Source organism: Morganella sp. TYF_1, from assembly GCF_043105645.1.
In the GTDB taxonomy this organism is placed as follows: domain Bacteria; phylum Pseudomonadota; class Gammaproteobacteria; order Enterobacterales; family Enterobacteriaceae; genus Morganella; species Morganella morganii_B.
Map to the genome: position 1 here is coordinate 173,015 of NZ_JBICLU010000012.1, position 57,671 is coordinate 230,685.

Consider the following 57,671-nt stretch of genomic DNA (forward strand, 5'->3'; position numbering starts at 1 on the left):
TCTTCCAGCAGCAGAGTCGGGAAGCCGCCGGTCGGGTTATGCACAAATAACTGACGGCTCTCATTAATATGCTGCTCAGTATTATCAGACTGAATATCGCTGATACCCAGTTTATCCGCCAGCCTGCGCAAAGTATCGCGGTTAAGCGGCAGCCCGTCCTGATAATAGGCTTTCTGGCAGGCTTCCAGCATGTCAATGCCTTTACCTGACTGTGCCTGCGCACTGAGAATGGCGGCAATCGGCGGCACGGAATCCATTACCCACTCCTGATTTTTCAGCAGGGCGTAAAAGGCATCGGTAAACGGTTGTCCGGTCAGCTGAGTGATGCGCTGATTGTGGTTGCGGATCATCTCCCGCATGCTGTCATCTGCCGGGCGGCGCTGTGAGCCGGTAATCATCCCGCCGCCGTGCAGGGCGATCGTCACGCCCTGTTTATGTGCGGCCTGAATAAACGGCGCAATACCATAACACCAGCCGCAGAGCGGATCATAAATATAGTGCAGCGTTTTTACTGACATTCTGTTTTCCTTAAATCAGATTACTGCGGCCAGCGCATTTCACCTTTGAGCACTTTGGCGCTCAGTTCGAGGCTTGATTCATCCGCCAGGGCCGGGTAAGCGGCTTTCAGTGTGCTGATCATCTGTTGTGAGTCCTTACTTTCTTTCAGGGCTGCTTCCGCACGGGTCAGATAATCCGCGGTAAAGGTAATGGCCGCCGGTGAGAAATGGCTGTTACCGACATAATGGCCGGGCACCACGGTGGCCGGATGTTTGTCCTGCATACTTTTCAGCGACTGCTGCCAGTACTGACGGGATTCCGGGGTCTGGGTATCCGCCAGCCAGACATGGATATTCTCTGATACCAGCACACCGCCCATTACCGCAGACAGTGACGGCACCCATACATAACTGCGCTCCGGTGCCGGGCTGTCCAGCCCTTCAATCAGAATACTTTCCCCTTCCAGCATAATGCGGTTGCCCTCTAACGGCTCCGGCACAACGATACTCTGCGGGGCATTTTCTTTCAGAACCGGTCCCCAGTAAGCCAGTTTACCGTCTTTACTTTCTTTAATCAGTGCCACGGTCTGCGGAGTGGCGACAATCTTAGCCTGCGGGAAGGCTTTTTTCAGTTCATCCAGTCCGAAATAGAAATCCGGATCCGAATGGCTGATATAAATGGTGGTCAGCGTTTTGCCGGTCGCACGGATTTTATCCGCCAGTACCTGAGCATCATCTTTCTGAAACTGAGCATCAATCAGAACCACCTCATTTTTGCCGCTGATGATTTCCGAGGAAACCGGAAAGATACTTTTTTCGCCGGGGTTATACACTTCCAGCGACAGCGGTGCGGCGGCAGTGACAAAAGAGGCCCCCATCAGGGCGCTGAATACCAGTGAGGTACGGATTGCAGAAGTCATGGTGTTATCCTTTTTGCAGGTGAGTCGTTAAGATGACGCTATAATAAGTTGCATAATCCGCCGGAAAAACCCCATAATCCGGTCTTCATTGTTGCATAAACCGGACAAATAAAATGGACAGGATCACCGCCGCTCAGGTTTTTATTGCCATTACCGAACAGCGCAGCATGAGCAAAGCCGCAGATATGCTGGGTATGTCCCGGGCGATGGTCACACGTTATCTGGCTGAAATGGAGAACTGGGCCGGTGTGCGGTTACTGAACCGGACAACCCGCAGCCTGACGCTGACCTCTGCCGGTGAAGCGGTGCTGACGCAAAGCCGGGAATTACTGTCGCTGGCAACGGCGATTGCCCGTCCGGTGGTGACAGAAGATGAGGCCGTCAGCGGCCTGGTGCGGATCACCTGTGCCCAGTCACTGGCGATGGTGGCACTGTCAAAGGCGCTTGTGCAGTTCCGGGCACGTTATCCGGCTGTTGCTGTTGATGTGCAGGTTACAAATAAAGCGATCAGCCTGGTGGAGGAACGGATTGATCTGGGGATCCGCATCACCAACAACCTTGAGCCGAACCTGATCGCGAAGCCGCTTTCCCGCTGTGATTCTGTGGTTTGTGCGGCACCGGCGTATCTGGAAAAACACGGGTATCCGCTATCGCCTGAGGCACTCAGTGAATTGACCTGTCTGACCTATAATTTCTACGGTCGCAGCCTGTGGTTATTTGAACGGGATGATGAGGTGATTTCTGTCCCGGTAAGCGGGGCGCTCAGTGCCAATGAATCCACGTTTCTGCTGGAAGCAACGCTGAACGGGGAAGGTATTGCATTGCAGCCTTACTGTTCGGTGTATGAGCATCTGAAAACCGGGCGCCTGGTGCGTCTGTTTCCGGAATACCGGCTGCCTGCGCTCGGCATTTACGGCATTTACACCAGTCGCGAGCATATGGCGCGGCCGCTGCGTCTGCTGCTGGATTTTCTGGCTGAGTGGTTTGCGCATTCGCCGGACTGGCTGCCGTATCTGCTGGATGAAAAAACTAACCGGTAATCCGCTTTAACTGTCGCAAAACAGCCTGCATATGCTGACGGAGATGGGTAATAAAAATATCTGTCAGTACAGAATGCGGCCTGTGCAGCGGGCGGATCAGACTCACGGTGAACGGAATGTCTTCACTGAACGGACGGACACAAATCCCGCTGCAATCCATGGCGGTCAGCGGGTTAACGACAGATACCCCCAGCCCCTCCCTGACCATGGCACATACCGAGGCCGCACTGTGTGTTTCCATTATCATCCGGCGAGGGATCTGCTTTTCACTGAACAATGCATCAATCCTCTGCCGGTAACTGTCCGCAACGGACAGGCTGATAAAATTTTGCTGTGCAAAATCAGCAGGGGCCAGTACTGATTTGCTGCACAGCGGATGCGATGACGGCAGCACACAGACTTCACTGAGCGTGAGCAGGGTTTCCTGCAGGGTGCCGGGCGGCGTCAGCTGATGTTCGGTGATCCCGATGTCATAACGCTGGGCGGAGAGCCACTCTTCCAGCAGTGGTGACTCCTGCGGGGCGATTTCAAAATTCACATCCGGATACTGCGCATGAAATGTGCGGCAGACAGCAGGCAGTAATGACTGAGCAAAAGCGGGCAGGCAGGTGATTGCCAGCTGGGCATGCTGAAACTGGCGGATGCTCTCCGCCGCCCGGCTGATACGCTCAAGGCCGTAATAGGATCGTTCCACTTCCTCGAATAACCGCAGCCCCTGTTCAGTCGGGTGCAGGCGGCCTTTGATGCGGTCGAACACACGGAACCCGAGGATTTTCTCGAAACGGGCAAGCTCCCGGCTGACCGTCGGCTGAGAGGTATGCAGCAGTTGTGCGGCATCCGTCAGGCTCTTTGTGGTCATAACCGCGTGGAAAATATCAATGTGACGCCAGGAGTAGTGTTCCATTATTCATCGAATCCATATCAGTAATGAATAGACATTAGCAAATCAGATATTTTAAATCGCGCAGAATTTTTGTCACGATGGAAAAAAATGAGATCACGATCAAAAAGAGCACAACATCATGACTATCGCAACCAAAACACTCCGCGCCCCGTTTACCCCGGATGCCCTGCGCAGCCTGGCTCAGCAGTACGGTACTCCTCTCTGGTTATATGACAGTGAGGTGATTATCAGCCGTATTGCCCGTCTGAAGCGCTTTGATGTGATCCGTTTTGCGCAGAAAGCCAATTCCAATATTCATATTCTGCGTCTGATGCATGAGCATGGTGTCAAGGTCGATTCCGTATCCGCTGGGGAAATCGAACGGGCACTGAAAGCCGGTTACCGTCCGGATGAAATTGTGTTTACCGCCGATATGATCACAGAAGAAACGCTGGGTCGCGTGCTGGAACTCGGCATTGCGGTAAATACCGGCTCGGTGGATATGCTGCGCCAGATTGGTGCCCGCCGTCCGGGGCATCCGGTGTGGTTGCGCATTAATCCGGGGTTTGGTCACGGGCACAGCCAGAAAACCAATACCGGCGGCGAGAACAGCAAGCACGGGATCTGGTTTGCGGATCTCGGAGAAGCACTGGCAGAAATCAGCCATTATCAGCTGACATTAACTGGCATCCATATGCATATCGGTTCCGGAGTGGATTATGAGCACCTGGCAACGGTCTGTGATGCCATGGCTGAACTGGTGATCACCAATAATCTGGATATCCGCGCGATTTCTGCCGGCGGCGGATTATCGACCCCTTACCGTGAAGGGGATGAAGTTATTGATATCGACAATTATTTCTCACTCTGGGATGCCGCCCGGGCACGTATTGCCCGTCATCTCGGTCGTGAGATCACTCTGGAAATTGAACCGGGTCGTTATCTGGTGGCGGAATCCGGTATTTTGCTGGCACAGGTACGGGCGGTCAAAGGGATGGGGAGCCGCCACTATGTGCTGGTGGACAGTGGTTTTAATGATCTGATGCGTCCGGCCATGTATGGCAGTTATCACCATATTTCAGTGTTACCGGCAGCGGGAGAACCGCAAAACAGTGCTGTGCGGGAAACCATTGTCGCCGGGCCGTTATGTGAATCCGGGGATGTGTTTACCCAGCTGGAAGGCGGGATGGTGGTGCCGCGTGCATTACCGGAAGCCGCTGTGAATGATTTTCTGGTATTTCACGATACCGGGGCATACGGCGCATCGATGTCATCAAATTACAACAGCCGTCCGTTATTACCGGAAATCTTATTTACTGACGGAAAGGCGAAATTGATCCGCCGTCGTCAGACCATTGATGAACTGATGGCACTGGAAATCACTGAATAACAGATGTGTCTGACCAATATTGAAAATCCCCGGGAATAACATCCCGGGGATTTTATTATTGATACTCCCCGGGAGTATATTAATGTTATTTTTACTTACATAAAAATAACAACAGAATGATAACTTTTAACGCAATAATCCCATCCGGAGGCCATATTCCGGCAGAGTGTGACTGGTGTTATAAAACCGATTGCCTGTCATAGAGTCCCCGCACTGTTACCTCTATTATCACTTCAGTCACTTTATTATTTATTATCGGTACAGTTTTTATATAACAGTACCGGTCAGCTTTTTCCGGGGACGTGTGTATTATGAATTTAATGCAGCCATTTGTATCAGAAAAATTAACGCTTAAAAATAAATTAGTTTATCCGCCTGTCAGAATAAAACGAGCCACTGACGGCTACGCGGATTACTTTCATCTGGCGCATTATATGTCTTTTGCTGTCGGTCAGGTCGGGCTGATTATTATGGAAGAGTGCGCGGTTACCGCTGACGGCCGCCTGGGCAGTGGTGCGCTGGGTTTATATGAGGACGGACATGTTGCGATGCTGGCGCAGATTGTGGCAATGCTGCAAAATGAAGGCAGTAAAGTGGCGATCCAGCTTAATCATGCAGGCAGTAAGTCACGGCTGGAATCCGGCAATATTATTCAGGATATTAATGCATTAACAGCGCAGGATATTACTGCATTGTTTGACTGTTATACACGTGCGGCAGCACGGGCAGATAAAGCCGGATTCGATGTCCTGGAAATTATGGCATCCCATGAGTTTTTAATTTCTCAGTTTATTGATCGGCGGACAAATCAGCGCAGCGATAAATATGCTGATCCGGTTATTTTTCTGACAGAATTACTGGCCGCAGTCCGCAAATCCTGGCCGGAAGATAAAGCGATTATTTTACGTATCGGTACCCGTTACTGCGAAGAAGACAGTATTTCATTTACACAAAAAATTCTGCGTAATATTAATCCGCTTATTGATATTGTGCATATATCCAATGGCGGCAGTCAGATGCACGGAACCAATAAAGGTGTTGCATATCAGCTGGAAGATACCAAAGGGGTAAAAAAAGGCTGTGAGAAACCGGTTATTGTTGTCGGGGGTATTCGTGATCACCAACTGGCCGATGATATATTAGAACACCAATATGCGGATTTAATTGCCGTTGGTCGCGGGTTATTACGCAATCCTAACTGGTATCTGGAATATTTACTGAAATATGATCGTAAATTAATTCCCCGTCCGTATATCCGGGCATTTCGCTGATAACAGTAAATACAATGACAGGAAGATAACATGGCAATATCAGTCTTAAAACGTATTTTCAGTGCCTGTGTATTACTGCTGTTTTTCAATTGTGCCGGGGCAAAAGAAATTACTGATCTCGCCGGAAACCGGGTCACTATTCCGGATACGGTAGAGCGGATTGCGGTTGTACCTATTCCGTGGATGTCGATGATTTATGTGGTGGATGGTTCAGACGCAAAAATTGTGGGGATGCATCCGTCAGCAAAAGAGGCTTACCGTAACAGTATTTTAAATACACTGGCACCCGGTATTGAGAAAGTGAACAGCACCTTTGTGAATAAAGATTTCACGATTAACGGCGAAGAACTGGTCAGGTTAAATCCGGATCTGGTGATTATCTGGGATTACCAGAAAGAAGAAAAAGAGAAACTGGATAAACTCGGTATCCCGGCGGTGGCAATCAGATACGGTGATTTGGATGATGTGAAAAACGGGATCAGGTTGCTGGGCGACATTCTGGGCAAAGAAAAGCGGGCCGCAGATTTACTGGCTTTTTTTGATCATCAGATTCAGTCAGTGAACACGGTGACAAGAGACTCAACCCCGGTGACCATTCGTGAGATGCCGTACGGAAAGCCGGGTATTCTGTATGTCAGAGATAAAAACCTGACGGTGGCCGGCAAGACCTCGGTAAACAGCCTGATGATCAACCAGACCGGGGGCATTAATCTGACAGATGATATGCCGGTTAAACCAAACTGGATCACGGTGTCGGCAGAGCAGGTGATTAACCTGGATCCGGACATTATTATTCTGAGCCAGTTTGATTCATTCGTGCCGGAAGATGTGTACCGGAATACGGTCGGCTGGCAGGGCGCAGAAACGATTTCTGCTGTGAAGAACAGACGTGTTTATAAAGCCCCTATCGGTATTTACCGCTGGGATGCACCGGGGATCGAAACACCGCTGATGATGAAATGGATTGAAGCGCGGGTTAAACGTAAACCGGCAGATGACACGGCAATACAGCAGGATATCCGTCAGTTCTTTAAGCAGTTCTTTGATACCGATCTGACAGACGCACAAATGCGGAAAATCCTCAGCCTGGATGCCAATATGACCGGTAACAGCAGCACAGGACGGTAATAAAGAGCGCAGTAATGGCGGAGCAGAGAACGGCTCCGCCATGTTATTTATGCGCAGGGATTTTCACCTTTACGGTAACGGTGAGAATTAGCGTGTGATTTTAAGCCGATAATCTCCGGTGCAAACTCATCCACATTGATTGAACGCAGACGGCTGGCTTCCGCTTTGCGCAGGATATCCGCCTCTTCTGGTGTGACTTTTCCGCTTTCCAGGGCAATATCCGCCAGTTTATCCAGCCGGGTGAAATCAATGTGTTTTTCAGCCATACGACTGAGGCGATCTACCAGCGGCTCGGCGGCGAGAATATCACTGAGTGCGGCATTGAGCAGCCCGTGCGGGTTGTTGGGCTCAGGAGCCAGGTATTGTCCGCGTCCTATTCTGTCGCGGGTCTCTGACGGTTCCTGCAGCAGACGGGCGAGTTTGCTGTCCAGTTTATCTGACGGCGGACGGTGATGGCGGCCTGACGGGAAGACGGTCAGACGCAGCAGCGCAGCCACTTTGCGGTCAGGGAAGTTGGTCAGCAGTTCATCCATCGCTTTTTCGGCTTCATACAGACAATCCTGTACTGCCCAGTGTACCAGCGGTAAGTCAGCCTGCGGGCGGCCATCCTCATCAAACCGTTTTAAAGTGGCGGATGCGAGGTAAAGCTGGCTGAGTATATCGCCGAGTCTGGCAGAAATCCGCTCACGGCGCTTCAGACTGCCGCCGAGTGTCGCCATCGCGATGTCTGACAGCAGCGCCAGGTTGGCACTCAGCCGGTTAAGGTGCTGATAATAGCGGCGGGTGGCATCCCGGAACGGTGACGGACTGAAATACCCGCGCGATAACCCGAGCCAGAAACTGCGGGTGGCGGCGGTTAATACATGGCCGATATGGGCAAACAGCGCGTTATCGAAGTCATTCAGCTGATTGTCTGCCGCTGCGGCCATCTCAGTCAATACATACGGATGACAGCGGATAGCGCCCTGACCGAAGATAATCATACTGCGGGTCAGGATATTGGCACCTTCGACGGTGATCGCGATAGGCGCTCCCTGATAGTTACGGGCCAGGAAGTTGGACGGCCCGAGGCAGATACCTTTACCCCCCGCAATATCCATGGCATCAATAATGGCGCGCTGTCCCCGGTGGGTACAGTGATATTTCACAATCGCGGACAGAACCGCCGGTTTCTCACCGAGCATAATACCGGTGGTGATCAGTGTGGCGGCGGCATCCATCAGATAGGCATTTCCGGCAATCCGCGCCAGCGGCTCCTCAATCCCTTCCATTTTGCCGATCGGCATCCGGAATTGACGGCGGATATAAGAATAAGCGCCAATTGCCATGGCCGCACTTTTCAGCCCGCCGGTGGCATTGGACGGCAGGGTGATACCACGCCCGACCGACAGACACTCCACCAGCATGCGCCAGCCCTGTCCGGCCATTGCCGGGCCGCCGATAATATAATCCAGCGGCACAAAGACATCTTTACCGCGTGTCGGGCCGTTCTGGAACGGGACATTAAGCGGGAAATGGCGGGTACCGGTTTCAACCCCCGGGGTATTTACCGGGATCAGTGCGCAGGTGATCCCCAGCGAGGTTTTTTCACCGAGCAGTTTATCCGGATCATACAGTTTAAAGGCGAGACCCAGCACGGTGGCGACCGGTGCCAGGGTGATATAGCGTTTATTCCAGTTCAGGCGCATGCCGAGCACCTGTTCACCCTGCCATTCGCCGGTGCAGATAACTCCGGTATCCGGAATGGCACCGGCATCAGAACCGGCTTCCGGGCTGGTCAGGGCAAAGCAGGGGATTTCTTCCCCGGAGGCCAGTCCCGGCAGCCAGCGTTTTTTCTGCTCATCTGTGCCGTAGTGCTGTAACAGCTCTCCCGGCCCCAGTGAATTGGGAACGCCGACGGTAATCGCCAGAATACCGGAAACCCCGGCGAGTTTTTGCAGTACCCGCGCCTGGGCATAGGGAGAGAATGCCAGTCCGCCGTATTCTTTGCGGATGATCATGGCGAAGAATTTATGTTCGCGCAGGAACTGCCATAATGCCGGCGGCAGATCCGCCAGTTCGTGGGTAATTTCAAAATCGTTGGCCATCCGGCAGGCTTCTTCTGCCGGGCCGTCGAGGAAAGCCTGCTCTTCTGCGGTCAGCTGCGGGGCAGGGTAGCTGTGCAGCTTCTGCCAGTCGGGCTGACCACGGAACAGATCGCCCTCCCACCAGGTGGTGCCTGCATCAATCGCTTCTTTTTCTGTCTGTGACATCGGCGGCATCACTTTGCGGAACAGCAGCATCAGACGGCTGCTGAACAGGGCTTTACGCACGGACGTGATCACAAACGGCAGGAAAATCAGTGCCAGAAGAACGGTGACAGCAAACGGCCATAAACGGAAGACATTCATGATGAGACTGAACAGTATCAGTGCTGTTGCACTGAACTTCAGACTGACCCGGTGAAAAGCGAGCAGCCCGGTGACGGCGATAAACAAGATAATACTGAGTAGTAACATGATGAACCTCCGTAAGGGGTATCCGTGTCAGCACATGTGACGTGTCAGTACACTGCGACATCAGAGGTCTGACCTGTTGTGTTCAGATTTAGCGCAACGGCGGAATAACTTCAACGATTTCACATTTTATTTACAACTCAGCTCACAAAATTAGCAGAATAAAATGTGTCTTATTTGCAGATGCCACGGATTGTGACTTCTTTCACCGGGGCAGATCCGTTACACTCAGGACAGACAAATCCGATTCATTTTCAGGAGCCTATCTCTATGTACCAGGAACTTATCCGCGGTGAACTGACCGAAGCAGCGGCAACCCTCGATAACTTTTTGAAAGATGAGAATAATATTGATGCTATCCGCAGGGCTGCTGTCATGCTGGCTGATTCTTTTAAAGCGGGCGGCAAAGTGATGTCATGCGGCAACGGCGGTTCACACTGTGATGCGATGCATTTTGCGGAAGAACTGACCGGACGCTACCGTGAAAACCGTCCGGGTTATCCGGCGATTGCCATTTCAGATGTCAGCCACTTATCTTGCGTCAGCAATGATTTCGGTTATGAATATGTTTTCTCGCGTTTTGTGGAATCTGTCGGTCGTGAAGGGGATGTGTTACTCGGTATCTCCACATCCGGTAATTCAGGTAACATTATTAAAGCCATTGAAGCGGCGCGTGCCAAAGGCATGAAAGTGATCACGCTGACCGGCAAAGACGGCGGCAAAATGGCAGGCAGTGCGGATATTGAAATCCGTGTTCCGCATTTTGGTTACGCGGATCGCATTCAGGAAATTCATATTAAGGTTATTCATATTCTGATCATGCTGATCGAAAAAGAAATGGTCAAATAACCGGAGATAAGCCGGATCTCCTGAAAAAGCACTCTGCCGCCGGTTGAGTGCTTTTTTTATGGCACAATGCTTGTCTTATTCACCATAAGCATAAATCACCTTATATATAACCAAATCATCTAAAAGAATGATATTTTCGCGATTGTGAAACTAACGAATTGCGGGTAACAATAGTCCTCAGTCATCACAAAAACGGGTAAGGGAGAAAGGCGATGTGTGAATTGCTGGGGATGAGTGCAAATGTCCCGACTGATATTCATTTCAGTCTCAGTGGCCTGATCCCGCGCGGCGGCGAAACCGGGCCGCACAAAGACGGGTGGGGAATTACGTTTTATGAAGGAATGGGCTGCCGGACATTCAAAGACGCCCGTGCCTGCTGCAACTCTCCTGTTGCCCGTTTTGTCCGTGACTATCCCGTCAAATCCGAAGCGGTGATTGCCCATATCCGTCAGGCAAACAGAGGGGTGGTATCACTGGAAAATACCCATCCTTTTACCCGCGAACTGTGGGGACGGAACTGGACATATGCCCACAACGGACAGCTCAGCGGCTATGAACATCTGCCGACCGGTTTTTTTACCCCGGTCGGCCAGACGGACAGCGAGCATGCATTCTGCTGGCTGCTGAATCAGCTGAAAGAAAAATACCCGCAGCCGCCGCAGGATCTGCAAACGGTGTTCCGTGAAATTAAACGGCTGGCGGATGTGCTGCGGCAGTTTGGTGTCTTTAATATGTTGTTGTCAGACGGCAGCTATGTGCTGGCGTACTGTTCGACGAATCTGCACTGGATCACCCGCCGCGCGCCTTTCGGTAAAGCGCGGCTGGTGGACAGTGATGTGGAGATTGATTTTTCGCAGCATACCCGGCAGGACGATGTGGTGTCTGTGATTGCCACACAGCCGCTGACCGGTAATGAGCAGTGGCAGAAAATCGGGCCCGGCGAAGCCGTTCTCTTTTATTACGGCGAACGGGATCAATCCGTGTTCTGAGTCAGTAAACCGGCGTCCGGTGCCGGTGCCGGTACCGCTGTGTGTGCGGCGGTCACATAACGGCCGTTAACAACCGCAACCACGGCAGGTATCTGATTATCCGCGAAATACTGATAAGCAGGCTGTAACTGCTGCCAGAACGCCAGATGTGAGGAGTTCCGGTGGCGGTTCAGGTTTTCCGGCGTCATCCGGAAAGGATAAATCGCGATATTCAGATCCGTCTGTCCGCTCAGCAGGGCGCTTTCCACGTAGCGGTAAATCTCATCAATATAAGCATCCGTCATGGCGTAACAGCCGACGGATTTGCAGTCTCCGTGAACCATCAGATAATCCCCGCTATAGCCATGCGCCCGGTCGAATTCATTGGGAAAACCAAGGTTAATAGCTCGGTAAAACCGACTGTTTGGATTGAGCTGTGACAGACTGATACGGTAAAATCCCTCCGGGCTTTTTAAATCGCCGGTCAGTTGCTTTGGCCCGAGCCCGCCGGAAAACTGACAAACCGGGTAGCGTTTCACCAGTTTAAAACGTCCGTTATTTTCCCGCTGATAAAGCTCCAGTTCTTTTTCTTCTTTAAATATCTGTATAAATACCCGGCTGTTACGGGCATCACTCACCGGCGTTGTAAGCCATAATGACGCGGATTTTTCTGTGGTTGCTGATGATTGCCCTGCAAAAAACAGCAGGCCGATCACCATAAAAATGATATGTCGCATTCTCAGTATTCAGGGTAACAATGGATTGGTGAAAAAAGTAACAACAGATTGCCATGATGCAGATAATTTGTGAATGGTTTCCTGTGAGAATAAAATCATTTGTTACGAATATTATTGTGGTTAAAAAAGAGACAGGAATCGGTAAAGGTGACTTAATTACTCGGTAAAGGCGAGTTATTGAGCTTTTTCTGATCACAATAATCCTATTTGCTTGAGCCAGGTCACTCGTTTCGCCGGACAGAATTGTTGTGAAGTGGTAAAATAATGCGGATCGGGTTTACGCAAAACCGTGACATATGTCGGAAAAAACAGCCCGGGGCGATAATAACGGCCCGGAGTGTTTTTATTGTTGAGTTGTCATACGCTGCTGCGGCAGTGATGACGTGGGTTTAACAAAAACTTGTGCAAATTTTATGATTAAAATTAAAAAAGGACTCGACCTGCCGATCGCAGGAGCACCTGCTCAAGTCACAGAAGATGGCCCTTCAGTCCGCCACGCAGCGCTGCTGGGTGAGGAATACATCGGGATGCGTCCGTCGATGCTGGTTCAGGAAGGTGAATCAGTAAAGAAAGGACAGGCTCTTTTTGAAGATAAAAAGAACCCCGGTGTGATTTTTACCAGCCCCGCCTGCGGAGTGGTAAAAGCCATCAATCGTGGTGAGCGTCGTGTATTACAATCTGTGGTGATTGAGATACAGGGAGACGAGCAATTAACGTTTGACAGTTATGACCGCCGGGATCTGTCGTCACTGACCCGTGAACAGGCAGAGAAAAACCTGGTGGCCTCCGGATTGTGGACCGCGCTGCGGACACGTCCGTTCAGTCATACCCCGAAATTAGGTTCCGTGCCTGCCGCTATTTTTGTCACTGCTATGGACACCAATCCGCTGTCCGCTGATCCGCAGGTGATTATCCGTCAGGAACAGGCGTCGTTTGATGACGGCTTACAGGTACTGAGCTGCCTGACGGAAGGGAAGATTCATGTCTGCCACGGTACAGCTGATTTCGCAAAAGTTACCGATAACAATCGTGTCAGTTACACACAATTTACCGGGCCGCATCCGGCAGGTCTTGCCGGTACGCACATCCATTTCCTGGAACCGGTCAGCGCAACGAAAACCGTCTGGTCACTGAATTACCAGGATGTCATCGCCATCGGTAAACTGTTCACGACCGGCTTTTTATATACCGACCGTATTGTGGCGCTCGGTGGTCCGCAGGTGGAGAACCCGCGCCTGCTGAAAACCCGCCTCGGCGCAGATCTGTATGAACTGACCGAAGGGCAGCTGAAGGCCGGTGAAAACCGTATTATTTCCGGTTCTGTCCTGTGGGGCGTGGCCAGTGATGATGCTCATCACTATCTGGGCCGTTTTACCAATCAGGTCTCCGTTCTGGAAGAAGGCCGTGAGAAAGAGCTGTTCGGCTGGATTATGCCGGGCACAGACAAATACACGGTTACCCGCACCACACTGGGTCATTTCTTTAAGAAGAAACTGTTTTCATTTACTACATCAATGAATGGCGGCGAACGTTCCATGGTGCCGATCGGCAGTTATGAACGTGTGATGCCGCTCGACATTATGGCGACACATTTCCTGCGCGATCTGCTGGCGGGTGATACTGACAGTGCCCAGGCACTGGGTGCGCTGGAGCTGGATGAGGAAGATCTGGGGCTGTGTACCTATGTCTGTCAGAGTAAATATGAGTACGGCCCGGTGCTGCGTGACGTACTGACCAGGATTGAGCAGGAAGGATAATCATGGGTCTGAAAAAATTTCTCGAAAAAATTGAGCCGCATTTTGAACCGGGCGGCAAATTACAGAAATGGTATGCACTGTATGAAGCAGCCGCCACCATCTTCTATACCCCGGGGACAGTTACCCGCGGGCGTTCGCATGTCCGTGACTCCATCGACCTTAAACGTCTGATGATCCTGGTCTGGTTATCCGTTTTCCCGGCCATGTTCTGGGGGATGTATAACGTTGGTAACCAGGCAATACCGGTACTGCTGGATATGTACAGCGGTGCGGAGCTTCAGCAGGTGATTGCCGGTGACTGGCATTATCGTCTGGCGGAGCTTATCGGGGTCTCCTTCACACAGGATGCGGGCTGGGTCAGTAAAATGCTGTTCGGTGCCGTCTATTTCCTGCCGATTTATGCGGTGATTTTTATCGTCGGCGGCTTCTGGGAAGTCCTGTTTGCGATGATCCGCGGGCATGAAATCAACGAAGGCTTCTTTATTACCTCCATTCTGCTGGCACTGATTGTGCCGCCGACGCTGCCGTTATGGCAGGCTGCGCTGGCTGTCACCTTCGGTGTGGTGGTCGCGAAGGAAATCTTCGGCGGTACAGGACGCAACTTCCTGAACCCGGCACTGGCCGGTCGTGCTTTCCTGTTCTTTGCTTATCCGGCTCAGATTTCCGGTGACACGGTCTGGACTGCCGCTGACGGCTTCTCCGGTGCAACGCCGCTGTCACAGTGGGCGGTCGGTGGTGAGCATCAGCTGGTTAATACCATAACCAATCAGCCGATCTCCTGGATGGATGCCTTTATCGGTAACATCCCGGGCTCGATTGGTGAAGTCTCCACGCTGATGATTCTGATCGGCGGTGCCGTCATTCTGTTTGCCCGTATCGCCTCTCTGCGTATTGTGGCCGGTGTGATGGTCGGGATGATCGCGATGTCCGCCGTCTTTAATATGATTGGTTCTGACACCAATCCGCTGTTTGCTATGCCGTGGTACTGGCATCTGGTCCTGGGCGGTTTTGCCTTCGGTATGATTTTCATGGCAACGGACCCGGTATCAGCTTCATTTACCGATAAAGGGAAATGGGCTTACGGGATCCTGATCGGGGTGATGTGTGTCCTGATCCGTGTGGCAAACCCGGCATATCCGGAAGGGATGATGCTGGCTATCCTGTTCGCCAACTTATTCGCCCCGTTATTTGATTATCTGGTGGTTCAGGCAAACATTAAACGGAGAAAAGCACGTGGCTAATGAAAAAACGAAAAACAAGGACAGTGTCGCAAGAACGTTTATCGTTGTCTTCGTCCTTTGCCTTGTGTGTTCGATAGTCGTGGCTGGTTCTGCTGTGGGGCTGAAGTCCACGCAGCAGGCACAGATTCTGCTGGATAAGCAGCGTAACATTCTGGATGTGGCCGGGTTACTGACGCCATCCATGACGGCGGACGAAATCGATGCAGTCTATAAAAAATTCATCAGAGCAAAAATGGTGGATTTAAAAACCGGTCAGATGACGGACAGCACCGGCAAATACGATCTCAATGATGAACTGCGCAGTGATGAGACCAGTATTGCCCTGTCACCGGAAGAAGATCTGGCGAAAATCCGCCGCCGTGCCAACAGCGCGGAAATCTATCTGGTACAGAATGAGCAGGGTGAAACCAGTAAAATTGTTCTGCCGGTTTACGGCTCCGGTCTGTGGTCGGTGATGTATGCCTTTGTCGCGATTGATGTTGACGGTATCACTTCCGAAGGGATCTCTTACTATCAGCACGGTGAAACCCCGGGGCTGGGTGGTGAGGTGGATAACCCGCAATGGCGTAAACAGTGGATTGGTAAAAAGCTGTTTAATGAAGACGGTATACCGGCCATCAAAATTGTCCGCAGCGGCACCACTGACAGTCCGTACGGCATTGATGGTTTGTCCGGTGCGACACTGACCTCAAACGGCATCCAGCATATGTTTGATTTCTGGCTGGGTGACAACGGTTTTGGCCCGTTCCTGAAAACAGTACGCGAAGGAGCGTTGAATCATGGCTGATAGTAAAGAAATTAAACGCGTTCTTCTCGGACCGTTATTAGATAACAACCCGATTGCCCTCCAGGTTCTGGGTGTGTGTTCGGCGCTGGCGGTGACCACCAAACTGGAAACTGCTCTGGTTATGACCATAGCGGTAACCCTGGTGACGGCATTCTCCAGCATGTTTATCTCGATGATCCGTAATTTTATTCCTGGCAGTGTGCGGATTATCGTTCAGATGGCAATTATCGCCTCGCTGGTTATTCTTGTTGACCAGATTTTGCGGGCCTATGCCTACGGAATCTCCAAACAGCTTTCTGTATTCGTCGGTCTGATCATTACCAACTGTATTGTGATGGGACGTGCGGAAGCGTATGCCATGAAAGCGCCGCCGCTTGAAAGCTTTATGGACGGTATCGGTAATGGCCTGGGTTACGGGGTGATCCTGCTGCTGGTGGGCTTTTTCCGTGAACTGATTGGTTCCGGCAAACTCTTTGGCGTGACCGTGCTGGAAACAGCGCAGAATGGCGGCTGGTATCTGCCGAACGGCCTGTTCCTGCTGGCACCAAGTGCATTCTTTATTATCGGCATGCTCATCTGGGGGATCCGTACCCTGAAACCGTCACAAGTCGAGGAGGATTAAGATATGGAACATTATATCAGTCTCTTTGTGCGGGCAGTGTTTATTGAAAATATGGCGCTGGCCTTCTTCCTCGGGATGTGTACGTTCCTGGCGGTGTCGAAAAACGTCAAAACGGCGTTTGGTCTCGGCGTGGCGGTTACCGTGGTGCTGGGGATTTCGGTTCCGGCAAACAACCTGGTGTACAACCTGCTGCTGCGCGACGGCGCACTGATGGAAGGGGTGGATTTAAGCTTCCTCAACTTCATTACCTTTATCGGGGTCATTGCGGCGCTGGTACAGATTCTGGAGATGATTCTGGATCGCTATTTTCCGGCACTGTATAACGCGCTGGGGATCTTCCTGCCGTTAATCACCGTAAACTGTGCGATTTTCGGTGGTGTGTCCTTTATGGCGCAGCGCGACTACAACTTTACGGAGTCTGTGGTTTACGGGTTTGCTTCCGGTATCGGCTGGCTGCTGGCGATTGTGCTGATGGCCGCTATCCGCGAGAAGATGAAATACTCTGACGTACCGGCCGGCCTGAAAGGGCTGGGGATCACATTCGTGACCACCGGACTGATGGCTCTGGGCTTTATGTCCTTCTCCGGCGTACAGTTATAAGGGTGAAACGCAATTATGGATATCGTTATTTTAGGCGTGGCAATGTTTACCCTGATTGTTCTGGCGCTGACCGCATTGATTTTGTTCGCAAAATCAAAACTGGTGAACACAGGGGACGTTAAGATTGAAATCAACGGCGATGCGGAGAAAAGCTTCGACGCACCGGCCGGTGACAAATTACTGAATGTACTGTCCGGTCAGGGGATTTTTGTCTCCTCAGCCTGCGGCGGCGGCGGAACCTGCGGCCAGTGCCGTGTGAAGATCAAAGAAGGCGGCGGTGATATTCTGCCGACAGAAATGTCGCACATTAACAAACGCGAAGCGCGTGAAGGCTGCCGTCTGGCATGCCAGGTGAATGTGAAACAGGATCTGAAAATTGAGTTGCCGGAAGAGATCTTCGGGGTGAAAAAATGGGAGTGCGAAGTTATCTCCAATGATAACAAAGCGACGTTCATTAAAGAGCTGAAACTCAGAATCCCTGACGGTGAAAGTGTGCCGTTCCGTGCCGGTGGTTATATTCAGATTGAATGTCCGCCGCATGTGGTCCGCTATGATGAGTTTGATGTGCCGCAGGAATACCGTGAGGACTGGGACAAGTTTAACCTGTTCCGCTATGTGTCTGATGTGAAAGAGCCGACAGTGCGTGCTTACTCCATGGCGAACTATCCGGAAGAGCACGGCATTATCATGCTGAACGTGCGTATCGCCACACCGCCTCCGCGAGTGCCGGATGCCCCTCCGGGGATTATGTCCTCTTACATCTGGTCACTGAAACCGGGTGATAAAGTTACAATTTCCGGGCCGTTCGGGGAATTCTTTGCGAAAGATACCGATGCGGAAATGATCTTTATCGGTGGTGGTGCCGGTATGGCACCGATGCGTTCGCATATCTTCGATCAGCTTAAGCGTCTGCATTCCAAACGCAAGATGTCTTTCTGGTATGGTGCGCGTTCAAAACGTGAAATGTTCTATGAGGAAGATTTTGACCAGCTTCAGGCTGAAAATGAAAACTTCACCTGGAACGTGGCGTTGTCTGATGCCCTGCCGGAAGATAACTGGGACGGATACACCGGGTTTATTCATAATGTTCTCTATGAGCATTACCTGAAAAATCACCCGGCACCGGAAGATTGTGAGTTCTATATGTGCGGGCCGCCGATGATGAACGCCGCCGTGATCAAGATGCTCAAAGATCTGGGTGTGGAAGACGAAAATATTATGCTGGATGACTTCGGCGGCTGATTTCCGCCCCCTGTCATAACGAAACTGCGCCCACACCTGTGGGCGCAGATGATCTGAAATCAGACTGGATTGTGTATGGTAAAAATAAAACGGGCTTTTCTGCCGCTGGCACTGTTGACCTTGTTACTGAGCGCATGCGGTGATAACACACCGGAAGCACAGCAGGTCACCCTGAACGGCAAAACGATGGGTACCTATTACGCGATAAAATATGTTGCTGATCAGAAAGATCCTCCGGCGGAATCACTGCAGAAAGGCATTGATGTGGTGCTGGAAGAGGTCAATGACCAGATGTCCACCTACCGGCCGGATTCTGAACTCAGCCGTTTTAATCAGAGTCGTGAGGTGAATACACCGTTTCCGGTCTCTGCCGCGACGGCAAAAGTAGTTCGTGAGGCTATCCGTATTAATCAGCTGACAGATGGCGCACTGGATGTCACGGTCGGCCCGCTGGTCAATTTATGGGGATTTGGTCCGGAAGGACGGGTAACCCATGTACCGACAGAGCAGGATATTGAAACCCGCCGTCAGTGGACCGGGATTGATAAACTGAAGGTTGAAGGTAATAATCTGATTAAGACTGTGCCGGAACTGTATGTCGATCTGTCCTCGATTGCCAAAGGCTACGGGGTGGATGCGGTGGCGGAATACCTGGAATCACAGAATATCCGCAATTATATGGTGGATGTGGGCGGTGAAGTCCGGACTCAGGGTATTAACGGCAAAGGCAAGCCGTGGCGCATTGCGATTGAAAAACCGTCGTCACAGGGGCTGAGCCAGTCTGCACAGGAAATTATTGAGCCGGGTAATGCCTCTGTGGCGACATCCGGGGATTACCGGAATTATTTTGAAGAAAATAATGTCCGCTACTCACATACCATTAATCCGAAAACAGCACGTCCGATTAACCACAATCTGGTATCGATTACCGTTATTGCAGATAATTGCATGAGTGCGGATGGCTTTTCTACCGGGCTGAATGTGCTCGGGCCGGAGCGCGGTCTTGAGGTGGCGAATGCACAAAATATCCCTGTTTTTATGATTGTCAAAACAGAGAAGGGATTTGACGAACGCTACAGTGAGGCATTTAAGCCCTATTTGCAGCAAAAATAAAAGGAGGTGGCTGATATGGTGATAAAAGTATTTATCGCAACCTTTATCCTGTTCCTGGTCGCGTTTCTGGGAATGTCTCTCGGCTATATCATTAAGCGCAAGAGCATTCAGGGAAGTTGCGGCGGGCTGAGCAGCATTGGTGTCGAGAAAGTCTGCGACTGTCCTGAACCGTGTGATGCCCGGAAAAAACGGATGGCACGTGAAGCTGCCCGCGAAGAGAAACTGAATAAAAACCGGATTGTATAGATTCGGAAGATATAACAAAGGCGCGTTAACGCGCCTTTGTTTATTATTGGCAGGATAACAATACGGAATCAGTAATAACGATAGTCTGATGTCACAATAGCGGTATTTATCACAATAATATTATTGGCCTGATTCCCTTCAGTGATACTCTGCCAGAGTGCTTTTTCACAATTACCGTAAGTATCTGTCTGCTGACAGGTATAAATTGTTTTTACCCGGCCCAGCGGCGTATGTTGTGTCTGTGTCTGCCGGATAACCTGACGGTCATCATTATACGCAAATTCATAGTTCAGCTGAGGAAGCCCGTTACTCCGCGATATAATTGCATTTATCTGCCGATCCTGACGCCAGTCGTAACGGATTTCGCCGCCGGTGTCTGCGGAATCACCTTTTGATACGGCGTGTGTAATCAAACCATTCTCATAAAAAAAATCGGTTTCCATATGCGATTTTTGGGTATTGCCGCCACTGTTGCTTTCGGATTCGGCACGGACGATTTGTTTTTGATGATTATAGAAAAGGCGACTGCGGGCATGAATCAGAGTGACAGGGGCTTTTCCGCTGCCATGCAGTTGTGACGTGAATAATAAGCTATAACCCTGCTCCGTCATCTTACCTTCGGAATACATCCGGTTCTGTAACCCCGGGTAGTGCTCAGTGATTTCCAGCGAAAAGTAACTCAGTTCACCACACGGCGTCAGGTCATATTGCCCGTTAATTATAATATTGCTGTTCTTGTTGTCCGGGGAATGCGCTGTTGTGATGACAGATTTTACCGGGCCGTTAATCATACCGGCACCCAGAATAATAAAGTTGCTGCTGCGTGTTTCATCTGAATACACATCGCAGTCTGCATAAGAATAAACGCTGAATAACAGAAAAAAGAATCCTGTAAAAACAATGAAGGATTTTGGGGGTGAATGTAAATCGAAAAACAGGTTGCTTATCACCGCATGGTCTCCAGGATGTTTCTTATAGTTATAACAAAAGTGACCTGATAAATAAATTACTATAATTAATGAGATTTGTTGAAGTTATAAAATATTATGCAGGCTGGCAGGGGAAGGCGGAAGGCAGTAAATAAGAGTGAAATTGACAATATATCCGGTTTCACTCTTATTTTTCAGCACGGTAAATTTACCCGTAATAACACGCGGATTAATTATTTAATTTTCATATTGAGCAGAGAATCGACCATTACACCATCTGCCCCCAGCTCTGTTGCCAGCTGTAAATCAGCGGGTGTTTTAATGCCGAACAGAATAACCCGGTCTTTATTATTTTTGCGGAAACAATCCATGGCGGTTTTATCCCAGGTCAGCACAACCGGAGAGCGGGCTTCACCCAGTGTGAAGGTTTCAACCACATCCACGTTGCGGTGCAGTTCAAAGCCATACCAGCGCGGCTGCGGATTATCTGCCAGGTCACAGGTGTGTCTGAGCAAGCTGTCGGCCAGGGCATTACGGGTGGTATTACGGCTTTCAAATACGGGGATTGATGACGGCAGAGCAGCCAGATAATCCTGCCCGGTTGAATAGACGCGGACACGGTTTTTGGCTTTATGACGGGTCAGAACTGCATCCAGCTGTTGTGCGAAAACTGCCGGTGAGGCATCCGGCGATTTGATATCGAGATAGAAAAAGGTATCCGGATAACGCCTCAGGACGGTATCCAGTGCCGGAACAGAGGCTTTGATGTGGGTTTTATGTTTCTGATTATAATCCCGGGCTGCATCGGTCTGTGCCAGCTCCGCAGCGCTGTAACCGGAAACCGGGCCCGATTTGTCAGTCAGGGATTTCAGATCAGACGGGCGGTATAACACGACCTGGTTATCTTTTGATAGCTGAAGGGTGATCCAGATGGCATCTGCTTTGTTATCCAGCGCCTTATCGATGGCGTACAGGGTGTTTTCAGGGGCATCCGCCGTGGCGGCGCGGTGGGCAATAATTTGCGGGGCTGCATGGGCTGTCATAACAATGCCACTCAGGAAAAGGGCTGAAAGTATTTTTTTCATAATCCGTCCGTCAAAAAGAAAGAGAGCAGGTGTGATATCATGCTGTTGTAGCGGAGTAACATGACAACCGGATGTAATCACAGAAAAAAAAGACAAACTTGCAAATTTCAGCCCACTGATTGACGTGGTGAATAATAAGCAGATTAACCAATTTGAATTACAGTGATTTTAACTGTATATTTAAACAGTGTTGTTGGTGAGCAGGAGAGGCGGATGCGTAAAATCATTCATATTGATATGGATTGCTTTTATGCGGCGATTGAAATGCGTGACGATCCCCGTCTGCGCGATATTCCGCTGGCAATCGGCGGCAGTTCCGACCGGCGCGGTGTGATTGCGACCGCTAACTATCCGGCGCGGCGCTTCGGGGTACACAGTGCGATGTCAACGGCAAAAGCACTGCAGCTGTGTCCGCATCTGAAAGTGATCCCGGGGCGGATGGAGCTGTATAAAACCACCTCCCGCCATCTGCATGCAATTTTTGCCCGTTATACCTCACTGATTGAACCGCTGTCTCTGGATGAGGCGTATCTTGATGTGACGGACAGTCCGCAGTGCCGGGGCTCTGCCACACTGATAGCGGAAGCGATCCGCAAAACCATTTTTTCCGAACTGGGGCTGACCGCCTCTGCCGGCGTGGCTCCGGTAAAATTCCTTGCCAAAATCGCGTCTGATCTGAATAAACCCGACGGACAGTACATTATCACGCCGGAGCAGGTGGCGGATTTTGTGCTGTCACTGCCGCTGCGCAAAATTCCCGGTGTGGGAAAGGTGACGGCAAAACGTCTGGCCGATCTCGGGCTGGAGACCTGCCGGGATGTGCAGCATTATGATCAGATCTCGCTGCTGAAACAGTTCGGAAAGTTCGGGCAGATCATCTGGCAGCGCAGTCATGGTACCGATGAACGACCGGTTTGTCCGGACAGGGAACGAAAATCTGTCGGCGTCGAACGGACGCTGGCGGAAGATATTGCCTCGTGGGATGAGTGTCAGACGATTATTGATGAGTTGTTTCCGGAGCTGGAGCGCCGTCTGGCAAAAGTGTCACCGGATCTGCGGATCGCCCGTCAGGGCATTAAACTGAAGTTTGCGGATTTTCAGCAGACCACACAGGAACATGTCCATCAGGTGCTGGATAAAGCGGATTTACTGAAAACGGCGGAACTGGCCTGGGAGAGCCGCCGGGAAGGGCGCGGCGTGCGGCTGGTGGGGCTGCATGTGACACTGCGCGATCCGCAGCTTGAGCGGCAGTTGCTGCTCGGGTTCTGAGGCGGAAGCAAAAACGGCGGGACAATGTTATCCCGCCGCTGAACTGAATGGCGTTGTTATGCTTTCTCAGGGATCGCTTTTAAGATAGCGGTCAGTAACTGCCAGTACTGCCCGACACTCTTGATATGCACTTGTTCATCCGGCGAGTGAGCACCGGTGATGGTCGGCCCGATGGAGACCATGTCCATCTCCGGATACGGTTTTTTGAATAAACCGCATTCGAGACCGGCGTGGATAACCATGATGTTCGGGGTTTTATCAAACAGCTGCTGATAGGTTTCGCTGACCAGATGCATGACCGGAGAGTCTGCATCCGGCTGCCAGCCCGGGTAGCCGCCTTCGGCAACAATCTCTGCGCCGGACAGTGCCGCCAGCGAGGTCAGCATGCTGACCACAGAGGATTTGCCGGATTCAATCAGGGAACGTACCAGGCAGATAACCTGCACACGGTCATCGCTCATTTTCACCACACCCACGTTCAGTGAGGTTTCGACCACGCCCGGAACCACGTCACTCATGCGGACCACACCGTTCGGCATGACATTGAGCATATTGATAAAACGGGACTGCACATCGGCGGTCAGTACGCCCTGAGCGGCGGTTACGGCTTCCAGGGTGACGACCAGGTTTTTCTCTTTCTGCGCCAGTTCTTCTCTGAGCAGCGCTTCAAAGGTTTGCGCCAGTGATGTCAGCTGAGTGGCTTTATCTGCCGGTACTGCCAGGGTGATGTGGCCTTCGCGCGGAATCGCGTTGCGCAGTGTACCGCCCTGAAAATCAACCAGACGCGCACCGAGTTCTGCGGCGTGACCGGCCAGGAAACGGGCCAGTAATTTGTTGGCATTGCCGAGGCCCAGATGAATATCGCCGCCGGAATGGCCGCCTTTGAGACCTTTAAGCGTCAGGGTAAAGGTGCTGTAACCGGCCGGAACGGCTTCGCGGCTCAGTGCCAGGGTGGTGGTGACGTCAATACCGCCCGCACAACCCATATAGATTTCGCCTTCTTCTTCGGAGTCGGTGTTGATCAGGATATCAGCCTGTAACCAGCCCGGCTGAAGACCGAATGCGCCGTCCATCCCGGCTTCTTCTGTCATGGTCAGCAGGACTTCCAGCGGCCCGTGTTTGACTGAGTCATCAGCCAGCACCGCCAGCGCGGAGGCCATACCGATGCCGTTATCCGCCCCTAATGTGGTGCCTTTCGCGGTTACCCAGTCGCCGTCGATATATGGCTGAATCGGATCTTTTTCGAAATCGTGTGCGGTATCATTATTTTTCTGTGGCACCATATCCAGGTGAGCCTGCAGAACGACCGCTTTGCGGTTTTCCAGGCCCTTGCTGGCCGGTTTGCGGATCAGGATATTACCGACGCTGTCACGTTCAACGTGGAATTCCTTTTCTTTTGCCCATTCAATAATATGTGCAGCCAGTTGCTCTTCGTGGTAGGACGGATGAGGAATAGAGCAGATTTTGGCAAAAATATCCCACAGCGGCTGCGGAAATAATTGTGATAGTTCAGACACGTTCGATCTCCTGTTACTGCATTTTTCATTATTAGGGGGAGGATACCCGAAGGCGGCCGGTAACGCTGTTTAAAATGAGCGGTCGCGAATATCCGATGTCCGGAGAATAGCAAATTCTCACACAAAGTGCGTGTGTCATAACAGGGAATTATGATGAATTTGTCAGATGCTCTGGTCTTTGGCGGTTCAAGTCACTATAATCTCGCGCAACCTTTTTTCCGCAAAAAAGACTCTTTTCTGTAAATCATCAAGCCGGGATCAATCTGATATGAGCGAAAAATACGTCGTAACGTGGGATATGTTGCAAATGCATGCCCGTAAACTGGCACAGCGTTTAATGCCAACCGAACAATGGAAAGGCATTATTGCCGTAAGCCGCGGTGGTCTGGTACCGGGTGCTTTACTCGCTCGTGAACTGGGTATCCGTCATGTGGATACTGTCTGCATTTCCAGCTATGATCACGACCATCAGCGCGATATGAAAGTCCTGAAAAAAGCCGACGGTGACGGTGAAGGATTTATCATTGTTGATGATCTGGTGGATACCGGCGGTACCGCTCAGATGATCCGCGATATGTATCCGAAAGCGCATTTCGTCACAATTTTTGCCAAACCGGCCGGTCGTCCGCTGGTTGACGATTATGTGGTTGATATCCCGCAGGATACCTGGATCGAACAGCCGTGGGATATGACTGTCAGCTTTGTTAAACCCATCTGCGATCAGTAAGCGAATGCCATGACACAACAGAACCTGTCAGAAAAACTGTTTAAGCCGAAAATCAAACACCCTGAGACATCCGCACTGGTGAACTTTACCCGTTCCGGGATGAAGGAAGTCAAGGGCAGCGTCCTGAGCGGATGTACACATCCGGGCTGGTATCGCATGATTAACCGCTTAATGTGGGCCTGGCGGGGGATCCCGCCGCTGGAAACCGAAGAGGTTCTCAGCCGTATCGCGGCATCTGATGCCCCCCGCAGTGATGATGCACTGCTGGATACGGTGATCGGCTACCGCCGCGGTAACTGGGCTTATGAATGGTCTCAGCAGGCGATGTTGTGGCAGCGCAAAGCGCTGGAATTTGAATCCGGCGAAAAAGCCTGTGAAGCCTGGCTGCTTGCCGCAAATCTGTACAGTATTGCGGGATATCCTCATTTAAAAGGGGATGAGCTGGCGGATCAGGCTACCGTTCTGGCAAATCAGGCGTATGAAAACTCCGCCCGGTTTGCCGCATATGAACTGAAAAAAATTGAATTCAAAATGGAGAGCGGCGGAAACATCTGCGCTTTCCTGCACCTCCCGCCGGGGAAAGACAGTGCGTTTCCGGTGGTGATGATGTGCGGCAGTCTTGATAATCTGCAAAGTGATTACTGCCGCTACTTCCGTGACTATCTGGCACCGCAGGGAATTGCACTGCTGACGCTGGATATGCCGTCAATCGGTTACTCCTCAAAACAGACTTTAGGCCAGGAAAGCAGCCTGATGCACCAGCAGGTGCTGGATCAGCTGCGCAATGTGCCGTGGATTGACCACACCCGTGTGGCGGTGATGGGGCTGCGTTTCGGTGCCAATGTGGCAATGCGCATGGCATACCTGTCCGCACATCAGCTGCGGGGAGCCGTGCTGTTCGGGCCGGTGGTGCATGATCTGTTTGTCAGCCCGCAGCGGCAGGATAAAATTCCCGGTATGTATATGGATGTGCTGGCCAGCCGTGCGGCGGCCCGCTGTACTGACCTTGATACTGCCCGCACCCGGCTCGGCTGCCTGTCTCTGAAAAATCAGGGGCTGCTCGGCCGCCGCTGTTCACTGCCGGTGCTGAGTATGTGCTGGAAAGAGGATGTGTTCAGTCCGAAAAGTGAATCGGAGCTGATAGTCCGTTCCAGCGCTGACGGTAAGCTGCTGGAATTCGGTCATACCCCGGTTTTTGACACTTTCCATAAATCGCTGGATGAGGCCACCCGCTGGCTCACCGGAATTTTATCCTGAACAGCATAAAAATCATTGATAATTCCTGTCTGTTTGCTACAACTAAGCCTTCGCTGAAAGGAGGCTTAATGATGGCACTGGTTTCAGATTACACACGCGGCAGGTTGCTGCGATGTTTCACTGCATTGGGTCCGTATATCCGTGAGCCGCAATGTCAGGAGGGTCACTATTTTTTTGACTGCCTGGCGGTGTGTGTCAATGCGGGTGTCGCGCCGGAAAAACGCGAGTTTTTTGGCTGGTGGCTGACACTGATCCCGCAGGAAACCGGGTTTGTCTCTGAATACCATACCGGGGTATTTGATAAAAAAGGGCTCTGGCAGGAAAAATCCCTGTCTGACAATGAGAGCCGTGATGCGGTCAGCAAAACCCTGACTGATTTTTATCCCCGCTTACAGGCCGTTCTTCAGGAACTGGATCTGTCCCTGACCCCGTCACCGGTATCACCGCCCCCCGGAAAGCAGCCGGATTAATGTCCGGTTTCGCGTTGTGCCGGTTGGCATGACGCACATCACCTGTTAAAACAGGTCATCTTTTCTTATCCCGCAAAATGAATGGTAGAACGCAATGAATAGCAGCCAAACGCTGGTTGTCAAACTGGGCACAAGTGTGCTGACCGGCGGATCACGACATTTAAATCAGGCCAGGATTGTTGAACTGGTCCGGCAGTGTGCGCAACAGTATGAAAAAGGACACCGTATTATTATTGTGACCTCCGGGGCGATTGCCGCCGGGCGTGAGCACCTCGGTTATCCTGAACTCCCCGCCACCATTGCGTCCAAACAGTTACTGGCTGCGGTCGGTCAGAGCCGCCTGATTCAGTTATGGGAGCGCCTGTTTTCTATTTACGGTATCCATATCGGCCAGATGCTGCTGACCCGTGCGGATATGGAAGATCGCGAGCGTTTCCTGAATGCCCGTGACACCCTGACCGCACTGCTGGATAACGGCATTGTGCCGGTCATTAATGAAAATGATGCGGTCGCCACAGCAGAAATCAAAGTCGGGGATAATGATAACCTCTCCGCGCTGGCCGCTATCCTCGGCGGAGCGGATAAGCTCCTGCTGCTGACCGATATTGAAGGGTTGTATACTGCTGATCCGCGCAGCAACCCGGATGCCACTCTGATTTCTGAAGTGCATGATATCAGTGACGAACTGCGCAGTGTTGCGGGGGACAGTGTCTCCGGACTGGGTACCGGCGGAATGGCCACCAAGCTCCAGGCCGCAACTGTCGCAGGCCGTGCGGGGATTGATGTCATTATTGCTGCCGGTGATCGCGCCGGGGTGATTTGTGATGTGATTGATGATATTCCGGTCGGCACCCGTTTCTTCGGGAAAAAAGCGCCGATGGAAGCGCGTAAGCAGTGGATCTTCGGGGCACCGCCTGCCGGCGAGATCATTGTGGATGACGGTGCGGAGAAGGCCCTGAAAGAGAAGGGCAGTTCCCTGCTGCCGAGCGGGATCCGTACTGTTAACGGCAATTTTTCCCGTGGTGAGGTTGTCCGTATCCGCACCCTGAGCGGGCGCGATCTGGCACACGGCGTCTGCCGGTATAACAGTGATGCGCTGCGCCTGATTGCCGGACGGCAATCACAGGAAATCAGCACGATTTTAGGTTACGAATACGGCGCAGTGGCCGTTCACCGCGACGATATGATTGTCAGTTAAGGATATCAGCATATGTTAGAACAAACAGGTAAAGCGGCGAAAGCTGCCTCCCGGGCACTGGCTCAGCTGTCCGGAAAACAGAAAAATCAGGCACTGATCCGTATTGCCGATCTGCTGGAACAGAACAGTGCGCCGATCCTTGCTGCCAATGAACTCGATATTGCCAAAGCCCGGGAGCAGGGCTCGTCAGAGGCACTGCTTGATCGCCTGCTGCTGACGCAGGCGCGTCTGGAAAGTATTGCGGCTGACGTACGCAAAGTGTGTCAGCTGGCGGATCCGGTCGGGGAAGTGATCGACGGCGGTGTGCTGGAAAGTGGTCTGCGTCTTGAGCGCCGCCGTGTCCCGCTCGGTGTGGTCGGTGTGATTTATGAAGCCCGCCCGAATGTGACGGTGGATGTTGCCTCGCTGTGCCTGAAAACCGGTAACGCGGTGATCCTGCGCGGCGGTAAAGAGACACACAATACCAATGTGGCGATGGTCAGTGTGATTCAGCAGGCACTCAGCGAATGCGGTCTGCCGCAGGCGGCGATCCAGGCGATTGATAACCCGGATCGTGCGCTGGTCAATGAACTGCTGAAGATGGATCGTTATGTGGATATTCTGATCCCGCGCGGCGGTGCCGGTCTGCACCGCTTATGCCGGGAGCAGTCGACGATTCCGGTGATCACCGGCGGTATCGGCGTGTGTCATATTTTTGTCGATGAAACGGCGGATCTGCATAACGCGCTGCCGGTCATCCGCAATGCCAAAGTGCAGCGTCCGGGCGTCTGTAATGCGGTGGAAACGCTGCTGGTGCATGAAAAAGTGGCTGCGGAATTTCTGCCACTGCTGAGTGATCATATGGCGGCGGATAATGTCACCCTGCATGCGGATCCTGCCGCGCTGATGCTGCTGAAAAACGGCCCGGCGAAGACGGAAGCCGTAACAGAGGCACAACTGTCAGATGAATGGTTGTCACTTGATCTGAATGTGGTGATCGTGAAGGACATTGACGGCGCGATTGAGCATATCCGTCATTACGGCACTGAGCACTCAGAATCGATTCTGACACAATCTATGTCTCAGGCTGATTATTTCGTATCAAATATTGATTCATCAGCGGTATATGTGAATGCCAGCACCCGTTTCACTGACGGCGGTCAGTTCGGACTGGGGGCGGAAGTTGCCGTCAGCACTCAGAAGCTGCATGCCCGCGGCCCGATGGGACTGGTGGCGCTGACCACCTATAAGTGGATCGGGATCGGTGATCACACGATCCGTTCATAAACAGGCCGTTATTCATCCGCAGGGCGCTTTTTGTCAGATGACAGCCGCGTTCTGCGGATCGTGCTTTAGCTTTTTATCTGAGTACGCTATGATAGGCCATCTTAATTTACACCTATGTAAAATATTATGAACACCTGCGGAGAAAGCGGATAGTATGAATCATCAGGATGAGAAACCGATTATTTATCTTATCGGCGCCCGCGGGGCTGGCAAAACCACGCTGGGTAAACCGCTGGCACAGGCATTATTGTACGATTTTATTGACACCGATGCCTGTGTGACAGAACAGTGCCGGATGTCGATTTCCCGGCTGGTGGAACAATCAGGCTGGCTTCGCTTCCGCGAACTGGAAAGTGATGTGCTGCGTCAGGTCAGTCAGCCACAGCGTCTGGTCTCCACCGGCGGCGGCATTGTAATGGCACCGGAAAACCGGGCGTTTATGCAGTCCTCCGGCAAAGTGGTGTATCTGCGCGCCAGTGCTGAAACCCTGGCGCAACGGCTGTCACACACTCCTCAGGCTCATCAGCGCCCGAGCCTGACCGGCAAGTGCATTGTGGAGGAAATGGCAGAAGTGCTGAGCAAGCGCGAGCCGCTCTATCTGGAATGTGCGGATATTGTGGTGGATGCCACCTGTCCGGTGCCGGAGCTTATCAGTCAGATCTGCACCCGCATTCACGCTGCGGTATAGTACCTGCTGCCGGATTACCGGGAACGACGGCACAAACCGGATAAAAATAATTCCGTACAATTCTGTCAGGTGGTTAATCAATCCTCTGTGTTATTATTAAAACGTCTGCCCGCCGAATTGATTGGCGGAATAATAAATACACAGGGAATTCAGTATGTTGATGAATGTATTACGTGCGCTGCTCCGCGGATTATTCCGTATTCGTGTTACTGGTGACCTGAGTAATCTTAATCAACCACGAAGTGTTATCACCCCGAACCATGCCTCTTTTATTGATGGTGTTCTGCTGGGATTATTTTTGCCGACCCGGCCGGTATTCGCGATGTACACCAACTATGCCACGCCATTTTTCATCCGCTGCTTAAAACCGATTGCCGATATTATTCCGGTGGATCCGCGTAATCCGCTGGCATTGCGGCATCTGATCCGCGAAGTGGAAAAAGGGCGTCAGATAGTGATCTTCCCGGAAGGACGGGTAACGATCACCGATTCTCTGATGAAGATCTACGACGGCGCTGCCTTTATTGCCGCTAAAACCGGGGCGAAAGTGATCCCGGTGAGGATAGACGGCGCGGAACTGACGTATTTCAGCCGGATGCGGAAAGTGATCAAAAGTCACTTTTTCCCGGCGATCACTATCCATGTTCTGCCGCCGGAAAGCATTCCGATGCCGGAAGCACCGCGTGCCGCAGAGCGCCGCCGTCTGGCGGGAGAACATCTGCGCGACATTATGATGGACGCCCGTATGGCGTGCCGCCCGTCACTGACGCTGCCGCAGGCGTTTCTCGGCGCGGTAAAACGCTACGGGCGTTTCCAGCGGATCATTGATGATGTCAATTTCAGTGAAGACAGTTATCAGGGGCTGCTGAAAAAATCCCTCGGACTGAGCTGTATTATCAGCCACCACACCAAAGAGGGGGAGCGCACCGGCTTCCTGCTGCCGAATGCCACCGTGATGGGCGCGGCGATCCTCGGTGCTTCCATGCGCCGCCGTATTCCGGCATTGCTGAACTACACAGCGGGTGTCGCCGGGCTGCGCAATACCATGAAAGCGGCGGGGATTAATACCATCATCACCTCACGCCAGTTTCTGGAAAAGGGCAAACTGACCCACTTACCGGAACAGCTGACAGAAGCCAACTGGGTCTATCTGGAAGAGGCAAAAACCGCCGTTACCCTGAAAGACAAACTGTGGGTGCTGCGTCATCTGGTCACGCCACAGGCGGCACTGCTGCCGCAAAAGCCGGAAGATGATGCGGTTATTCTATTTACTTCCGGCTCGGAAGGTACACCGAAAGGTGTGGTACACAGCCACGACTCTCTGCTGGCGAACGTCGAACAGATTAAAACGGTTGCGGATTTCACGCCAAAAGACCGTTTTATGTCCGCACTGCCGCTGTTCCATGCTTTCGGCCTGACGGCCGGGCTTATCACGCCGCTGTTATGCGGCAGCCGGATTTTCCTCTATCCGAGCCCGCTGCATTACCGCATGGTGCCGGAACTGACCTATGATCAGAACTGCACTGTCATTTTCGGGACATCCACGTTCCTCGCCAACTATGCCCGTTTTGCGCATCCGTATGATTTTGCCCGTATCCGCTATGCAGTCGCCGGGGCGGAGAAGCTGGCGGAAGGCACCAGACAGGTCTGGCAGGATAAATTTGGTCTGCGCATCCTGGAAGGTTACGGGGTGACAGAGTGTGCGCCGGTGATCTCCATTAACGTGCCGATGGCTGCCCGCACCGGTACGGTCGGACGGCTGGTGCCGGGGATGGCAGCGCGGCTGCTGCCGGTTGCCGGGATTGAAAACGGCGGGTTGCTGCAGGTGCGCGGCCCGAATGTGATGAAAGGGTATCTGCGGGTGGAAAAACCGGGTCAGATTGAACCACCGTCAGCGGAAAATGCACAGGGCGAGGTTCAGGCCGGCTGGTATGATACCGGTGATATCGTCACGATCGATAAAGACGGATTTATTACTATCCGCGGACGGGTGAAGCGTTTTGCCAAACTGGCCGGTGAAATGATCTCGCTGGAAAGTGTGGAGCAACTGGCACTGAGTGTCTCGCCGGAGAAACTGCACGCGGTGGTGACAAAACCGGATGCAAAGCGCGGCGAAGCGCTGGTGATGTTTACCACTGACAGTGAACTGGATCGTACGCAGCTGATGGCACAGGCAAAAGCGAAAGGATTGCCGGAACTGGCGGTTCCGCGTGATATCCGTTATATCAGACAACTGCCGGTGCTCGGCAGCGGTAAACCGGATTTTGTCACCCTGAAACAACAGGCATTACAGGAGCCGCAGGTATGACTGCCTCCGCCCCGTTACTGAACAAAGGCATGAAAGCGGTACTGGTTTCACAGTTTATTACGGCATTTGCGGATAACGCGATTCTGTTCGCTATTCTCGCACAGCTCAGCGCCCGGCACTATCCGGAGTGGAGTCAGCCGATGCTGCAGATGGTCTTTGTGCTGAGCTTTATTGTACTGGCACCGTTTGTCGGGCAGATTGCCGACAGCTTCCCGAAAGGACGGGTGATGCTGTTGTCGAATGGCTGTAAGCTCATCGGCGCGATGGTGATCTGTGTTGGTACCGATCCGTTTCTGGGATACGGGCTGATCGGCGTGGGGGCTGCGGCCTATTCCCCGGCAAAATACGGGATACTGGGGGAGCTGACCACCGGTGAACAGCTGGTGAAAGCCAACGGGCTGATTGAAGCCTCGACCATTGTGGCGATCCTGCTGGGATCGGTAACCGGTGGTTTCCTGTCTGATTACCATATTACAATGACACTGATATTATGTACGGTGATGTACGCACTGGCGGCACTGACCAACATCTATATTCCGCGTCTGCCGCCGGCGAAAACCGGTCTGAGCCGCAATCCGCGTACGATGGTGGTCACGTTTCTCCGTGCTGCGGTATCCCTGTGGAAAAACCAGGAAAGCCGCTTTTCCCTGACCGGTACCAGTCTGTTCTGGGGCGCGGGGGTGACACTGCGGCTGATGCTGGTATTGTGGGTTCCGGCGGCGCTGGGCATTACCAGTCAGACCATGCCGCCACTCCTTAACGCGATGGTTGCTATCGGGATTGTGGCAGGAGCGGGTCTGGCTGCCCGTTTTATTACCCTGGAAACCGTGCGCCGCTGTATGCCGGCCGGTATCCTGATCGGGGGGATGGTCATTATATTCGCCGTTCAGACGTCGGTGGTGCCGGCCGGTATCACACTGATCCTGGTCGGTGTATTCGGCGGACTGTTTTTGGTACCGCTCAATGCGATGCTGCAAAAGTGCGGTAAAGAGACGGTCGGGGCGGGTAACGCTATCGCGGTACAGAATCTGGGGGAAAACAGTGCGATGCTGCTGATGCTGGGGCTTTATTCCCTGGCGGTCAAAGCCGGTGTGCCGGTAGTGGTGATTGGTGCGGCGTTCGGCAGCCTGTTTGCCCTCGCGATCGGCGGGTTATGGCTCTGGGATATCCGCCGCAAAAAACAGATTTCATAACAGGAGTGACCGATGCATGATGAACAGGCCCTGATCCGGCGCAGTACAGAACTGGGGCATTATCTCCTTGAGGCCGGCCTGAGTGTTACTGCGGCAGAATCCTGCACCGGCGGGTGGATTGCCAAGGTGATCACGGATATCGCCGGGAGTTCGGCGTATTTTCAGCGCGGGTTTGTCACCTACAGCAATGATGCCAAACACAGTATGATCGGGGTATCAGAACAGTCGCTGTCCGCCTTCGGTGCGGTCAGTGAGGCGGTGGTGCGGGAAATGGCCGCCGGGGCGCTGGATACCGCTGGTGCGGACTTAGCCGTCTCTGTCAGCGGTATTGCCGGGCCGGACGGCGGCAGTGATGAAAAGCCGGTCGGTACAGTCTGGTTCGGCTGGGCGTGGCGGGACGAAACAGGCATAAAAACCGCGGCCCGCTGCTGGTGCTTTGCGGGCGATCGCAATGCAGTACGCTGTCAGGCGGTGCTGAAAGGGCTGGACGGATTAATTGCCATTCTGACGAAAAAACCACTTGATACTGTATGACTATACAGTATAATCAGTCCGACAGATTCAGTTGAAACCATTTTAATAACCCGGGCGGTGTCTCAGGGGTTGAGAAGGGAGTTTACATGGCTATTGATGAGAACAAACAGAAAGCACTGGCAGCAGCCTTAGGTCAGATCGAGAAACAGTTCGGTAAAGGTTCGATCATGCGTCTGGGTGAAGACCGTTCCATGGACGTGGAAACTATCTCTACCGGCTCTCTGGCACTGGACGTTGCACTGGGTGCAGGCGGTCTGCCGCTGGGACGTATTGTTGAAATCTACGGGCCTGAATCTTCCGGTAAAACCACACTGACATTACAGGTTATTGCCGCTGCACAGCGTCAGGGCCGTGTATGTGCATTTATCGATGCGGAACACGCACTGGACCCGGTCTACGCCAAGAAACTGGGTGTGGATATTGATAACCTGCTGTGCTCCCAGCCGGATACCGGTGAGCAGGCACTGGAAATTTGTGATGCCTTAACCCGCTCCGGTGCGGTTGATGTCATCATTGTTGACTCCGTGGCTGCACTGACACCAAAAGCGGAAATCGAAGGTGAAATCGGTGATTCTCATATGGGTCTGGCGGCCCGTATGATGAGCCAGGCGATGCGTAAGCTGGCCGGTAACCTGAAAAACTCCAACACCCTGCTGATTTTCATCAACCAGATCCGTATGAAGATCGGTGTGATGTTCGGTAACCCGGAAACCACTACCGGGGGTAATGCACTGAAATTTTATGCCTCTGTCCGTCTGGATATCCGCCGTATCGGCGCGGTGAAAAACGGTGATGAAGTGGTCGGCAGCGAAACCCGCGTAAAAGTGGTGAAAAACAAAGTGGCTGCGCCGTTCAAACAGGCTGAATTCCAGATCATGTACGGTGAAGGTATCAACACCATGGGCGAACTAATCGACCTGGGTGTGAAACATAAACTGGTTGAGAAAGCCGGTGCCTGGTACAGCTACAACGGTGAAAAAATCGGTCAGGGTAAGGCAAACGCCACGATTTACCTGAAAGAACATCCGGAAATGGCGGCTGAGCTGGATAAAAAATTACGTGAGTTATTACTGAATCACAGCGGTGAATTCAGTACCGCAGCAGAAAGTTTCAATGAAGAAAGTGAAACTGAAGATGCGGGAAACGAAGAGTTTTAATTCGTAAAGCCCACTGAATTTAATATTTATAGTAATAAAATCATTGAGTTATTATGAAAGCTGTGTCCGTGACGGGCACGGCTTTCTTTTTATCTGCGGACAACAGCCTGTCACAGCCCCTCATACCGTGTTCTTTATACAGAAACCCCTCTGCCGGCCGGATGAACGCCGTTTGTACGAACAGACTTTCAGAAAAAGTTTATTCGCTTTACAATGGGTACAGCGAATGGATTTATCTGGGAATTAATGTTCAAGGGAAACCCTTAAATTTCTCTCCGCCTTGATTGATCCGAAGGTTGAATCGGAGCGGCTTCACAGTCTGTTTCGCAATTCATAAATCTTATTATTTCAGCTTGATTTCGGGATAAATATGAGCAAAAGCACCGCTGAGATCCGTCAAGCGTTTCTCGACTTTTTCCATACAAAAGGACATCAGATTGTCCAGAGCAGTTCGCTGGTTCCGAACAACGACCCAACGCTGCTTTTTACTAACGCAGGGATGAACCAATTCAAAGATGTTTTCCTCGGTCTGGATAAACGTCCTTACACCCGCGCCACGACAGCACAGCGTTGTGTCCGCGCAGGTGGTAAGCACAACGACCTGGAAAACGTCGGCTACACTGCACGTCACCACACTTTCTTCGAAATGCTGGGTAACTTCAGCTTCGGCGATTACTTCAAGCACGATGCTATCAATTTCGCCTGGGAACTGCTGACCGGCAAAGAATGGTTTAACCTGCCGAAAGAGAAGCTGTGGGTAACCGTCTATGCAACGGATGATGAAGCGTACAACATCTGGAAAGATGAGGTCGGTGTGCCGGCTGAACGCATTATCCGCATCGGTGATAACAAAGGCGCACAATACGCCTCTGACAACTTCTGGCAGATGGGCGATACCGGTCCCTGCGGTCCGTGTACTGAGATTTTCTTTGATCACGGCGACCACATCTGGGGCGGCCCTCCGGGATCACCGGAAGAAGACGGTGACCGTTACATCGAGATCTGGAACATCGTCTTTATGCAGTTCAACCGTCAGTCTGACGGCACATTAGAGCCGCTGCCGAAACCATCCGTTGATACCGGTATGGGTCTGGAGCGTATTACGGCTGTTCTGCAGCACGTAAACTCTAACTATGATATCGATCTGTTCCGTAAACTGATTGCCGATGTGGCGAAAGTGACCGGTGCTGACGATCTGACCAGCAAATCACTGCGCGTGATTGCCGACCACATCCGCTCCTGTGCCTTCCTGATTTGTGACGGCGTTATTCCGTCCAATGAAGGCCGCGGTTATGTACTGCGCCGTATCATCCGCCGCGCTGTCCGCCATGGTTACATGCTGGGCGCGAAAGACACCTTCTTCTACAAACTGGTTGCGCCGCTGATCGACGTGATGGGCTCTGCCGGTGAAGAACTGGCACGTCAGCGCGTAATGGTTGAGAAAGTGCTGAAGTCAGAAGAAGAGCAGTTTGCCCGTACGCTGGAACGCGGCCTGCAACTGCTGGATGATGAATTAGCCTCACTGACCGGGGATACCCTGAGTGGTGAAGCGGCATTCCGTCTTTATGACACCTATGGTTTCCCGCTGGATCTGACCGCTGACGTCTGCCGCGAGCGTAACCTGAAAGTGGACGAAGCCGGTTTTGAAGCGGCAATGGAAGAACAGCGCCGCCGTGCCCGTGAAAACAGCGGCTTTGGTGCGGACTACAACAGTCTCATCAAAGTGGACAAGCGCAGTGACTTCTCCGGTTATGATCACAATGAACAGGCGGCAACCATTGTTGCACTGTACAAAGAAGGTCAGCCGGTGACTGAGCTGAATGCCGGTGATGAAGGTCTGGTGATCCTGGATAAAACCGCGTTTTATGCGGAATCCGGCGGCCAGGTCGGTGATACCGGTGTACTGTCGAGCAACGATGCACAGTTCAGCGTTCTGGACACACAGAAATACGGCCAGGCTATCGGCCATGCCGGTCGTGTGGACAGCGGTAAACTGACCGTGAACCACAAAATCACCGCGAAAATCGACGAAGAGCGCCGTAACGCCATCCGCCTGAATCACTCGGCAACGCACCTGATGCATGCCGCGCTGCGTCAGGTTCTGGGTGAGCATGTGTCACAGAAAGGCTCACTGGTAAACGATAAATACCTGCGTTTTGACTTCTCTCACTTTGAAGCCATGACACCGGCACAAATCCGTGAAGTGGAAGCCCTGGTCAACGCCGAAATCCGTAAAAATGAGCCGGTCGTGACTGAGCTGATGGATCTGGAAGAGGCGAAAGCCAAAGGTGCGATGGCACTGTTCGGTGAAAAATACGATGAACGTGTCCGTGTACTGAGCATGGGCGATTTCTCAACCGAGCTGTGCGGCGGTACTCACGCAGCACGTACCGGTGATATCGGTCTGTTCCGTATTATCAGTGAATCCGCCACAGCGGCGGGTATCCGCCGTATTGAAGCGGTTACCGGTATTGGCGCACTGGAAAGCGTGAATCAGCAGTCTGACGCACTCTCTGCGGTGGCACAGCTGGTGAAAAGTGATGAAGCCGGTGTGAGCGAAAAAGTCAAAGCTGCGCTGGATAAAATCCGCACCCTGGAAAAAGAGTTACAGCAACTCAAAGAACAGCAGGCTGCGCAGGAAAGTTCCTCCATGACCAAAGATGCCGTTTCAGTGAACGGTGTTAAACTCCTGGTGAAACAACTGGCTAACGCCGAACCTAAAATGTTACGGACGATGGTTGATGATCTAAAAAATCAATTAAGCTCTGGAATTATTGTGCTTTCAACTATCAGTGATGATAAAGTTAGTCTCATTGCAGGTGTAACAAAAGATCTGACCGGTAAGGTCAAAGCCGGCGAACTGGTGGCCTTTATTGCTGAACAAATCGGTGGTAAAGGGGGCGGTCGCCCGGATATGGCTCAAGCCGGCGGGACAGATACCGCTGCTTTACCTGCTGCTATGGCAAGTGTTGAAAGCTGGGTGGCATCTCACCTGTAGTCTGAGTAAATCTGAACAGGAGCGCGCTCCGGCGTGCTCCTGATATTGGTGATTAGGTCTTTGTATCACTAACGTTAGGTCGCAATTTTTAACTACACTAAATATTGCAATGTGTCTAAAACTACATATAGTTTACAAATAATCATTGCTATACGCTTTCACGGTGTTGGATGGATAATGGCGGGTAAACTCAGAGGCCCGACTCTTTTAATATTTCAAGGAGCAAAGAATGCTTATTCTGACTCGTCGAGTTGGTGAAACACTCATGATAGGCGATGAGGTAACAGTGACTGTACTGGGTGTTAAAGGAAACCAGGTTCGAATTGGTGTCAACGCCCCCAAAGAGGTTTCTGTTCACCGTGAAGAAATTTACCAGCGGATCCAGGCTGAAAAATCTCAACCCAATAACAATAACTATTAAGTTGCGAGGCGCGCTCGTTACCGCAACGGGCGCCTTCTTCATTTTCTTTCTGCCGCTATTATCCCGGTTCTGTTTTTTCTTTCCTGCAAAAATCGCCCGCTATTCTGTCACTTTCTCTGCACACGACCGTATTTATTCCTCACCGCCGTATTAAGCGGAGGTGGATTTCGTTGTCGTAAAAACACGCGTATCGTTGTGAAAATCAACATAGTGCGCGGTAATTGTGCAAACGATCGTGAGATCTTAAAAAGTTGGGAAAAATTGTTTGACTTCTCAGTGGGGGAAAGTAATATGTGCGCCACACGACGACGAGATGACGGAAACGGAAATCATCGTTGTGTGGTCTGAAACAATGGTGAGATGGCCGAGAGGCTGAAGGCGCTCCCCTGCTAAGGGAGTATGCGGTCAAAAGCTGCATCGAGGGTTCGAATCCCTCTCTCACCGCCATTCAGATTGCACCCGTAGCTCAGCTGGATAGAGTACCCGGCTACGAACCGGGCGGTCAGAGGTTCGAATCCTCTCGGGTGCACCATTTAAACCCCACGATACTGTCATGGGGTTTTTATTTTGGCAAAAGAAAATGCTAAGATAAAAAAATCAGTTCTGAAAAGATGTTTTAAGGTACGCACCCGTAGCTCAGCTGGATAGAGTACCCGGCTACGAACCGGGCGGTCAGAGGTTCGAATCCTCTCGGGTGCACCATCTTATCACTTTATTTCAAAACTGATTTCCGGTAACAGAATTAGTATGCGATGCACCCGTAGCTCAGCTGGATAGAGTACCCGGCTACGAACCGGGCGGTCAGAGGTTCGAATCCTCTCGGGTGCACCATCTTCCTCTCTTATCCCATATTCAGCACCCGTAGCTCAGCTGGATAGAGTACCCGGCTACGAACCGGGCGGTCAGAGGTTCGAATCCTCTCGGGTGCACCATATAAAAACCCCGCTCTTTGAGCGGGGTTTTTCTTTTTCCGTTTTTCCCGTCACTGAATCGAATCCGTTTTTACGTCATACTCGTTATCTGAAGTACAGATGCTTCTGAAACTGATCGTATAACAATGACATGTAAGAGGGATAATACATTGTCACAGCAGTGGTTTCTGCTGTTCCGTTTGTGTGGGGCTGGGTTGAATCACAGCGACAATAGCCCGGCTTTGCGATAAAGTATCCCCCTTATGAATACTATCCATTATCAGGACGGGAGGTCGATTTGATCCCGGATGTATCCAAAGCGCTCTCATGGTTAGAGGCGCACCCCCGGATTTTAAAAGGCATCAACCGCGGCATTGAGCGCGAAACACTGCGTATCACGCCGGATGGTGCTCTGGCACGTACCGGTCACCCGGAAGGGCTGGGAAAATCATTAACCCATAAGTGGATCACCACGGACTTTGCCGAGTCATTGCTGGAGTTTATAACCCCGGTGGATTCGCGTATTGATTACACCGTGAAATTTCTGCGTGATGTGCACCGCTACACTGCGCGTCATCTGAACAATGAACGGATGTGGCCGCTGAGTATGCCATGCTTCATTGATTCTGAAGAGCATATCGAATTGGCGCAGTTCGGCACATCCAATGCAGGGCGTTTTAAGACGCTGTACCGTGAAGGGCTTAAAAACCGCTATGGCGCGCTGATGCAGACCATTTCCGGTGTCCACTACAACTTCTCTCTGCCGATGGAATTCTGGCAGGCGTGGAGCGGTATCAGTGATGCGGAAAGCGGTAAGGATAAAATCTCCGACGGCTATTTCCGCCTGATCCGCAACTATTACCGCTTCGGCTGGGTTATCCCGTATCTGTTCGGTGCATCGCCGGCGATTTGCGGCTCATTCCTGCGCGGCCGTAAAACCAATCTGCCGTTTGAAACGCTGCCGACAGGGGCATTATACCTGCCGTATGCCACGTCACTGCGTTTAAGCGACCTCGGCTATACCAACAAGTCACAAAGTGATCTGAACATCACCTTCAACCATCTGGACACCTATGTCGCCGGGCTGAAGAATGCCATTCAGATCCCGTCTGAAGAATTTGCCGCACTGGGATTAACCAAAGACGGAAAACACCTTCAGATTAATACTAACGTCCTGCAGATTGAAAACGAGTTCTATGCGCCTATCCGGCCGAAGCGTGTGCAGAAAGGCGATGAGTCGCCGTCAGATGCCTTACAGCGCGGCGGGGTGGAGTATATCGAAGTCCGCGCCCTGGATATCAACCCGTTCTCTGCCACCGGTGTCGATGAAACACAAATCCGTTTCCTCGACCTGTTCCTTATCTGGTGTGTGCTGGCCGATGCGCCGGAAATGAGCGCGGATGAGCTGGCGTGTGCCCGTCATAACTGGAACCGGGTGATTCTGGAAGGGCGTAAACCGGGACAGGAAATCGGTATCGGCTGCGGTCGTGAAAAACAACCCTTGCAAAAAGTGGGTCACGCACTGTTTAATGATCTCCTGCGTGTTGCCGATGTGTTAGATACCTGCTCAGGCACACAGTATCGCGAAGTGTGCGAAGCACTGAAAATGCAGTTTGATGATCCGGAACTGACGTTCTCGGGCCGGATGCTGGCACTGATAAAAGAAGCAGGTATCGGAAGTTACGGGCTGGCCCTGGCGGATCGGTATCATGAAGAACTGACTCACGAGCCGTATGACGTGATCAGTGAAGCAGACTTTGCTGAACAATGGCAGGCTTCTGTCGATAAACAAAAAGCGATGGAAGAGAGTGATACGATAAGTTTTGATGAGTATCTGGCGCTGCATGGCGGTCGCTGATTTCTGACAGATAAGAAAATGGCCACAATCAATGTGGCCAAAATAAATCTCTCAGAGAATAGGGATGATAACAATTTGCGCGTCTTTCACTACATCAGACCAGCGTATTCAGAAAAAGTTTCATTCGTTCGGCATTTTTTACAAAAAAAAGAGGAGCGGGAATTATGCCTTTGCTGGATAGTTTTTTAGTTGACCACACACGCATGGCGGCACCTGCGGTACGCGTAGCGAAAACCATGACCACCCCGGGTGGCGATACCATCACTGTTTTCGATCTGCGTTTTTGTGTTCCTAATGAAGAGATTCTGCCGGAAAGAGGAACGCATACACTGGAACACCTGTTTGCCGGTTTTATGCGTAACCATTTAAACGGCAATGGTGTTGAAATCATTGATATCTCGCCGATGGGCTGCCGTACCGGGTTCTATATGAGCCTGATTGGTGCGCCGTCAGAAACCCGTGTTGCGCAGGCCTGGAAAGACGCTATGGCGGATATCCTGACGGTCAAAGATCAGGCGAAGATCCCTGAGCTGAACCTGTATCAGTGCGGGACGTATAAAATGCATTCACTGGAAGAAGCACATCAGATTGCAAAAAACATCATTGAGCGCGATGTCCGCGTCAACAAAAATGATGAACTGCTGTTATCTGATGATGAGCTGGAAAAACTGCATCCGTAATTTTTCAGCCCCGGATACAAAAAAACCTGCGCGCATTGCTGCCGCAGGTTTTTTTATGTCTTTTATCTTTCTCAGATATCAGCCGCGATATCGGCACCGACCGGTTTCAGCGGCGACAGTTTTACCGTTTTAATCACATTCTCACCAATGGCAACCACTTCAAACTGATAGTGCCCGATGGCGACAAGGGTATTGAGTGTCGGGATATCACCAAGCTCTTCCAGCAGAAGGCCGTTAATGGTGCGGGCACCTTCTTCCGGCAGGGAGAGGTTCAGGGCTTTATTGATTTCGCGGATATTGGCAGAGCCTTCAATCAGCAGTGTGCCGTCAGGCTGACGGGTCACTTCCTCAGCCAGCGACGGTGACATTGAGGTGGTAAAATCACCGACAATCTCTTCCAGAATATCTTCCACCGAGATAAGCCCCTGGATGTCACCGTACTCATCAACAACCAGTCCGACTTTTTCATTATTGCGCTGAAAATTGACCAGCTGTAAGTTCAGCGGTGTGCTGTCCGGCACAAAGTAGACTTTATCGGCGGCCTTGATAAGCATTTGCTTGGTGAATTCCTGCTTCTCAATCATCAGCCGGTAAGCTTCACGGACACGCAGCATACCGATGGCATCATCCAGTGAGTCGCGGTAGAGCACTATCCGGCCGTGCGGCGAGTGCGTAAGCTGGCGCAGAATGGATTTCCATTCATCATTGATATCAATGCCGATGATTTCAGTACGCGGCACCATAATTTCATCCACACTGACTTTATCCAGATCGAGGATGGAGATCAGCATGTCCTGGTTGCGGCGGGACAGCTTGCCTTTGGATTCATTAACGATGGTTTTCAGTTCTTCTTTTGAAACCGCATCACTGCGGATCACGGTGCCGCGGATACCGATGCAGCGCATCAGAATCAGGGTTATCGCATTAAATGCCCAGACCAGCGGCAGACAGATTTTGGCCAGCGGACGCAGCAGAAAACTGCTCGGAAAGGCAACCTGCTGCGGATAAAGTGCAGCAATGGTTTTCGGCATCACTTCGGCAAAGACGAGGATGACAAAGGTCAGCACCCCGGTGGCGATAGCCACACCGGCGTTACCGTACAACCGCATACCGACAATCGTCCCCAGTGCGGAGGCGACAATATTCACCAGGTTATTACCGATAAGAATGAGACTCAGCAGGCGTTCCGGTTTCTCCAGCAGCTGCTCGACACGACGCGCCGCCCGGTTGCCCTGCTTGGCCTGATGGCGCAGCCGGTAGCGGTTGATGGTCATCATCCCGGTTTCGGATGCGGAAAAGTACGCTGAAATTATCACCAGTAAAATAAGAATGATAATCAGCGTGCTTGTTGAGACGTGCTCCACAGCGGTGTTCCTTTCTTTTGTGATGAGCGGAAAAAGGCGTTACAGAGACCGCCTGTTATGCATACAGCATCAGTTCCTGAAACAGACGGTGCCCGAAAAATGCCAGCGTAAGAATAAAGGCACCGGCGAAGTTAAACCAGATAACCCGTTTACCGCGCCAGCCTTCATGATAGTGCCCCCACAGCAGCACGATATAGACACACCAGGCAACCATCGACAGCAATGATTTATGAATATTATCTTTATCAAAGATGTTATCCATAAACACAATGCCGGTGGCGAGTGTCAGTGTCAGCAGAATCACGCCGACCTGGGTGATATGAAACATTTTACGCTCGATAACCATTAACGGCGGCATATCCGGCGTAAACCTGAGGCGTTTGTTTTTCAGCTGATGATCCATCCAGCCGAGCTGCATGGCATACAGTGCCGCAATAATCAGTGTCGCGAAGCTGAGCAGCGCCAGTCCGATATGCACAAACAGCGGCACACTGGCCTGTAAGTGGGTGATAAACTCGCCCGGCATCAGGGTGGCAAGAATCAGGTTGACCATCGAGAAGCTGTAAACAATCGGGATAAGGAACCATGCCCGGCCCTGAAACGCGACAATTGTCATAATGACGGAGACCAGCAGGCTGACCACCGAGCCGAGATTCAGTAGTGTCAGGTTCTGACCAACGCCCTGAAAAATCTGTGATTTAACCGCCACACCGTGACACACCAGCGCGATAACGGCAAAGATCAGCGCCAGTTTCCGGTAGCCGCGCTGATAGCGGAGCACGCCCGGCATCAGGAGAACCAGGCTTAACAGATACGCGCTAATTGCAACAACAGAGATTTCAGGCATGGTTTTGTGATTATTCAGTCAGTAAGATGAAACAAAATTCATACGTCAGTATACCGCAGCCCGCAGATCACTCCAATGATTACACGATACTTTACGTAAATCGGTTCGCTGATTTGCTGCGGCGCGTGTTATAATCCCGGGTATCTTTTCTATTTTTAGCTCAGTTTTGGCAGAGTCGATGACATGTTTGATAATTTAACTGACAGACTTTCGCGCACCTTGCGCAATATCAGTGGTCGCGGACGACTGACGGAAGACAATATTAAAGAAACGCTGCGCGAAGTGCGTATGGCGCTTCTGGAAGCCGATGTTGCCCTGCCGGTGGTACGGGATTTCATCAACCGCGTCAAAGAGCGTGCCGTTGGTCATGAGGTGAATAAAAGCCTGACGCCGGGGCAGGAGTTCGTCAAAATCGTTCAGGGCGAACTGGTTGCGGCGATGGGCGAGGAAAACAACGCCCTGGATCTCTCCGCCCAGCCGCCGGCTGTGGTACTGATGGCCGGTCTGCAGGGTGCGGGTAAAACCACCAGTGTGGCGAAACTCGGTAAACTGCTGAAAGAAAAACAGAAGAAAAAAGTACTGGTGGTCTCTGCGGACGTGTACCGTCCGGCGGCGATTAAACAGTTACAGACACTGGCAGAGACCGTGGGGATCGAATTCTTCCCGTCTGATGTGTCAGAAAAACCGATTGATATCGTTAAAAAAGCACTGAAACACGCACAGTTGCAATTCTTTGATGTCCTGCTGGTGGATACCGCGGGCCGTCTGCATGTCGATGAAGGCATGATGGGCGAGATCAAAGAGCTGCACGCAGCTATTAATCCGATCGAAACCCTGTTTGTCGTGGATGCCATGACCGGTCAGGATGCGGCAAACACCGCCAAAGCCTTTAACGAAGCCCTGCCGCTGACCGGTGTGGTGCTGACCAAAGTCGATGGTGATGCGCGCGGCGGTGCGGCACTGTCTATCCGCCATATTACCGGTAAACCGATTAAATTCCTGGGTGTCGGGGAAAAAACCGATGCACTGGAGCCGTTCCATCCGGATCGCGTTGCCTCCCGTATTCTGGGCATGGGCGATGTGCTGTCACTGATTGAAGAGATTGAGAGCAAAGTTGACCGCGACCAGGCGGAGAAACTGGCCTCCAAGCTGAAAAAAGGTGACGGGTTTGACCTCAATGATTTCCTGGAACAGCTTAAGCAGATGCGCAATATGGGTGGCATGGCCGGGATGCTGACTAAGCTGCCGGGCATGTCTCAGGTGCCTGACGCGGTGAAATCGCAGATGGATGACAGCGTGCTGACCAAAATGGAAGCGATGATCAATTCCATGACCAAAAAAGAGCGCGTCAAACCGGACATTATCAAAGGGTCCCGCAAACGCCGTATCGCAGCAGGTTCCGGAACTCAGGTGCAGGATGTCAACCGGCTGCTCAAGCAGTTCGATGATATGCAGCGCATGATGAAAAAGATGAAGAAAGGGGGCCTCGCGAAGATGATGCGGGGCATGAAAGGTATGATGCCGCCGGGTATGATGGGGCGGTAAAACAAAGAAAGTCACAAAGAATAATCACTTTGGATTGATTTTTTCGCCAAAGTGAGTAAACTTTTCGGGCTTTTTCTATGACAACCGGACGCCATTCCTCGATGGGGTCTGGTTGTTTGTCAATTCAATGAGGATGTTATGGTAACAATTCGTTTAGCTCGTGGCGGCGCAAAAAAGCGTCCGTTCTACCAAATCGTCGTAACCGACAGTCGTAATGCACGTGACGGTCGTTTCATCGAACGTATTGGTTTCTTCAACCCTATCGCTGCCGGTAAGGCTGAAACTCTGCGCTTAGATCTGGACCGTGTTGAACACTGGGTTGGTCTGGGTGCAACTGTCTCTGATCGTGTTGCTGTACTGATCAAAGACGCAAAAAAAGCAGCTTAATCTGTCACGGTGGCAACAATGAGCAAGCACACTAATCCGCAAGCCCCTTCTGATCCGATTGTACTCGGCAAACTGGGGTCATCTTACGGTATTAAAGGGTGGCTCAGAGTGTTTTCTTCCACCGAAAATACTGAAAGTATTTTTGATTATCAGCCGTGGTTTATTCAGCGTAACGGGGTGTGGCAACACATCGAACCGGAAGACTGGAAATCCCACAATCAGGATATGATCGTCAAACTCAACGGGGTTGACGACAGAGATGCGGCAAACGCACTGACCAATGCGGAAATCGTGGTGGACAGTTCGCAGTTACCGGAATTAGACGGCGATGATTACTACTGGAAAGACCTGATGGGCTGCCGTGTAGTGACCACCGGCGGATATGATCTCGGCACCGTGACCGATTTAATGGAAACCGGGTCGAATGATGTTCTGGTGATTAAAGCAAATCTGAAAGATGCCTTCGGCATGAAAGAGCGGTTAGTACCGTATCTTGACGGGCAGGTTATCAGGAAAGTTGATCTCACTGAAAAACTGATTGAAGTTGAGTGGGATCCCGGTTTTTAAACCTCCGGTGATGGTTTTGTCATTAAGTGGGACACGAAAATGTGGATTGGGGTTATCAGCCTGTTTCCTGAAATGTTCCTCTCAATTACCGGGCATGGTGTAACCGGACGGGCAGTAAAAAACGGCCTGATCAGTGTAGATTGCTGGAACCCGCGTGATTTCACGTATGACCGGCACCACACTGTGGACGATCGGCCCTATGGGGGCGGTCCCGGCATGCTGATGATGGTGGAGCCTCTGCGCAAAGCTATCCATGCAGCAAAAGCTGCCGCAGGTGACAATGCGAAAGTGATTTATCTTTCGCCGCAGGGCCGCAAACTCGATCAACAGGGAGTTTGTGAGCTGGCCGCCAACGAGAAGTTAATTCTGGTGTGCGGCCGGTATGAGGGCGTAGATGAACGCGTTATCCAGACTGAAATAGATGAAGAATGGTCAGTCGGGGATTACGTGCTCAGCGGTGGTGAATTACCGGCGATGGTACTGATTGATGCGGTATCGCGTTTTGTCCCGGGTGTCCTCGGACATCAGGCATCAGCAAAAGAAGATTCCTTTGCTGACGGTTTACTTGACCACCCGCACTATACCCGCCCTGAAGTGTTGGATGGCATGTGTGTTCCGCCGGTTTTACTGTCGGGCAACCATGCGGAAATTGATCGCTGGCGTATGAAACAGTCACTCGGTCGCACCTGGCTCAGAAGACCTGAACTTCTGGAAAGCCTAGCTCTGACTGACGAGCAAAGGATGTTGCTGGCTGAATTCCAACGGGAATATCAGTCCGGAGCAACAAGTTAATCCAGGTATCCTGCGGGATATCTTTTGAAATATCAGTTTACCTAGGGTAAGAGATTTATTATGAGCAACATTATTAAACAACTTGAACAAGAGCAGATGAAACAAGACGTACCTTCATTCCGTCCGGGTGACACCGTGGAAGTTAAGGTATGGGTCGTTGAAGGTTCTAAAAAACGTCTGCAGGCATTCGAGGGCGTGGTTATCGCTATCCGTAACCGCGGTCTGCACTCTGCATTCACTGTTCGCAAGATTTCTAACGGCGAAGGTGTTGAGCGTGTATTCCAGACTCACTCACCTGTTGTTGACAGCATCAGCGTTAAACGCCGTGGTGCCGTTCGTCGTGCTAAACTGTACTACCTGCGTGAGCGTTCAGGTAAGGCAGCTCGTATTAAAGAGCGTTTGAACGCAAAATAATGCGCAAGCATCCGATATGATAATAAAAGGCCAGCCTCGTGCTGGCCTTTTTTATACGCTATTTTATTTCCCTTTCCTGCCTGTTTTCCGTTCAATTCACTGTATTGTTTATATGACACCAATTTTTCAATGTAAATAAATATTTACACTAAATCTGTGTTTTAAGCTTCTCCGCTTTTATCGGTTATTTAATGCATTACGTTTCAATTCTTATATTTTGTCTTTTTTATCAATGTATTGTGCGTTATTTTGAGACGGGTGAGATGATTTTATTTCTTCGGCGAGAACATCTTATTTTTGTTTTGTAATTTAAAATGTACAAAAATTTAAATATTTTACGATTTTGGATTGAATTATTTACGAAGGATGTTATGGTGTTTTCTCAGACACTCAACACGTAATCCATTTTTTGTAAAACTCAGCAGGAAAACACTATGATCATGCAAAAAGACGCACTCAATAACGTTCACATCAGTGATGAAATTGTTTTAATCTCACCGGAAGAACTGAAACAAAAGTACCCATTGAGTCGCAACGACCAGCATGCCATCGCCGGTGCGCGTAAGACGATTGCGGATATTGTTCATCACCGTGATCCGCGTTTACTGGTGGTCTGCGGTCCGTGTTCCGTTCATGACACCGATGCAGCGCTGGAGTATGCCCGTCGTCTGAAAGAATTATCTGCTGAGTTGAGTGACAGTCTGTATATCGTGATGCGTGTCTATTTTGAAAAACCGCGGACAACTGTGGGCTGGAAAGGGCTTATCAGTGATCCGTTTATGGATGGCTCTTTCGAGATGGAAAAAGGTCTGCACATTGCCCGCAAACTGATGGTGGACCTGGTTCAGCTCGGCCTGCCGCTGGCCGGTGAAGCGCTGGATCCGAATAACCCGCAGTACCTCGGGGATCTGTTCAGCTGGTCTGCCATCGGGGCGCGTACCACCGAATCACAGACACACCGTGAAATGGCATCCGGTCTGTCCATGCCGGTCGGCTTTAAAAACGGCACTGACGGCAGTCTGAGCACCGCCATCAATGCCATGAAAGCCGCGTCCATGCCGCACCGTTTTATGGGGATCAACCAGTCCGGTCAGGTCTGTCTGTTACAGACACAGGGTAACCCGAACGGCCATGTGATCCTGCGCGGCGGAAAACGCCCGAACTACAGTGCGGAAGATATTACGGAATGTGAGGCACAAATGAAGAAAGCCGGTCTCACCCCCTCACTGATGGTAGACTGCAGTCACGGCAACTCGGATAAAGATTTCCGTCGTCAGCCGCTGGTGGTGGATGCGGTGGCAGAACAAATTTGTGCCGGAAATACCTCAATTACCGGTATTATGCTGGAAAGCCATATTAATGAAGGCAATCAGTCATCAGAACAGCCGCGCAGTGCCATGCAGTACGGCGTGTCAGTGACGGACGCCTGCATCAGCTGGGAAACCACTGAAGCAGTTCTGCGTCAGCTGCATCAGCAGATTTCACCGGCGCTGGCAGAGCGTGTGGTTAAGTTACAGCAGGCAGGATAATAAAAACAGGCAGGGTGTATGTCCGGTGCATTAACGCATTTACGTGATCAAATTGATGAAGTGGATAAATCGCTGCTGTCACTGCTGGCAAAACGCCTGCAGTTAGTGGCAGAAGTCGGGGAAGTGAAAAGTCAGCACGGCCTGCCGGTTTATGCGCCGGATCGCGAAGCCACGATGCTGGCGTCCCGGCGGCAGGAGGCGGAATCCCTCGGGGTTCCGCCGGATCTGATAGAGGATGTGCTGCGCCGTATCATGCGGGAATCCTATTCCCGTGAGAATGATAAGGGTTTTAAAAAGCTCAATGCGCAGGTACGTCCGATCGTGATTGTCGGCGGTGACGGCAAAATGGGGCAGTTGTTCCGGCGGATGCTGGCGTTGTCCGGTTATACCGTGCGTATTCTCGACAGCGGTGACTGGGCCGATGCGCCTGAATTGCTGTCGGATGCGGGCATGGTGATTGTCAGTGTGCCTATCCATCTGACAGAACAGGTTATTAAACAATTACCGCCGCTACCGGAAGATTGCATCCTGGCGGATCTCGCCTCTGTCAAAGCGGGGCCGTTACAGGCAATGCTGGCAGTACACAACGGGCCGGTGCTCGGGTTGCACCCGATGTTCGGGCCGGATGTCGGCAGTTTTGCCAAGCAGGTGGTGGCATTCTGTGACGGGCGTTTTCCGGAGCAGTACCAGTGGTTCCTGGAACAGATCACCGTCTGGGGCGCGCATTTGCAGGGTATTAAGGCGCAGGAGCATGATCGTAATATGCGCTATATTCAGGCGTTGCGTCATTTTACCACCTTTGCTTACGGGCGCTATCTGGCAAAAGAAAATGTCGATCTCGCGCAGCTGCTGTCATTGTCATCACCGATTTACCGGCTGGAACTGGTGATGATTGGCCGCCTGTTTGCCCAGGATCCACAGCTTTATGCCGATATCATTATGGCCTCGGAAGATAACCTGGATGTGATAGAGAATTATCACCGTGAGTTCGGTGAAGCCATGGCACTGCTGGAAAGCCGGGATAAAGCAGAGTTTATTTCGCAGTTTTCCGCCGTCAGTGACTGGTTTGGCGAACACGCCCAGCGCTTTATGAAAGAGAGTCAGGGACTGCTGCAACAGGCGAGAGACAGCCGCCGCTGAGTATAAGACACAAAAAAGCGGATGATACCATCCGCTTTTTTATCACACCGGTTTCACCGGATAATCAGGCGCGATCCACCGGGAAGGCGATCACATCACTGATCCGCTCTGCACCCAGCGCGAGCATAATCAGCCGGTCAATCCCCAGTGCCACACCGGCACATTCCGGGAATCCGTGTTCGAGTGCTGCCAGCAGATTTTCATCAATCGGCTGCTCCGGCAGACCCATACTTGCCCGTTTGCGGTTATCCCGCTCAAAGCGCTGACGCTGCTCTGCGGCATCAGTCAGTTCACGGAAGCCGTTTGCCAGCTCAACCCCTTTGTAATACACCTCAAAGCGCTCAGCCACACGGTGATCTTCAGAACTGATCTCCGCCAGTGAAGCCTGGCTTGCCGGGAAGTGATAAATAAAGGTTGGTTTTTCCAGCCCGATATGCGGCTCCACACCCACCATAAACAGCAACTGCAAAATGGTATCGCGATCTTCTTCAGTATCAGCAATATTGCTGACATCCAGTTTGGCTGCAACGTCACGCAGTTTGTCTTTTTCGGCGGTCAGCGGATCGATATCCAGGTAGCGCAGGAAAGCCTGCTGGTAGGATAACGACTCTGCACTTTCACACTCTAAGGTTTGCTGTAATAAATCATCAACCTCATTTATCAGACGGTACATATCATAATGAGGACGATACCATTCGAGCATGGTGAACTCCGGATTATGATAGCGTCCGGCTTCCTCGTTACGATAGCTGCGACCCATCTGATAAATAGGCCCGCTGCCCGCTGCCAGCAACCGTTTCATGTGATACTCCGGGCTGGTCATCAGATAAAGCGTTATTCCCTGTGCGGCACCGGGGCTGGTAAACTGAGTTTCAAAGGCGCGCAGATGGACATCGGTGACGGTCGCCTGACTCATGGTCGGCGTTTCGACTTCTAATACACCTCTGTCTGCAAAAAAATGTCTGATTTCATTAACAATTTTTGCACGTTTTAATAGATTGGCTATCGGGGCAGTCGGCTGCCAGCCCGCAATATCACTCATGCCGTAAGAACTCCGAATAAAAATAAAGGGTGCAGTTTACCCGCAACCTCTGATGGTGACAAACAGATATGCAGAACATGCTACGTGTAAAACCGGACTCTGAACAGGCGTATTGTGCGGCAGCGGGGTGCGGGAGCACCCCGGGCAGGTATCATCAACTGATTAAGGCCGGCGGGACATGTTCCCCCGGATAACTACCGAGCACCTTCACCGAACGGGCGATTGCCTGCAACGCGTTGAGCGCCTGCTGCATCGGTACGGAACGCAGATTGGCATGCACATCAATATAAAACATCTCTTCCCACGGTGTGCCGTGAATAGGGCGGGATTCCAGTTTGCTCATCACAATGTCATGCTCTTTCAGGATAATCAGCGCATCGACCAGCGCCCCGGCCTGTTGTCCGGTCGCCATCAGCAGCGTGGTTTTCGCCGGTACCTGCTCTGACACATCAATCGGCTGGCGGGCTATGACAATAAACCGCGTCATATTGGTCTGCTGATTGGCAAGATTCTGTGCAATCGCCTGTAACCCGTACAGCGCGCCACCGGCTTCACTGCCGAGAGCCGCCACATCCGTCCGGTTAAGGGAGGCGACTTTTTCCATCGCCGCTGCGGTACTTTCGCAGTATTCAATTTTGCGATCCGGGAACTGGCTGAGATACTGACTGCACTGTTCAAATGGCTGCGGATGGCTGTAAAGCGTGGTGATTCCGGCAAGATCAGCGCCCGGAATGGTCAGCAGACAGTGATTCACCGGCAGACGCAGCTCGCCGACAATGGAAAGCGGGGTGGTCTGGAGCAAATCATAGACATCGTTGATGGCACCGGAACTGGTATTTTCCAGCGGCAGCATTCCGTAATCCGCCTGACCGTTTTCAACCAGCTCAAAAATATCGCGGAATTTACGGCAGCTGAACTCGGTCATATGATCGAAATGACGGGCGGAATACTGACGGGCAGCCACATGTGAATAAGAGCCTCTCGGTCCGAGGAAGGCTATCCGCGCGCTGTTATCCGGTGTCTGATTCAGGTGCTTTTGTAAAATCGCCTGTTGGGTTAGAACCGAATCCTCAATAATCAGCTGGAACAGGCGGGTAATATAAAACCCGTCCAGCCCGTGTGGTTTGCCTTTGTTTATCAGTACATCCAGCAGTTCACGCTCGCGGTTTTTATCGCGGATAGGGCGGTTATCCTGCAGTTTGGTCTGTGCGACAGCCACGGCCAGTTTGCGTCGCTTTGCCAGTAAATCCAGTAATTGCGCATCCAGCTGGCTGATTTGTTCCCGTATAGCTAAAAGATCGTTCATATGTTGTCCTCAGACCCTGTTTCCCGGCGATAAAAAAAGCCTCCGCGGCGGGAGGCTTTTCTGTGCGTCTTCGTTTTCTTTCTCACACGACAAAAAGCCTCATTAACAGAAGCGAAAAAAGAAAAAGAAGAAGCGGATGCGGGGATACATGGTCAGTACGTTGTCCGTTGTGTCATCAGATGATAGTTAATAGACCTGATGCAACCCGTTGTGTCAACCAAAAAAAACGCGCCCGTAGGGCGCGCAGAGACAAAACTCAATTTATTATATTTTTTATTCTGCGGATTCTTCATCAGACACAAGGTTGGCTTCTTTAACACTGTTATCCGCGCGGCGCGCTTCACCTTTGTGCTGTGCTTTATTCAGCTGCCGTTCCAGTTTCGCCAGTAATTCATTGATGGCGGCATACATATCAGCGTGTTTGGCGCTGGCAACTAAATTTCCATTCGGTGTGCTGATGGTGGCATCAACCACAAATCCCTGCGGATCTTTCGCGAGGATAATGTGCGGGTTAATTAAAGGAACCTGCCACTTACTCAGCTTATCGAGACGGTTTTCAACATGCTCCCGGATTGCCGGGGTGATCTCCATTTGCTTACTGGTGATATTCACATTCATAGTGACCTCTCTTTGTTACATCCGTCTTGTTGATGCTCAGAATACGTGGATGGTGACAAGAAAAAATTGATCGCCGTCACTAATATTTTTTAGTTTTTTCAAAAGGTTATATTTTTGTGAGCCGGGTTGAGAATACAGAGGATACCACTTGCGGGAAAGGACTGAATCGTGCATTATCGATAAGTTGGCTGACCGCACATTCTCAGAGACGAGAAGGCTGTCGGCCATTTTTTATGCAGTAACACTGTGATAAGACAATAAAAAAGCCATCCGGAGATGGCCTTTTCAATCAAACAGGTAAAACGGAACTCAGTTGCGCGGGTTAGCGGCAATCAGTTTTGCCACTTTTCCGGCTTCCGCCGTTAATCCCAGTTCATTATAGGCATTTTCCATCAGCGGCAGCGCCTGACGTGTCGCCAGTGTGTCCGGATAATCACGCAGCATTAATTCAACACGATTAATCACCGCGACATATGCCCCGCGTTTCGTGTAGAATTTCGCAACGGCCAGTTCAAAGGCCGCAAGGCGATCTTTGAGGAACACCAGACGTTTTGCGGAGTCTGTCGCATAGATACTGGTCGGATAATAACGCAGTAACTGGCTGAAATCCTGGAATGCCACACGGGCATTCTGCGGGTCGCGGTCCGCACGATCGATACCAAAGAAACTCTGCAGCATGTTATCATCGAGCGCCTGAGCGGTCAGACCGCGCATGTACAGGACGTAATCGATGTTCGGATGTGTCGGGTTCAGACGCATGAAACGGTCGATAGAGGCCAGTGCCATCTGTAAATCACCTGCTTTATAGTAGGCGTAAATCAGATCCAGCTGAACCTGCTGTGAATACGGGCCGAAAGGAAAACGGTTATCGAGGGTCTCAAGCTGCGTGATGGCCCCTTTATAGTTACCGTCCTGTAATTTTTCCTGGCCGACAGTGTACAGCTCTGACGGTGAGGCATCCGGGAGAATTTCCTTGTTTCCGGAACAGCCGGACAACATGAGGCTTAGCGTGGCGGCGGCCACGAGATATTTCATACGTATCATCACGTGTTGATTATCCTCTGAATATTTTTTAGGGAGCACTCCGTACAGCTCCCGCTGGCGATCACGATACAATACCACATAGTTTAAATGAAACGGTGTTGCCGTTCAAAATATAACTTTCTGATACAGAGACAAACATGGCTCAAGAAATACAACTTACCGCAACTATTAATGAATCACAGCTCGGTCAGCGTTTAGATCAGGCTTTGGCGGAATTGTTCCCTGATTATTCACGATCACGTATAAAAGAGTGGATCTTAGCTGACAGGGTTCAGGTTAACGGCCGTCTTGTCAACAAACCAAAAGAAAAAATGCTGGGCGGGGAACAAATCAGTATTGATGCACTGATTGACGAAGACATGCGGTTTGAACCGCAAAACCTGCCGCTCAATATCGTTTATGAAGATGATGATATCCTGGTGATTAATAAGCCGCGTGATTTTGTGGTGCATCCGGGGGCGGGTAATCCGGACGGCACTGTCCTGAACGCATTGCTGTATCATTATCCTGATATCGCTGATGTGCCGCGCGCAGGTATCGTTCACCGCCTGGATAAAGACACCACCGGTCTGATGGTGGTGGCGAAAACCGTTCCGGCTCAGACCCGGCTGGTGGAATCACTGCAACTGCGCGAAATCACCCGTGAATATGAAGCGGTGGCCAATGGTCGCATGACTGCGGGCGGCAAAGTGGAAGAGCCGATTTCCCGTCACCCGACCAAACGTACTCATATGGCCGTTAACCCGATGGGTAAACCGGCGGTGACGCATTACCGTGTGATGGAGCATTTCCGTGCTCACACCCGTCTGCGCCTGCGTCTGGAAACCGGCCGTACTCACCAGATCCGTGTGCATATGGCACATATCAATCATCCGCTGGTGGGTGACCAGCTCTATGGTGGTCGTCCGCGTCCGCTGAAAGGGGCAAGTGATGAATTCCGTGATGCACTGCGGGAATTTGACCGTCAGGCACTGCACGCCACCATGCTGCGTCTTTATCATCCGATCTCCGGCATTCAGATGGAGTGGCACGCGCCGATTCCGGATGATATGGTGAAACTGATTGAGGTTCTCAAAGCTGATGCACAAGCGCATCAGGATGATATGGACTGGTAAGGAGTCACCATGACCGCACTGATTACCCCGCAATGGCCGTTGCCCGCAGGCGTGAAAGCCTGCAGTTCATTACGTACAGGCGGTGTCAGTCAGCCGCCGTTTGACAGTCTCAATCTGGGGCTGCATACCGGTGATTCCCCGGAGGATGTCGTCCGTAACCGGGCGATTCTGGCTGAGGCGGCAGGGTTTCCGGACACACCGCTGTGGCTGAATCAGGTACACGGAACGGATGTTGCCATTCTGGATGACAACACACCGCGCGGCCCGCAGGCCGATGCGGTGTATACCCGTACCCCGGGGAAAGTTTGTGCGATCATGACGGCGGATTGCCTGCCGGTACTGTTCTGTTCCCGTGACGGGCGTGAAGTGGCGGGGGCACATGCAGGCTGGCGCAGTTTATGCGGTGGCGTGCTGGAAAATACCGTGTCGTGCTTTACAGCTGCGCCGTCAGATATTATCGCCTGGCTGGGGCCGGCTATCGGCCCGCAGAAATTTGAGGTCGGTGCGGAAGTGCGGGAGGTGTTTATGGTGCACGCCGCAGAAGCGGCTTCGGCATTTATTCCGTATGGTGATAAATATCTGGCGGATATTTATCAGCTGGCCCGTCAGCGTCTGGCTGCTGCCGGTGTGACCTCGGTTTCCGGCGGCACCGAATGCACGGTGACTGACGTTGCCCGCTTCTTCTCTTACCGCCGTGATGCCCGGACCGGGCGCATGGCGTCATTTATCTGGATCACTCCTCAGCAAAAGCTATAACCTTCAGGATTACGCATAATATTTAATATTTTTTCAAAATCCGGCTTGAATATTTGACAAAAGTCCTCATTTAGTACTTAGCTAAAATTCAAAGCCATTTTTTGGAGGTGTTATGCGTTTGGATCGTTTCACGAATAAATTCCAGCAAGCGCTCGCCGACGCCCAGTCTCTTGCAGTCGGGCACAGCAATCAATTTATTGAACCCGTGCATTTACTGTCTGCATTTCTGCATCAGGAAGGCGGGTCGGTGCGTCCGTTACTGGCATCCGCCGGGGCGGATATCGCGCAGCTTAATCAGAAGATTGATGACACCATCAGTCGTTTACCGCAGGTGGAAGGTTCCGCCGGGGATGTGCAACCCTCACAGGATCTAATCCGTCACCTGAATATATGTGACCAGATTGCACAAAAACAAAATGATGCTTATATCGCATCCGAAATTTTTGTTCTGGCTGTATTAGAGAGCAACAGCTCATTAGCCGATGTATTAAAAGCAGCCGGAATTAATAAACAAACACTTAAGAAGGCTATAGACACTATGCGTGGTGGTGAAAATGTGAATGACCAGGGCGCGGAAGATCAACGCCAGGCCCTGAAGAAATATACGATTGATTTAACTGAGCGCGCCGAATCCGGCAAACTTGACCCGGTTATCGGCCGTGATGAAGAGATCCGCCGGACTATCCAGGTCTTACAGCGCAGAACCAAAAATAACCCGGTACTGATCGGGGAACCCGGGGTGGGTAAAACCGCCATCGTGGAAGGACTGGCGCAGCGTATCGTCAACGGAGAAGTGCCGGAAGGGCTGAAAAACAAACGCGTGCTGTCCCTGGATCTGGGGGCATTACTGGCGGGTGCCAAATACCGCGGTGATTTCGAAGAGCGTCTGAAAGCCGTTCTGAATGAATTATCCAAAGAAGAAGGCAGTGTCATCCTCTTTATTGATGAGCTGC

The 57,671-nt window shown here is 51.6% G+C and carries 53 protein-coding genes, 5 tRNA genes and 1 other annotated feature (2 of these 59 running past the window's edge); of the genes, 44 read left to right on the forward strand and 14 right to left on the reverse strand.

What is annotated here, in order from left to right; all coding sequences use genetic code 11:
• A protein-coding gene (locus ACF8OF_RS04970) for a DsbA family protein (protein ID WP_392495909.1) crosses the window boundary here: on the reverse strand, positions 1-518 show its 5' portion. 94 nt of this gene lie to the left of the window's left edge; the window shows 518 of its 612 coding nt (coding positions 1-518); its start codon is at positions 516-518; the stop codon falls past the left edge of the window.
• Between the two features lie 20 nt (positions 519-538).
• On the reverse strand, positions 539-1,375 hold the full coding sequence (locus ACF8OF_RS04975; protein WP_225914335.1) for an MBL fold metallo-hydrolase: 837 nt from the start codon (positions 1,373-1,375) through the stop codon (positions 539-541).
• A gap of 155 nt (positions 1,376-1,530) precedes the next feature.
• On the opposite strand from ACF8OF_RS04975, the gene ACF8OF_RS04980 reads away from it, so the two are divergent.
• Positions 1,531-2,457: a LysR family transcriptional regulator gene (locus ACF8OF_RS04980; protein WP_262859265.1), complete on the forward strand. Its 927-nt coding sequence runs from the start codon at positions 1,531-1,533 to the stop codon at positions 2,455-2,457.
• On the opposite strand, the gene ACF8OF_RS04985 is transcribed toward ACF8OF_RS04980, so the two are convergent.
• Entirely contained in the window at positions 2,447-3,361 is a 915-nt protein-coding gene (locus ACF8OF_RS04985) for a LysR family transcriptional regulator (protein WP_392495911.1), read from the reverse strand. The genes ACF8OF_RS04980 and ACF8OF_RS04985 overlap by 11 nt on opposite strands.
• A gap of 118 nt (positions 3,362-3,479) precedes the next feature.
• Between ACF8OF_RS04985 and lysA the strand changes: the two genes are divergently transcribed.
• The 3 genes from lysA (at position 3,480) to ACF8OF_RS05000 (ending at position 7,129) form a co-directional block, all read left to right on the forward strand.
• Positions 3,480-4,730, forward strand: coding sequence for a diaminopimelate decarboxylase (lysA, locus tag ACF8OF_RS04990; protein ID WP_392495912.1), 1,251 nt, complete (start codon positions 3,480-3,482; stop codon positions 4,728-4,730).
• A 320-nt stretch (positions 4,731-5,050) separates the two neighbouring features.
• Positions 5,051-6,001 (forward strand): NADH:flavin oxidoreductase, encoded by a 951-nt coding sequence (locus ACF8OF_RS04995; protein ID WP_392495936.1) that lies wholly within the window; start codon positions 5,051-5,053, stop codon positions 5,999-6,001.
• Positions 6,002-6,031: 30 nt separating this feature from the next.
• Positions 6,032-7,129, forward strand: coding sequence for an ABC transporter substrate-binding protein (locus ACF8OF_RS05000; RefSeq protein WP_392495914.1), 1,098 nt, complete (start codon positions 6,032-6,034; stop codon positions 7,127-7,129).
• 47 nt (positions 7,130-7,176) lie between these two features.
• On the opposite strand, the gene fadE is transcribed toward ACF8OF_RS05000, so the two are convergent.
• On the reverse strand, positions 7,177-9,627 hold the full coding sequence (gene fadE / locus ACF8OF_RS05005) for an acyl-CoA dehydrogenase FadE (protein ID WP_392495915.1): 2,451 nt from the start codon (positions 9,625-9,627) through the stop codon (positions 7,177-7,179).
• Positions 9,628-9,894: 267 nt separating this feature from the next.
• On the opposite strand from fadE, the gene lpcA reads away from it, so the two are divergent.
• Both lpcA and ACF8OF_RS05015 read left to right on the forward strand, forming a co-directional pair.
• Positions 9,895-10,473, forward strand: a complete 579-nt coding sequence (gene lpcA, locus ACF8OF_RS05010; RefSeq protein WP_024472650.1) for a D-sedoheptulose 7-phosphate isomerase — start codon at positions 9,895-9,897, stop codon at positions 10,471-10,473.
• 212 nt (positions 10,474-10,685) lie between these two features.
• Positions 10,686-11,462, forward strand: a complete 777-nt coding sequence (locus ACF8OF_RS05015; RefSeq protein WP_279799702.1) for a class II glutamine amidotransferase — start codon at positions 10,686-10,688, stop codon at positions 11,460-11,462.
• On the opposite strand, the gene ACF8OF_RS05020 is transcribed toward ACF8OF_RS05015, so the two are convergent.
• Positions 11,447-12,178 carry a L,D-transpeptidase family protein gene (locus ACF8OF_RS05020; protein WP_392495916.1) on the reverse strand — a complete coding sequence of 244 codons (732 nt, stop codon included), beginning with the start codon at positions 12,176-12,178 and terminating at the stop codon, positions 11,447-11,449. The genes ACF8OF_RS05015 and ACF8OF_RS05020 overlap by 16 nt on opposite strands.
• Positions 12,179-12,591: 413 nt before the next feature.
• On the opposite strand from ACF8OF_RS05020, the gene ACF8OF_RS05025 reads away from it, so the two are divergent.
• The 8 genes from ACF8OF_RS05025 to nqrM all read left to right on the forward strand — a co-directional run bounded on the left by ACF8OF_RS05025 (position 12,592) and on the right by nqrM (position 19,786).
• Complete coding sequence (locus ACF8OF_RS05025) at positions 12,592-13,935, forward strand: Na(+)-translocating NADH-quinone reductase subunit A (RefSeq protein WP_349467927.1); 1,344 nt, start codon at positions 12,592-12,594, stop codon at positions 13,933-13,935.
• Between the two features lie 2 nt (positions 13,936-13,937).
• Positions 13,938-15,176, forward strand: a complete 1,239-nt coding sequence (locus tag ACF8OF_RS05030; RefSeq protein ID WP_262859258.1) for an NADH:ubiquinone reductase (Na(+)-transporting) subunit B — start codon at positions 13,938-13,940, stop codon at positions 15,174-15,176.
• Complete coding sequence (locus ACF8OF_RS05035; protein ID WP_262859257.1) at positions 15,169-15,963, forward strand: Na(+)-translocating NADH-quinone reductase subunit C; 795 nt, start codon at positions 15,169-15,171, stop codon at positions 15,961-15,963. Before ACF8OF_RS05030 ends, ACF8OF_RS05035 begins: the two co-directional genes overlap by 8 nt.
• The gene (locus ACF8OF_RS05040; protein WP_025154079.1) at positions 15,956-16,585 is read left to right on the forward strand and encodes an NADH:ubiquinone reductase (Na(+)-transporting) subunit D; all 630 of its coding nucleotides are present in this window, start codon (positions 15,956-15,958) and stop codon (positions 16,583-16,585) included. Before ACF8OF_RS05035 ends, ACF8OF_RS05040 begins: the two co-directional genes overlap by 8 nt.
• A gap of 3 nt (positions 16,586-16,588) precedes the next feature.
• Positions 16,589-17,185, forward strand: coding sequence for an NADH:ubiquinone reductase (Na(+)-transporting) subunit E (nqrE, locus tag ACF8OF_RS05045; RefSeq protein WP_004237852.1), 597 nt, complete (start codon positions 16,589-16,591; stop codon positions 17,183-17,185).
• Between the two features lie 15 nt (positions 17,186-17,200).
• On the forward strand, positions 17,201-18,427 hold the full coding sequence (gene nqrF / locus ACF8OF_RS05050) for an NADH:ubiquinone reductase (Na(+)-transporting) subunit F (RefSeq protein WP_072871858.1): 1,227 nt from the start codon (positions 17,201-17,203) through the stop codon (positions 18,425-18,427).
• A gap of 75 nt (positions 18,428-18,502) precedes the next feature.
• Complete coding sequence (locus tag ACF8OF_RS05055) at positions 18,503-19,540, forward strand: FAD:protein FMN transferase (RefSeq protein WP_392495918.1); 1,038 nt, start codon at positions 18,503-18,505, stop codon at positions 19,538-19,540.
• A gap of 15 nt (positions 19,541-19,555) precedes the next feature.
• The gene (gene nqrM / locus ACF8OF_RS05060; RefSeq protein WP_036411953.1) at positions 19,556-19,786 is read left to right on the forward strand and encodes a (Na+)-NQR maturation NqrM; all 231 of its coding nucleotides are present in this window, start codon (positions 19,556-19,558) and stop codon (positions 19,784-19,786) included.
• Positions 19,787-19,854: 68 nt separating this feature from the next.
• Here nqrM and ACF8OF_RS05065 read toward each other — a convergent pair whose 3' ends face one another.
• Positions 19,855-20,628 (reverse strand): hypothetical protein, encoded by a 774-nt coding sequence (locus ACF8OF_RS05065; RefSeq protein ID WP_262883103.1) that lies wholly within the window; start codon positions 20,626-20,628, stop codon positions 19,855-19,857.
• 320 nt (positions 20,629-20,948) lie between these two features.
• Positions 20,949-21,800 (reverse strand): glycerophosphodiester phosphodiesterase family protein, encoded by an 852-nt coding sequence (locus tag ACF8OF_RS05070; protein WP_392495919.1) that lies wholly within the window; start codon positions 21,798-21,800, stop codon positions 20,949-20,951.
• A gap of 213 nt (positions 21,801-22,013) precedes the next feature.
• On the opposite strand from ACF8OF_RS05070, the gene dinB reads away from it, so the two are divergent.
• A complete protein-coding gene (dinB, locus tag ACF8OF_RS05075) occupies positions 22,014-23,069 on the forward strand; it encodes a DNA polymerase IV (protein WP_279799716.1) in 1,056 nt (351 codons plus the stop codon).
• A 56-nt stretch (positions 23,070-23,125) separates the two neighbouring features.
• Here the strand turns inward: dinB and pepD are convergent, their stop codons facing one another.
• Entirely contained in the window at positions 23,126-24,586 is a 1,461-nt protein-coding gene (gene pepD / locus ACF8OF_RS05080; protein ID WP_262883105.1) for a beta-Ala-His dipeptidase, read from the reverse strand.
• A gap of 268 nt (positions 24,587-24,854) precedes the next feature.
• Here pepD and gpt point away from each other — a divergent pair, with 268 nt between their 5' ends.
• The 19 genes from gpt to luxS all read left to right on the forward strand — a co-directional run bounded on the left by gpt (position 24,855) and on the right by luxS (position 42,252).
• Positions 24,855-25,313, forward strand: a complete 459-nt coding sequence (gene gpt, locus ACF8OF_RS05085; protein WP_024472638.1) for a xanthine phosphoribosyltransferase — start codon at positions 24,855-24,857, stop codon at positions 25,311-25,313.
• A 9-nt stretch (positions 25,314-25,322) separates the two neighbouring features.
• Entirely contained in the window at positions 25,323-26,570 is a 1,248-nt protein-coding gene (gene frsA, locus ACF8OF_RS05090) for an esterase FrsA (protein ID WP_262883106.1), read from the forward strand.
• Positions 26,571-26,638: 68 nt separating this feature from the next.
• Entirely contained in the window at positions 26,639-27,040 is a 402-nt protein-coding gene (crl, locus tag ACF8OF_RS05095; RefSeq protein ID WP_262859250.1) for a sigma factor-binding protein Crl, read from the forward strand.
• A 94-nt stretch (positions 27,041-27,134) separates the two neighbouring features.
• Positions 27,135-28,238: a glutamate 5-kinase gene (gene proB / locus ACF8OF_RS05100; protein WP_025154088.1), complete on the forward strand. Its 1,104-nt coding sequence runs from the start codon at positions 27,135-27,137 to the stop codon at positions 28,236-28,238.
• A gap of 12 nt (positions 28,239-28,250) precedes the next feature.
• The gene (gene proA, locus ACF8OF_RS05105) at positions 28,251-29,504 is read left to right on the forward strand and encodes a glutamate-5-semialdehyde dehydrogenase (protein ID WP_262862573.1); all 1,254 of its coding nucleotides are present in this window, start codon (positions 28,251-28,253) and stop codon (positions 29,502-29,504) included.
• 154 nt (positions 29,505-29,658) lie between these two features.
• Positions 29,659-30,192 (forward strand): shikimate kinase AroL, encoded by a 534-nt coding sequence (gene aroL, locus ACF8OF_RS05110; RefSeq protein WP_349467931.1) that lies wholly within the window; start codon positions 29,659-29,661, stop codon positions 30,190-30,192.
• 154 nt (positions 30,193-30,346) lie between these two features.
• Complete coding sequence (gene aas, locus ACF8OF_RS05115; protein ID WP_392495922.1) at positions 30,347-32,500, forward strand: bifunctional acyl-ACP--phospholipid O-acyltransferase/long-chain-fatty-acid--ACP ligase; 2,154 nt, start codon at positions 30,347-30,349, stop codon at positions 32,498-32,500.
• Positions 32,497-33,693, forward strand: coding sequence for a lysophospholipid transporter LplT (gene lplT / locus ACF8OF_RS05120; protein ID WP_392495923.1), 1,197 nt, complete (start codon positions 32,497-32,499; stop codon positions 33,691-33,693). The genes aas and lplT overlap by 4 nt, the downstream gene beginning before the upstream one ends.
• A 12-nt stretch (positions 33,694-33,705) precedes the next feature.
• Positions 33,706-34,227, forward strand: coding sequence for a nicotinamide-nucleotide amidase (pncC, locus tag ACF8OF_RS05125; RefSeq protein WP_262859245.1), 522 nt, complete (start codon positions 33,706-33,708; stop codon positions 34,225-34,227).
• 86 nt (positions 34,228-34,313) lie between these two features.
• Positions 34,314-35,384 (forward strand): recombinase RecA, encoded by a 1,071-nt coding sequence (recA, locus tag ACF8OF_RS05130; RefSeq protein WP_025154094.1) that lies wholly within the window; start codon positions 34,314-34,316, stop codon positions 35,382-35,384.
• Between the two features lie 370 nt (positions 35,385-35,754).
• A complete protein-coding gene (gene alaS, locus ACF8OF_RS05135) occupies positions 35,755-38,382 on the forward strand; it encodes an alanine--tRNA ligase (protein ID WP_262859244.1) in 2,628 nt (875 codons plus the stop codon).
• A 229-nt stretch (positions 38,383-38,611) separates the two neighbouring features.
• Positions 38,612-38,803, forward strand: a complete 192-nt coding sequence (gene csrA, locus ACF8OF_RS05140) for a carbon storage regulator CsrA (RefSeq protein ID WP_004237871.1) — start codon at positions 38,612-38,614, stop codon at positions 38,801-38,803.
• Between the two features lie 354 nt (positions 38,804-39,157).
• Positions 39,158-39,250: transfer RNA gene (locus ACF8OF_RS05145), tRNA-Ser, on the forward strand.
• 8 nt (positions 39,251-39,258) lie between these two features.
• A tRNA-Arg gene (locus ACF8OF_RS05150) sits at positions 39,259-39,335 on the forward strand.
• Between the two features lie 93 nt (positions 39,336-39,428).
• Positions 39,429-39,505: transfer RNA gene (locus ACF8OF_RS05155), tRNA-Arg, on the forward strand.
• Between the two features lie 52 nt (positions 39,506-39,557).
• Positions 39,558-39,634: transfer RNA gene (locus ACF8OF_RS05160), tRNA-Arg, on the forward strand.
• 24 nt (positions 39,635-39,658) lie between these two features.
• Positions 39,659-39,735 (forward strand) — tRNA-Arg (locus tag ACF8OF_RS05165).
• Positions 39,736-40,012: 277 nt separating this feature from the next.
• Positions 40,013-41,572 carry a glutamate--cysteine ligase gene (gshA, locus tag ACF8OF_RS05170; protein ID WP_262859243.1) on the forward strand — a complete coding sequence of 520 codons (1,560 nt, stop codon included), beginning with the start codon at positions 40,013-40,015 and terminating at the stop codon, positions 41,570-41,572.
• Positions 41,573-41,736: 164 nt separating this feature from the next.
• Positions 41,737-42,252, forward strand: coding sequence for an S-ribosylhomocysteine lyase (gene luxS, locus ACF8OF_RS05175; RefSeq protein ID WP_004238743.1), 516 nt, complete (start codon positions 41,737-41,739; stop codon positions 42,250-42,252).
• A gap of 71 nt (positions 42,253-42,323) precedes the next feature.
• Here luxS and ACF8OF_RS05180 read toward each other — a convergent pair whose 3' ends face one another.
• A complete protein-coding gene (locus ACF8OF_RS05180) occupies positions 42,324-43,616 on the reverse strand; it encodes a CNNM domain-containing protein (protein ID WP_392495924.1) in 1,293 nt (430 codons plus the stop codon).
• 55 nt (positions 43,617-43,671) lie between these two features.
• On the reverse strand, positions 43,672-44,463 hold the full coding sequence (locus tag ACF8OF_RS05185; protein WP_025154100.1) for an inner membrane protein YpjD: 792 nt from the start codon (positions 44,461-44,463) through the stop codon (positions 43,672-43,674).
• A 183-nt stretch (positions 44,464-44,646) separates the two neighbouring features.
• Here ACF8OF_RS05185 and ffh point away from each other — a divergent pair, with 183 nt between their 5' ends.
• The 7 genes from ffh (at position 44,647) to tyrA (ending at position 50,837) form a co-directional block, all read left to right on the forward strand.
• Entirely contained in the window at positions 44,647-46,008 is a 1,362-nt protein-coding gene (gene ffh, locus ACF8OF_RS05190) for a signal recognition particle protein (protein WP_392495925.1), read from the forward strand.
• Between the two features lie 138 nt (positions 46,009-46,146).
• Complete coding sequence (rpsP, locus tag ACF8OF_RS05195) at positions 46,147-46,395, forward strand: 30S ribosomal protein S16 (protein WP_004237878.1); 249 nt, start codon at positions 46,147-46,149, stop codon at positions 46,393-46,395.
• A gap of 18 nt (positions 46,396-46,413) precedes the next feature.
• A complete protein-coding gene (gene rimM, locus ACF8OF_RS05200) occupies positions 46,414-46,962 on the forward strand; it encodes a ribosome maturation factor RimM (protein WP_262859240.1) in 549 nt (182 codons plus the stop codon).
• Positions 46,963-47,001: 39 nt separating this feature from the next.
• Positions 47,002-47,754: a tRNA (guanosine(37)-N1)-methyltransferase TrmD gene (gene trmD / locus ACF8OF_RS05205; RefSeq protein ID WP_004237880.1), complete on the forward strand. Its 753-nt coding sequence runs from the start codon at positions 47,002-47,004 to the stop codon at positions 47,752-47,754.
• A 60-nt stretch (positions 47,755-47,814) separates the two neighbouring features.
• Positions 47,815-48,168 (forward strand): 50S ribosomal protein L19, encoded by a 354-nt coding sequence (gene rplS / locus ACF8OF_RS05210; protein ID WP_004237881.1) that lies wholly within the window; start codon positions 47,815-47,817, stop codon positions 48,166-48,168.
• 434 nt (positions 48,169-48,602) lie between these two features.
• Positions 48,603-49,697, forward strand: coding sequence for a 3-deoxy-7-phosphoheptulonate synthase (locus tag ACF8OF_RS05215; protein ID WP_279799742.1), 1,095 nt, complete (start codon positions 48,603-48,605; stop codon positions 49,695-49,697).
• Between the two features lie 18 nt (positions 49,698-49,715).
• Complete coding sequence (gene tyrA / locus ACF8OF_RS05220) at positions 49,716-50,837, forward strand: bifunctional chorismate mutase/prephenate dehydrogenase (RefSeq protein ID WP_392495928.1); 1,122 nt, start codon at positions 49,716-49,718, stop codon at positions 50,835-50,837.
• Between the two features lie 64 nt (positions 50,838-50,901).
• On the opposite strand, the gene epmA is transcribed toward tyrA, so the two are convergent.
• From epmA to bamD, 4 genes are all read right to left on the reverse strand, one after another.
• Positions 50,902-51,879, reverse strand: a complete 978-nt coding sequence (epmA, locus tag ACF8OF_RS05225) for an elongation factor P--(R)-beta-lysine ligase (RefSeq protein ID WP_392495930.1) — start codon at positions 51,877-51,879, stop codon at positions 50,902-50,904.
• A 154-nt stretch (positions 51,880-52,033) separates the two neighbouring features.
• A complete protein-coding gene (gene pheA, locus ACF8OF_RS05230; protein WP_392495931.1) occupies positions 52,034-53,185 on the reverse strand; it encodes a bifunctional chorismate mutase/prephenate dehydratase in 1,152 nt (383 codons plus the stop codon).
• A gap of 29 nt (positions 53,186-53,214) precedes the next feature.
• Positions 53,215-53,336 (reverse strand) — a sequence feature (Phe leader region).
• A 122-nt stretch (positions 53,337-53,458) separates the two neighbouring features.
• Positions 53,459-53,803, reverse strand: coding sequence for a ribosome-associated translation inhibitor RaiA (gene raiA, locus ACF8OF_RS05235; RefSeq protein ID WP_004237887.1), 345 nt, complete (start codon positions 53,801-53,803; stop codon positions 53,459-53,461).
• A 309-nt stretch (positions 53,804-54,112) separates the two neighbouring features.
• Positions 54,113-54,847: an outer membrane protein assembly factor BamD gene (gene bamD / locus ACF8OF_RS05240; protein ID WP_025154108.1), complete on the reverse strand. Its 735-nt coding sequence runs from the start codon at positions 54,845-54,847 to the stop codon at positions 54,113-54,115.
• A gap of 137 nt (positions 54,848-54,984) precedes the next feature.
• On the opposite strand from bamD, the gene rluD reads away from it, so the two are divergent.
• From rluD to clpB, 3 genes are all read left to right on the forward strand, one after another.
• Positions 54,985-55,962, forward strand: coding sequence for a 23S rRNA pseudouridine(1911/1915/1917) synthase RluD (gene rluD, locus ACF8OF_RS05245; RefSeq protein ID WP_279799749.1), 978 nt, complete (start codon positions 54,985-54,987; stop codon positions 55,960-55,962).
• Positions 55,963-55,971: 9 nt separating this feature from the next.
• Complete coding sequence (yfiH, locus tag ACF8OF_RS05250; RefSeq protein WP_392495933.1) at positions 55,972-56,718, forward strand: purine nucleoside phosphorylase YfiH; 747 nt, start codon at positions 55,972-55,974, stop codon at positions 56,716-56,718.
• A 112-nt stretch (positions 56,719-56,830) separates the two neighbouring features.
• Positions 56,831-57,671 carry the start of an ATP-dependent chaperone ClpB gene (gene clpB, locus ACF8OF_RS05255; protein WP_025154111.1) on the forward strand. 1,733 nt of this gene lie beyond the right edge of the window, so 841 of the gene's 2,574 nt are visible here — the first part of the coding sequence; it begins with the start codon at positions 56,831-56,833; the stop codon falls past the right edge of the window.

What these genes read in the sequence shown, in the direction of transcription:
- crl (WP_262859250.1), top strand. Translation starts at nt 26,639, where the DNA reads ATGATGGCACTGGTTTCAGATTACACACGCGGCAGGTTGCTGCGATGT.
- ACF8OF_RS05025 (WP_349467927.1), top strand. Translation starts at nt 12,592, where the DNA reads ATGATTAAAATTAAAAAAGGACTCGACCTGCCGATCGCAGGAGCACCT.
- ACF8OF_RS04995 (WP_392495936.1), top strand. Translation starts at nt 5,051, where the DNA reads ATGCAGCCATTTGTATCAGAAAAATTAACGCTTAAAAATAAATTAGTT.
- gpt (WP_024472638.1), top strand. Translation starts at nt 24,855, where the DNA reads ATGAGCGAAAAATACGTCGTAACGTGGGATATGTTGCAAATGCATGCC.
- nqrF (WP_072871858.1), top strand. Translation starts at nt 17,201, where the DNA reads ATGGATATCGTTATTTTAGGCGTGGCAATGTTTACCCTGATTGTTCTG.
- ACF8OF_RS05070 (WP_392495919.1), bottom strand. Translation starts at nt 21,800, where the DNA reads ATGAAAAAAATACTTTCAGCCCTTTTCCTGAGTGGCATTGTTATGACA.
- ACF8OF_RS04980 (WP_262859265.1), top strand. Translation starts at nt 1,531, where the DNA reads ATGGACAGGATCACCGCCGCTCAGGTTTTTATTGCCATTACCGAACAG.
- lpcA (WP_024472650.1), top strand. Translation starts at nt 9,895, where the DNA reads ATGTACCAGGAACTTATCCGCGGTGAACTGACCGAAGCAGCGGCAACC.
- luxS (WP_004238743.1), top strand. Translation starts at nt 41,737, where the DNA reads ATGCCTTTGCTGGATAGTTTTTTAGTTGACCACACACGCATGGCGGCA.
- alaS (WP_262859244.1), top strand. Translation starts at nt 35,755, where the DNA reads ATGAGCAAAAGCACCGCTGAGATCCGTCAAGCGTTTCTCGACTTTTTC.
- fadE (WP_392495915.1), bottom strand. Translation starts at nt 9,627, where the DNA reads ATGTTACTACTCAGTATTATCTTGTTTATCGCCGTCACCGGGCTGCTC.
- nqrM (WP_036411953.1), top strand. Translation starts at nt 19,556, where the DNA reads ATGGTGATAAAAGTATTTATCGCAACCTTTATCCTGTTCCTGGTCGCG.
- rpsP (WP_004237878.1), top strand. Translation starts at nt 46,147, where the DNA reads ATGGTAACAATTCGTTTAGCTCGTGGCGGCGCAAAAAAGCGTCCGTTC.
- pncC (WP_262859245.1), top strand. Translation starts at nt 33,706, where the DNA reads ATGCATGATGAACAGGCCCTGATCCGGCGCAGTACAGAACTGGGGCAT.
- ACF8OF_RS05055 (WP_392495918.1), top strand. Translation starts at nt 18,503, where the DNA reads ATGGTAAAAATAAAACGGGCTTTTCTGCCGCTGGCACTGTTGACCTTG.
- ACF8OF_RS05015 (WP_279799702.1), top strand. Translation starts at nt 10,686, where the DNA reads ATGTGTGAATTGCTGGGGATGAGTGCAAATGTCCCGACTGATATTCAT.
- csrA (WP_004237871.1), top strand. Translation starts at nt 38,612, where the DNA reads ATGCTTATTCTGACTCGTCGAGTTGGTGAAACACTCATGATAGGCGAT.
- ffh (WP_392495925.1), top strand. Translation starts at nt 44,647, where the DNA reads ATGTTTGATAATTTAACTGACAGACTTTCGCGCACCTTGCGCAATATC.
- ACF8OF_RS04985 (WP_392495911.1), bottom strand. Translation starts at nt 3,361, where the DNA reads ATGGAACACTACTCCTGGCGTCACATTGATATTTTCCACGCGGTTATG.
- dinB (WP_279799716.1), top strand. Translation starts at nt 22,014, where the DNA reads ATGCGTAAAATCATTCATATTGATATGGATTGCTTTTATGCGGCGATT.
- raiA (WP_004237887.1), bottom strand. Translation starts at nt 53,803, where the DNA reads ATGAATGTGAATATCACCAGTAAGCAAATGGAGATCACCCCGGCAATC.
- ACF8OF_RS04975 (WP_225914335.1), bottom strand. Translation starts at nt 1,375, where the DNA reads ATGGGGGCCTCTTTTGTCACTGCCGCCGCACCGCTGTCGCTGGAAGTG.
- frsA (WP_262883106.1), top strand. Translation starts at nt 25,323, where the DNA reads ATGACACAACAGAACCTGTCAGAAAAACTGTTTAAGCCGAAAATCAAA.
- epmA (WP_392495930.1), bottom strand. Translation starts at nt 51,879, where the DNA reads ATGAGTGATATTGCGGGCTGGCAGCCGACTGCCCCGATAGCCAATCTA.
- rimM (WP_262859240.1), top strand. Translation starts at nt 46,414, where the DNA reads ATGAGCAAGCACACTAATCCGCAAGCCCCTTCTGATCCGATTGTACTC.
- bamD (WP_025154108.1), bottom strand. Translation starts at nt 54,847, where the DNA reads ATGATACGTATGAAATATCTCGTGGCCGCCGCCACGCTAAGCCTCATG.
- ACF8OF_RS05185 (WP_025154100.1), bottom strand. Translation starts at nt 44,463, where the DNA reads ATGCCTGAAATCTCTGTTGTTGCAATTAGCGCGTATCTGTTAAGCCTG.
- yfiH (WP_392495933.1), top strand. Translation starts at nt 55,972, where the DNA reads ATGACCGCACTGATTACCCCGCAATGGCCGTTGCCCGCAGGCGTGAAA.
- ACF8OF_RS05020 (WP_392495916.1), bottom strand. Translation starts at nt 12,178, where the DNA reads ATGCGACATATCATTTTTATGGTGATCGGCCTGCTGTTTTTTGCAGGG.
- nqrE (WP_004237852.1), top strand. Translation starts at nt 16,589, where the DNA reads ATGGAACATTATATCAGTCTCTTTGTGCGGGCAGTGTTTATTGAAAAT.
- recA (WP_025154094.1), top strand. Translation starts at nt 34,314, where the DNA reads ATGGCTATTGATGAGAACAAACAGAAAGCACTGGCAGCAGCCTTAGGT.
- lplT (WP_392495923.1), top strand. Translation starts at nt 32,497, where the DNA reads ATGACTGCCTCCGCCCCGTTACTGAACAAAGGCATGAAAGCGGTACTG.
- pheA (WP_392495931.1), bottom strand. Translation starts at nt 53,185, where the DNA reads ATGAACGATCTTTTAGCTATACGGGAACAAATCAGCCAGCTGGATGCG.
- proB (WP_025154088.1), top strand. Translation starts at nt 27,135, where the DNA reads ATGAATAGCAGCCAAACGCTGGTTGTCAAACTGGGCACAAGTGTGCTG.
- aroL (WP_349467931.1), top strand. Translation starts at nt 29,659, where the DNA reads ATGAATCATCAGGATGAGAAACCGATTATTTATCTTATCGGCGCCCGC.
- ACF8OF_RS05215 (WP_279799742.1), top strand. Translation starts at nt 48,603, where the DNA reads ATGATCATGCAAAAAGACGCACTCAATAACGTTCACATCAGTGATGAA.
- proA (WP_262862573.1), top strand. Translation starts at nt 28,251, where the DNA reads ATGTTAGAACAAACAGGTAAAGCGGCGAAAGCTGCCTCCCGGGCACTG.
- rplS (WP_004237881.1), top strand. Translation starts at nt 47,815, where the DNA reads ATGAGCAACATTATTAAACAACTTGAACAAGAGCAGATGAAACAAGAC.
- lysA (WP_392495912.1), top strand. Translation starts at nt 3,480, where the DNA reads ATGACTATCGCAACCAAAACACTCCGCGCCCCGTTTACCCCGGATGCC.
- rluD (WP_279799749.1), top strand. Translation starts at nt 54,985, where the DNA reads ATGGCTCAAGAAATACAACTTACCGCAACTATTAATGAATCACAGCTC.
- ACF8OF_RS05030 (WP_262859258.1), top strand. Translation starts at nt 13,938, where the DNA reads ATGGGTCTGAAAAAATTTCTCGAAAAAATTGAGCCGCATTTTGAACCG.
- ACF8OF_RS05040 (WP_025154079.1), top strand. Translation starts at nt 15,956, where the DNA reads ATGGCTGATAGTAAAGAAATTAAACGCGTTCTTCTCGGACCGTTATTA.
- tyrA (WP_392495928.1), top strand. Translation starts at nt 49,716, where the DNA reads ATGTCCGGTGCATTAACGCATTTACGTGATCAAATTGATGAAGTGGAT.
- aas (WP_392495922.1), top strand. Translation starts at nt 30,347, where the DNA reads ATGTTGATGAATGTATTACGTGCGCTGCTCCGCGGATTATTCCGTATT.
- trmD (WP_004237880.1), top strand. Translation starts at nt 47,002, where the DNA reads ATGTGGATTGGGGTTATCAGCCTGTTTCCTGAAATGTTCCTCTCAATT.
- ACF8OF_RS05000 (WP_392495914.1), top strand. Translation starts at nt 6,032, where the DNA reads ATGGCAATATCAGTCTTAAAACGTATTTTCAGTGCCTGTGTATTACTG.